At 63.2% G+C, this 56,688-nt stretch carries 56 protein-coding genes (1 of these 56 only partly in view); 31 read left to right on the top strand and 25 right to left on the bottom strand.

Annotated elements, in window-relative coordinates; genetic code table 11:
* The 3 genes in view from AC3WTO_RS29365 to AC3WTO_RS29355 are tightly spaced (at most 50 nt apart) and all read left to right on the top strand, a layout consistent with a single transcriptional unit that may run on beyond the window.
* Positions 1-322, top strand: the end of a protein-coding gene (locus tag AC3WTO_RS29365) for a di-heme oxidoreductase family protein (RefSeq protein WP_492464502.1). It extends 1,301 nt beyond the left edge of the window; 322 of the gene's 1,623 nt are visible here — the last part of the coding sequence; its start codon lies beyond the left edge, outside the window; its stop codon occupies positions 320-322.
* Positions 319-1,407, top strand: a complete 1,089-nt coding sequence (locus tag AC3WTO_RS29360) for an imelysin family protein (RefSeq protein WP_492464503.1) — start codon at positions 319-321, stop codon at positions 1,405-1,407. The genes AC3WTO_RS29365 and AC3WTO_RS29360 overlap by 4 nt, the downstream gene beginning before the upstream one ends.
* A gap of 50 nt (positions 1,408-1,457) precedes the next feature.
* On the top strand, positions 1,458-2,558 hold the full coding sequence (locus tag AC3WTO_RS29355) for a DUF1513 domain-containing protein (protein ID WP_492464504.1): 1,101 nt from the start codon (positions 1,458-1,460) through the stop codon (positions 2,556-2,558).
* An 82-nt stretch (positions 2,559-2,640) separates the two neighbouring features.
* Here the strand turns inward: AC3WTO_RS29355 and iolB are convergent, their stop codons facing one another.
* The 6 genes from iolB to AC3WTO_RS29325 form a co-directional block, all read right to left on the bottom strand.
* The gene (iolB, locus tag AC3WTO_RS29350) at positions 2,641-3,435 is read right to left on the bottom strand and encodes a 5-deoxy-glucuronate isomerase (protein ID WP_492464505.1); all 795 of its coding nucleotides are present in this window, start codon (positions 3,433-3,435) and stop codon (positions 2,641-2,643) included.
* A gap of 16 nt (positions 3,436-3,451) precedes the next feature.
* Positions 3,452-3,670 (bottom strand): DUF3329 domain-containing protein, encoded by a 219-nt coding sequence (locus AC3WTO_RS29345; RefSeq protein WP_492464559.1) that lies wholly within the window; start codon positions 3,668-3,670, stop codon positions 3,452-3,454.
* A gap of 80 nt (positions 3,671-3,750) precedes the next feature.
* Positions 3,751-4,668, bottom strand: a complete 918-nt coding sequence (iolE, locus tag AC3WTO_RS29340; protein WP_492464506.1) for a myo-inosose-2 dehydratase — start codon at positions 4,666-4,668, stop codon at positions 3,751-3,753.
* A 36-nt stretch (positions 4,669-4,704) separates the two neighbouring features.
* Positions 4,705-6,555, bottom strand: a complete 1,851-nt coding sequence (gene iolD, locus AC3WTO_RS29335) for a 3D-(3,5/4)-trihydroxycyclohexane-1,2-dione acylhydrolase (decyclizing) (protein ID WP_492464507.1) — start codon at positions 6,553-6,555, stop codon at positions 4,705-4,707.
* A gap of 21 nt (positions 6,556-6,576) precedes the next feature.
* A complete protein-coding gene (locus AC3WTO_RS29330; protein ID WP_492464508.1) occupies positions 6,577-8,508 on the bottom strand; it encodes a bifunctional 5-dehydro-2-deoxygluconokinase/5-dehydro-2-deoxyphosphogluconate aldolase in 1,932 nt (643 codons plus the stop codon).
* A 123-nt stretch (positions 8,509-8,631) separates the two neighbouring features.
* Positions 8,632-9,453 (bottom strand): MurR/RpiR family transcriptional regulator, encoded by an 822-nt coding sequence (locus AC3WTO_RS29325; RefSeq protein ID WP_492464509.1) that lies wholly within the window; start codon positions 9,451-9,453, stop codon positions 8,632-8,634.
* Positions 9,454-9,605: 152 nt separating this feature from the next.
* Between AC3WTO_RS29325 and AC3WTO_RS29320 the strand changes: the two genes are divergently transcribed.
* Positions 9,606-10,715, top strand: coding sequence for a Gfo/Idh/MocA family protein (locus AC3WTO_RS29320; RefSeq protein ID WP_492464511.1), 1,110 nt, complete (start codon positions 9,606-9,608; stop codon positions 10,713-10,715).
* A gap of 130 nt (positions 10,716-10,845) precedes the next feature.
* Here the strand turns inward: AC3WTO_RS29320 and AC3WTO_RS29315 are convergent, their stop codons facing one another.
* Positions 10,846-11,937 (bottom strand): 3-deoxy-7-phosphoheptulonate synthase, encoded by a 1,092-nt coding sequence (locus AC3WTO_RS29315; RefSeq protein ID WP_492464512.1) that lies wholly within the window; start codon positions 11,935-11,937, stop codon positions 10,846-10,848.
* Between the two features lie 385 nt (positions 11,938-12,322).
* Here AC3WTO_RS29315 and AC3WTO_RS29310 point away from each other — a divergent pair, with 385 nt between their 5' ends.
* Positions 12,323-12,526: a hypothetical protein gene (locus AC3WTO_RS29310; RefSeq protein WP_492464513.1), complete on the top strand. Its 204-nt coding sequence runs from the start codon at positions 12,323-12,325 to the stop codon at positions 12,524-12,526.
* Positions 12,527-12,582: 56 nt separating this feature from the next.
* Here AC3WTO_RS29310 and AC3WTO_RS29305 read toward each other — a convergent pair whose 3' ends face one another.
* From AC3WTO_RS29305 to iolG, 3 genes are read right to left on the bottom strand one after another with little or no spacing between them, the layout of a single operon-like run.
* On the bottom strand, positions 12,583-13,377 hold the full coding sequence (locus AC3WTO_RS29305) for an SDR family oxidoreductase (RefSeq protein WP_492464514.1): 795 nt from the start codon (positions 13,375-13,377) through the stop codon (positions 12,583-12,585).
* Positions 13,378-13,412: 35 nt separating this feature from the next.
* Positions 13,413-14,258: a TIM barrel protein gene (locus tag AC3WTO_RS29300; RefSeq protein WP_492464515.1), complete on the bottom strand. Its 846-nt coding sequence runs from the start codon at positions 14,256-14,258 to the stop codon at positions 13,413-13,415.
* A 3-nt stretch (positions 14,259-14,261) separates the two neighbouring features.
* Positions 14,262-15,260, bottom strand: a complete 999-nt coding sequence (iolG, locus tag AC3WTO_RS29295) for an inositol 2-dehydrogenase (protein ID WP_492464516.1) — start codon at positions 15,258-15,260, stop codon at positions 14,262-14,264.
* 287 nt (positions 15,261-15,547) lie between these two features.
* On the opposite strand from iolG, the gene AC3WTO_RS29290 reads away from it, so the two are divergent.
* Positions 15,548-16,519, top strand: a complete 972-nt coding sequence (locus tag AC3WTO_RS29290) for a methyltransferase (protein WP_492464517.1) — start codon at positions 15,548-15,550, stop codon at positions 16,517-16,519.
* A gap of 41 nt (positions 16,520-16,560) precedes the next feature.
* Here the strand turns inward: AC3WTO_RS29290 and AC3WTO_RS29285 are convergent, their stop codons facing one another.
* The 8 genes from AC3WTO_RS29285 to hslV all read right to left on the bottom strand — a co-directional run bounded on the left by AC3WTO_RS29285 (position 16,561) and on the right by hslV (position 22,740).
* On the bottom strand, positions 16,561-17,523 hold the full coding sequence (locus AC3WTO_RS29285; RefSeq protein WP_492464518.1) for a DUF1402 family protein: 963 nt from the start codon (positions 17,521-17,523) through the stop codon (positions 16,561-16,563).
* A gap of 160 nt (positions 17,524-17,683) precedes the next feature.
* Positions 17,684-17,977 carry a hypothetical protein gene (locus AC3WTO_RS29280; protein ID WP_492464519.1) on the bottom strand — a complete coding sequence of 98 codons (294 nt, stop codon included), beginning with the start codon at positions 17,975-17,977 and terminating at the stop codon, positions 17,684-17,686.
* A 46-nt stretch (positions 17,978-18,023) separates the two neighbouring features.
* Positions 18,024-18,545: an SMI1/KNR4 family protein gene (locus AC3WTO_RS29275; protein ID WP_492464520.1), complete on the bottom strand. Its 522-nt coding sequence runs from the start codon at positions 18,543-18,545 to the stop codon at positions 18,024-18,026.
* Positions 18,546-18,571: 26 nt separating this feature from the next.
* Positions 18,572-19,879 (bottom strand): ATP-dependent protease ATPase subunit HslU, encoded by a 1,308-nt coding sequence (gene hslU, locus AC3WTO_RS29270; protein ID WP_492464521.1) that lies wholly within the window; start codon positions 19,877-19,879, stop codon positions 18,572-18,574.
* Between the two features lie 12 nt (positions 19,880-19,891).
* Positions 19,892-21,046: a hypothetical protein gene (locus AC3WTO_RS29265; RefSeq protein WP_492464522.1), complete on the bottom strand. Its 1,155-nt coding sequence runs from the start codon at positions 21,044-21,046 to the stop codon at positions 19,892-19,894.
* Between the two features lie 16 nt (positions 21,047-21,062).
* Positions 21,063-21,662 carry a DUF2585 domain-containing protein gene (locus tag AC3WTO_RS29260; RefSeq protein WP_492464523.1) on the bottom strand — a complete coding sequence of 200 codons (600 nt, stop codon included), beginning with the start codon at positions 21,660-21,662 and terminating at the stop codon, positions 21,063-21,065.
* Entirely contained in the window at positions 21,659-22,186 is a 528-nt protein-coding gene (locus AC3WTO_RS29255) for a GNAT family N-acetyltransferase (RefSeq protein ID WP_492464524.1), read from the bottom strand. The genes AC3WTO_RS29260 and AC3WTO_RS29255 overlap by 4 nt, the downstream gene beginning before the upstream one ends.
* Positions 22,187-22,188: 2 nt before the next feature.
* Positions 22,189-22,740 (bottom strand): ATP-dependent protease subunit HslV, encoded by a 552-nt coding sequence (hslV, locus tag AC3WTO_RS29250; RefSeq protein ID WP_054312621.1) that lies wholly within the window; start codon positions 22,738-22,740, stop codon positions 22,189-22,191.
* Between the two features lie 238 nt (positions 22,741-22,978).
* Between hslV and hisB the strand changes: the two genes are divergently transcribed.
* From hisB to AC3WTO_RS29200, 10 genes are all read left to right on the top strand, one after another.
* Positions 22,979-23,578: an imidazoleglycerol-phosphate dehydratase HisB gene (gene hisB / locus AC3WTO_RS29245; RefSeq protein ID WP_492464525.1), complete on the top strand. Its 600-nt coding sequence runs from the start codon at positions 22,979-22,981 to the stop codon at positions 23,576-23,578.
* A gap of 147 nt (positions 23,579-23,725) precedes the next feature.
* Complete coding sequence (locus tag AC3WTO_RS29240; RefSeq protein WP_492464526.1) at positions 23,726-24,214, top strand: DUF2628 domain-containing protein; 489 nt, start codon at positions 23,726-23,728, stop codon at positions 24,212-24,214.
* A gap of 1 nt (position 24,215) precedes the next feature.
* Positions 24,216-24,866, top strand: coding sequence for an imidazole glycerol phosphate synthase subunit HisH (gene hisH / locus AC3WTO_RS29235; RefSeq protein ID WP_492464527.1), 651 nt, complete (start codon positions 24,216-24,218; stop codon positions 24,864-24,866).
* Positions 24,867-24,876: 10 nt separating this feature from the next.
* Positions 24,877-25,167: a DUF1330 domain-containing protein gene (locus AC3WTO_RS29230; protein WP_492464528.1), complete on the top strand. Its 291-nt coding sequence runs from the start codon at positions 24,877-24,879 to the stop codon at positions 25,165-25,167.
* Positions 25,168-25,914 carry a 1-(5-phosphoribosyl)-5-[(5-phosphoribosylamino)methylideneamino]imidazole-4-carboxamide isomerase gene (gene hisA / locus AC3WTO_RS29225; RefSeq protein WP_492464529.1) on the top strand — a complete coding sequence of 249 codons (747 nt, stop codon included), beginning with the start codon at positions 25,168-25,170 and terminating at the stop codon, positions 25,912-25,914.
* Positions 25,911-26,759 carry an arginase family protein gene (locus tag AC3WTO_RS29220; protein ID WP_492464530.1) on the top strand — a complete coding sequence of 283 codons (849 nt, stop codon included), beginning with the start codon at positions 25,911-25,913 and terminating at the stop codon, positions 26,757-26,759. Before hisA ends, AC3WTO_RS29220 begins: the two co-directional genes overlap by 4 nt.
* A complete protein-coding gene (hisF, locus tag AC3WTO_RS29215; protein ID WP_492464531.1) occupies positions 26,756-27,550 on the top strand; it encodes an imidazole glycerol phosphate synthase subunit HisF in 795 nt (264 codons plus the stop codon). Before AC3WTO_RS29220 ends, hisF begins: the two co-directional genes overlap by 4 nt.
* Positions 27,551-27,559: 9 nt before the next feature.
* Entirely contained in the window at positions 27,560-27,886 is a 327-nt protein-coding gene (locus tag AC3WTO_RS29210; RefSeq protein ID WP_492464532.1) for a phosphoribosyl-ATP diphosphatase, read from the top strand.
* Positions 27,887-27,909: 23 nt separating this feature from the next.
* Positions 27,910-28,869, top strand: coding sequence for a type I pantothenate kinase (gene coaA / locus AC3WTO_RS29205; RefSeq protein ID WP_492464533.1), 960 nt, complete (start codon positions 27,910-27,912; stop codon positions 28,867-28,869).
* Positions 28,870-28,932: 63 nt separating this feature from the next.
* Positions 28,933-30,207, top strand: a complete 1,275-nt coding sequence (locus AC3WTO_RS29200; RefSeq protein WP_492464534.1) for a glycosyltransferase family 87 protein — start codon at positions 28,933-28,935, stop codon at positions 30,205-30,207.
* Here AC3WTO_RS29200 and AC3WTO_RS29195 read toward each other — a convergent pair.
* The 4 genes from AC3WTO_RS29195 to AC3WTO_RS29180 form a co-directional block, all read right to left on the bottom strand.
* Positions 30,161-30,787, bottom strand: a complete 627-nt coding sequence (locus AC3WTO_RS29195) for an alpha-ketoglutarate-dependent dioxygenase AlkB family protein (RefSeq protein WP_492464535.1) — start codon at positions 30,785-30,787, stop codon at positions 30,161-30,163. The two genes, AC3WTO_RS29200 and AC3WTO_RS29195, sit on opposite strands and share 47 nt — an antisense overlap.
* Positions 30,788-30,893: 106 nt before the next feature.
* Complete coding sequence (lysM, locus tag AC3WTO_RS29190) at positions 30,894-31,364, bottom strand: peptidoglycan-binding protein LysM (protein WP_492464536.1); 471 nt, start codon at positions 31,362-31,364, stop codon at positions 30,894-30,896.
* 85 nt (positions 31,365-31,449) lie between these two features.
* Positions 31,450-31,887, bottom strand: coding sequence for an alternative ribosome rescue aminoacyl-tRNA hydrolase ArfB (gene arfB / locus AC3WTO_RS29185; RefSeq protein ID WP_492464537.1), 438 nt, complete (start codon positions 31,885-31,887; stop codon positions 31,450-31,452).
* Between the two features lie 93 nt (positions 31,888-31,980).
* A complete protein-coding gene (locus AC3WTO_RS29180; RefSeq protein ID WP_492464538.1) occupies positions 31,981-33,591 on the bottom strand; it encodes a phosphoenolpyruvate carboxykinase in 1,611 nt (536 codons plus the stop codon).
* Between the two features lie 366 nt (positions 33,592-33,957).
* On the opposite strand from AC3WTO_RS29180, the gene AC3WTO_RS29175 reads away from it, so the two are divergent.
* From AC3WTO_RS29175 to AC3WTO_RS29105, 15 genes are all read left to right on the top strand, one after another.
* On the top strand, positions 33,958-34,659 hold the full coding sequence (locus tag AC3WTO_RS29175; RefSeq protein WP_492464539.1) for a response regulator transcription factor: 702 nt from the start codon (positions 33,958-33,960) through the stop codon (positions 34,657-34,659).
* Between the two features lie 16 nt (positions 34,660-34,675).
* Complete coding sequence (locus AC3WTO_RS29170) at positions 34,676-36,457, top strand: stimulus-sensing domain-containing protein (RefSeq protein ID WP_492464540.1); 1,782 nt, start codon at positions 34,676-34,678, stop codon at positions 36,455-36,457.
* A 5-nt stretch (positions 36,458-36,462) separates the two neighbouring features.
* On the top strand, positions 36,463-36,927 hold the full coding sequence (locus AC3WTO_RS29165; RefSeq protein WP_492464541.1) for an HPr kinase/phosphorylase: 465 nt from the start codon (positions 36,463-36,465) through the stop codon (positions 36,925-36,927).
* A 163-nt stretch (positions 36,928-37,090) separates the two neighbouring features.
* Complete coding sequence (locus AC3WTO_RS29160) at positions 37,091-37,492, top strand: PTS sugar transporter subunit IIA (protein WP_492464542.1); 402 nt, start codon at positions 37,091-37,093, stop codon at positions 37,490-37,492.
* Positions 37,489-37,785 carry an HPr family phosphocarrier protein gene (locus AC3WTO_RS29155; RefSeq protein ID WP_492464543.1) on the top strand — a complete coding sequence of 99 codons (297 nt, stop codon included), beginning with the start codon at positions 37,489-37,491 and terminating at the stop codon, positions 37,783-37,785. The genes AC3WTO_RS29160 and AC3WTO_RS29155 overlap by 4 nt, the downstream gene beginning before the upstream one ends.
* A gap of 2 nt (positions 37,786-37,787) precedes the next feature.
* A complete protein-coding gene (locus AC3WTO_RS29150) occupies positions 37,788-38,603 on the top strand; it encodes a glutamate racemase (protein ID WP_492464544.1) in 816 nt (271 codons plus the stop codon).
* 145 nt (positions 38,604-38,748) lie between these two features.
* Positions 38,749-40,149, top strand: a complete 1,401-nt coding sequence (gene ahcY / locus AC3WTO_RS29145; protein WP_492464545.1) for an adenosylhomocysteinase — start codon at positions 38,749-38,751, stop codon at positions 40,147-40,149.
* A gap of 289 nt (positions 40,150-40,438) precedes the next feature.
* Positions 40,439-43,000 (top strand): sensor histidine kinase, encoded by a 2,562-nt coding sequence (locus AC3WTO_RS29140; protein ID WP_492464546.1) that lies wholly within the window; start codon positions 40,439-40,441, stop codon positions 42,998-43,000.
* 5 nt (positions 43,001-43,005) lie between these two features.
* Positions 43,006-44,502 (top strand): tRNA (adenosine(37)-N6)-threonylcarbamoyltransferase complex ATPase subunit type 1 TsaE, encoded by a 1,497-nt coding sequence (gene tsaE, locus AC3WTO_RS29135; protein ID WP_492464547.1) that lies wholly within the window; start codon positions 43,006-43,008, stop codon positions 44,500-44,502.
* Positions 44,502-45,275 carry a nucleotidyltransferase family protein gene (locus AC3WTO_RS29130; RefSeq protein ID WP_492464548.1) on the top strand — a complete coding sequence of 258 codons (774 nt, stop codon included), beginning with the start codon at positions 44,502-44,504 and terminating at the stop codon, positions 45,273-45,275. Before tsaE ends, AC3WTO_RS29130 begins: the two co-directional genes overlap by 1 nt.
* Entirely contained in the window at positions 45,275-48,403 is a 3,129-nt protein-coding gene (gene addB, locus AC3WTO_RS29125) for a double-strand break repair protein AddB (protein ID WP_492464550.1), read from the top strand. Before AC3WTO_RS29130 ends, addB begins: the two co-directional genes overlap by 1 nt.
* Entirely contained in the window at positions 48,400-51,912 is a 3,513-nt protein-coding gene (gene addA / locus AC3WTO_RS29120) for a double-strand break repair helicase AddA (protein ID WP_492464551.1), read from the top strand. The genes addB and addA overlap by 4 nt, the downstream gene beginning before the upstream one ends.
* A gap of 73 nt (positions 51,913-51,985) precedes the next feature.
* Positions 51,986-52,309: a thioredoxin gene (gene trxA, locus AC3WTO_RS29115; protein ID WP_024924257.1), complete on the top strand. Its 324-nt coding sequence runs from the start codon at positions 51,986-51,988 to the stop codon at positions 52,307-52,309.
* 302 nt (positions 52,310-52,611) lie between these two features.
* Positions 52,612-52,893, top strand: coding sequence for a cupin domain-containing protein (locus AC3WTO_RS29110; protein WP_492464552.1), 282 nt, complete (start codon positions 52,612-52,614; stop codon positions 52,891-52,893).
* 87 nt (positions 52,894-52,980) lie between these two features.
* Entirely contained in the window at positions 52,981-53,745 is a 765-nt protein-coding gene (locus tag AC3WTO_RS29105) for a TSUP family transporter (RefSeq protein ID WP_492464553.1), read from the top strand.
* A 165-nt stretch (positions 53,746-53,910) separates the two neighbouring features.
* On the opposite strand, the gene AC3WTO_RS29100 is transcribed toward AC3WTO_RS29105, so the two are convergent.
* The 3 genes from AC3WTO_RS29100 to AC3WTO_RS29090 all read right to left on the bottom strand — a co-directional run.
* The gene (locus tag AC3WTO_RS29100) at positions 53,911-55,242 is read right to left on the bottom strand and encodes a bifunctional folylpolyglutamate synthase/dihydrofolate synthase (RefSeq protein ID WP_492464554.1); all 1,332 of its coding nucleotides are present in this window, start codon (positions 55,240-55,242) and stop codon (positions 53,911-53,913) included.
* A gap of 30 nt (positions 55,243-55,272) precedes the next feature.
* Entirely contained in the window at positions 55,273-56,196 is a 924-nt protein-coding gene (gene accD / locus AC3WTO_RS29095) for an acetyl-CoA carboxylase, carboxyltransferase subunit beta (protein ID WP_492464555.1), read from the bottom strand.
* 54 nt (positions 56,197-56,250) lie between these two features.
* On the bottom strand, positions 56,251-56,688 hold a 438-nt coding region (locus AC3WTO_RS29090; RefSeq protein WP_492464556.1), incomplete at its 5' end, for a tryptophan synthase subunit alpha.

The raw sequence follows: 56,688 nt of genomic DNA, 5'->3' as shown, positions 1-56,688 counted from the left end.
CGACGCGCCGAACAAGGCGCAATCGTTCCAACTGATCTGGCCGTATTCCGACTTTCTGCTGCATGACATGGGTGAGGGGCTGGCCGACGGTCAGGCCGTGGGTGACGCCACCGGCAATGAATGGCGCACGCCGCCGCTGTGGGGCATCGGCCTGACCCAGCGTGTCAGCGGTCACACCTTCTTCCTGCATGATGGCCGCGCCCGCAATCTGACCGAAGCCATCCTGTGGCATGGTGGCGAGGGTCAGAAGGCCCGCGACCGTTTCGCTGCTGCAACTGCCGATGAGCGCGACGCGCTGATCAAGTTCCTGGAGTCGCTATGATGAAACGCCTAAGCAAATTTTCCGCCCTGCTTGTTTTCCCGATGGCCCTTGCCGCCGCTCAGCCGGCCGGTGCAGCCGCGCAGGCGTCGGATGTCGTCAAGGGTGCGATCGATGGCTTCATCCGCCCGGCCTACGCGTCGCTGCAGCAACACGCGGCTTCGGCAGCCCAGGCCGTGAAGGCCCTGTGCGCGGCGCCGTCGCAACAGGCTCTCGATGCCGCGCGGACCGAGTTCGGAGGCGTGGTGACCGCGTGGTCGTCAATCGAGATCGTTCGTTTCGGACCGATCACCGAGAACAACCGGTTGGAGCGCATGCTCTACTGGCCGGACCGCAAGGGTCTCGGCCTCAAGCAGGTACAAGCGGCGCTGACCGAAAAGGATGCTTCGATCACCGAAGCCAACGGCGTTGCCGGCAAGAGCATCGCCATGCAGGGGCTGGGCGCGCTGGAGTTCGTGCTCCATGGCGCCGACGCGGAGACGCTTGCCGGCAAGGATGGCACCTATCGTTGCGCTTATGGCCAGGCCATCGCCGGCAACATCGAGACGATCGCCACCGATGTGTCGGCCGCCTGGGCCAGGCCGGACGGCTTCGCTGCCCAATGGGCGAGCCCCGGTCCCGACAATGCGCTTTACCGTGACGGCAGCGAGGCGGTGACCGAATTGATGGGCGCATTCATCAATGGGCTCGAGCTGGTGCGCGACCAGCGCCTCAAGAGTTTCTTTGGGGGCGATCCGGGCGAGGACAAGCCGAAACAGGCGATCTATTGGCGCTCCGGCCTGACTGGTGCTGCGCTCGCCGCCAATCTCGATGGCATGAACCGCCTGTTCCAGGCCTCGAACCTTGGCGATGCCCTGCCCAAGGACGAGCGCTGGATCGCCGACTCGATCGAGATCCAGCTGGTCAATGGCGTTGCCGCGGCCAGGGAAGCATCCGGTCCTGCTGCCGAAGTGCTGGCCGACCCGAAGCGCCGCGCTGCCCTGGAGCACTTCCAGCTCATCACCAGCAGCCTCAGCAACCTGTTCGGCACCCGGCTGTCGGGTGCTTTCGGCCTGACCGCCGGCTTCTCTTCACTGGACGGCGACTAGAGCGTTTCCGTTTTTCACGGACACTTTCCTGGAATTGCTTTGAGGCCGACATGCGCACACCACTCATCGACCGCCGCGATTTCCTGAGGGCCGCAGGTGCAACTTTCCTGGCGACGCTGGCGCCGAATGCCTGGGCGGCCACACTGGAAGCCGATGCCGTCTTCGCCACGGCCTATATGAAACGCGACGGCAGCTATGGTGCCGCCGTGCTTTCCGAAGCCGGCAAGATGCTGCATGCCGTCGACCTGCCGGACCGCGGCCACGACGTCACCTTCGATCCGGTCTCGGGCCGCTCGGCGGTTTTCGCCCGCCAGCCCGGCACCTTCTTCGTCGTCTTCGACCACAAGGGCCTTAGCGAGCCGCTGACCATCGCCAGCCAGCCCGACCGGCACTTTTTCGGCCATGGCGCATTCTCGCCCGATGGAGCGCTGCTCTACGCCACCGAAAACGACTTCGACAACGCCGCCGGCATGGTAGGCATCTATGACGCCAAGGCCGGCTTCCGGCGCGTCGGCGAGTTTCCGACCTACGGCGTCGGTCCGCACGAACTGCTGTTGCTGGGCGATGGCCGCACCATCGCGGTCGCCAATGGCGGCATCGAGACCCATCCCGATTTCGGTCGCGCCGAACTCAACATCGCCACCATGAAGCCGTCCTATGTGCTGGTCGACCGCATCACCGGCGAGCTGATCGAAAAGCACGAGCTCCCGCCGGCGCTGCATCAGCTCTCCATTCGTCACATGGATCTCGATGCCAGAGGCACGGTGTGGTTCGGCTGCCAGCATCGTGGACCAGCGACGGAACAGCCGCTGCTGGTCGGGCGCGCCGAGCGTGGCAAGGACCTGGCATTGCTCGACATGCCGAAGGATGTGCTGACCGGCTTCCGCAACTATATCGGTTCGGTGGCGGTCAATCCCGATGCCGGTACGGTCGCGGTGTCGTCACCGCAGGGCAATGCCTTCGCGGTGATCGAGACGGCGAGCGGCAAGGTCCTCAGGACCAGCAGTCTGACCGAGGTCTGCGGCCTCGCGCCCGACCATTCCGGCTTCCTGGCCACCACCGGCGCCGGCACCATCCTGCAACCGGACGGCACCACGGTGAACGAGCCGGACTATGTGTGGGACAATCATATGCTGAGGATTGTTGGCTAGGCAGTAGGCAGTAGGCAGTAGGCAGTAGGCAGTAGTGGAAGAGGGCAGCTTCATATTCCCTATTTCCCTACTGCCCACTGCCTCACTTCATCAGCCACTCATGCTCCGTCGCATTGTGGAACTTCCAGGTCCGCTTCGGTCCGGCCATGACATTGAGATAGTAGAGATCATAGCCGTGGCAGGCGGCGCAGGGGTGATAGCCCTTGGGCACCAGCACCACGTCGCCGTCTTCAACCGCCATCGCCTCGTCAAGTGAACGGTCATCCGTATAGACGCGCTGGAAGGCGAAACCCTGTGGCGGGTTGAGCCGGTGGTAGTACGTCTCCTCGAGATAGGATTCGGCTGGCAGATTGTCCTGATCGTGCTTGTGCGGCGGGTAGCTGGATGTATGTCCGCCCGGCGTGATCACCTCGACCACCAGCAGCGAATCCGCCGGCTGGCCCTCTGGCAGGATGTTGGTGACATAGCGGGTGTTGGTGCCCTTGCCGCGTGTTTCCTGGCCGAGGTCGTTGGGACCGATCACCCGCACAGGCAGGCCGCCGTTCAGTCCCGGCGCCGTGCAGACGGCGAGTTCCAGCTCGGTCTCTGCGGTGACTGACCAGTCGGAACCTTGCGGCACATAGACGGACCACGGCTTGCCGTCGAAAGGCGACATGCGTTCGCCGAGCAGGCCGAGTTCCCGTCCGCCGGCTGCGGCCTTGCCCTTGCCCGTGACGAAGACCAGGCAGGCTTCGCGATCTTCCGTCTTGCCCGAAACACTTTGCCCCGGTGCCAGCCGATGCAGGTCGAAACCGACATAGGTCCAGCCGGCATTCTGTGGCGTGACATTGGCGACCTGGCCGTGGCCTTTCCTTGCCTTCACCTGCAATCTGGACATGCTCGGTTCCTCGTTTTCAGTCCTTCTCGCCACCGGTGGGTGGCTGCGCGGTTTCGTCGACCGGCTTGTAGTTGATCAGGAACACCCACACGCCATAGATGGCCATGCCGCCAGCCAGCGTGCCCCAGAACGGCGTGCCCATGGCGAACTCTATCGCCGACCAGGCCACGCATATCGCAACGACCACGAGACGACGCCACAACGGCCTGAAGAAGGGGTGCTGGTTGTCCTTGATCATTCTTATCCCTGCGGTTTTCAGATTTCAGGTCAGTCCTGTTGATGGAACATGATCTCGTCCGAAAGCCTTTTTCGGGATCATGTTCCAGGAAAGCCCTGCGTCTCCACAGTATAGCCTGCTGCCGTCATCACGCGCATCAGCTCCTTGTGTCCGACCTGCGCCATTTTCAGCGGTGAGTTCCTCTTCGGGTCTTGCTCCGCCTCGACCACGAACCAGCCCTCATATCCATAGCCGGCGAATTTCTGCACGATCGCGGCGAAATCGAGCGAGCCATCGCCAGGCACGGTGAAGGCGCCGAGCGCAACCGCATCGAGGAAGGATTGCTTCGACCAGTCCAGGCTTTTGATCACCTCCATGCGCACGTCCTTCACATGCACATGGTTGATACGCTTGTGGTGATTGTCGATGGCGCGCAGCACGTCGCCGCCGGCAAAGGCGAGATGACCGGCATCGAGCAGCAGCGGGATGCCTTCGCCCGAATGGCGCATGAAGGCGTCCAGCTCGTGCTCGAACTGCACCACGGCCGCCATATGATGATGGTAGGAGAGCGGCATGCCCTGTGCGGCGCACCACTCGCCGAATTCCGTCACCTTGCGGGCATAGGCTTTCATCTCGTCGTCGCTCAGCACGGTCTTGGTGGCCAGCGGCTTTGAACGGTCGCCCTGGATCGAACGGCCGACCTCACCATAGACGATGCAAGGCGCGTTGACCGCCTTGAACAACTCGATCATCGGCTGGATGCGGTCCTTGTTGGCAGCGAGTTCTTCGCTGACCAGCGTACCGGAGAACCAGCCGCCGCACAGCGTGACATCTGCCTGTTTGAGGATAGGCAGCATCTCTTCCGGCGTCGACGGAAAACGGCGGCCCTGCTCCATGCCGGTGAACCCGGCCGAGCGCGACTGCCTTAGGCATTCCTCGAGCGATACGTCGTCGCTCAGTTCCACGAGGTCGTCGTTCCACCACGCGATGGGGGACATGCCCAGTTTGGCTTTCAATTCGTAACTCCGGTCTCGATGGATTGGGTGGTAAACTCAGTCGCCGATGCGCTGCAGCTTGCGCTTCTGCTCATATCCTTCGCGCGCGGCGGTAACCTCCTTGCGGGCGCTGACTTCCGGCACCACCACATCCCACCAGTGGCCGCCAGCCTCGGTCGAGATCAGCGGATCGGTGTCGATGACGACGACTGTCGTGCGGGCGTTCGTCCTGGCTTTCGCCAGCGCGCCTTCCAGGTCGGCGATCGAGGAGACCTTCTGCGAGATAGCGCCGAGGCTCGCGGCATGGGCGGCGAAGTCGATATCGGGCAGCGTCTCGTGCCGCGCGTCCTTGAGCAGATTGTTGAAGTTGGCGCCACCGGTCGCCATCTGCAGCCGGTTGATGCAGCCATAGCCGCGATTGTCGAGCAGCACGATGGTGAGCTTCAGGCCGAGCATCACCGAGGTCGCGATCTCGGAATTGAGCATGAGGTAGGAGCCGTCGCCAAGCATGACCACAACCTCCTGCTCCGGCTTCGCCATCTTGGCGCCGAGGGCGCCGGCGATCTCGTAGCCCATGGTCGAGAAGCCGTATTCGGCGTGGTAGGAGCCCGGCGCGCCGGCCTGCCACAGCTTGTGCAATTCGCCGGGCAGTCCGCCGGCGGCATGCAGCACCGTGACGCCCGAACCCATGACGCGCTGCACCGCGCCGATCACCTGGGCATCGGAGGGATAGGCTGCGTTGGTGGCACTGGTGACCTTGGCGGCAGCGGCCTGCCACGCCTTCTTGCCGCTGGCGGCATTTTCCGTCCAGCTTGCTGGTGCTTTCCAGCCTCGCAGGCCGGCAGCTAGCTCCGCCAGCCCCTCGGCGGCGTCGGCAACCAATGGCAATGCACGATGTTTGCCGGCGTCGAAGGGCTGCACGTTGAGGCCGATGATGGTCTTGGCGGCATTCTGGAACAACGCCCAGGAACCGGTGGTGAAATCCTGCAACCGGGTGCCGACCGCCACGACGACGTCGGCCTCCTCGGCCAGCCGGTTGGCCGCCGTCGTGCCGGTAACGCCGACGGCCGCCATGTTGAGCGGGTGGTCGTCCGGCAAGGCGGATTTGCCGCCCTGTGTCTCGCAGACCGGAATGCCGGCCGCCTCGACAAAGCTGGCGAGCTCGGCGGATGCTCCGGAATAGAGCACGCCGCCGCCGGCGATCAGCAGCGGCTTCTTGGCGGCCTTCAACGCGGCGACCGCCGCATCGAGCTCGGCGCGGTCCGGTCGCGGCCGGCGCACCTGCCAGACGCGCTCCTCGAAGAAGCGCTCCGGATAGTCATAGGCTTCAGCCTGGACGTCCTGGCAGAGCGAAAGCGTCACCGGGCCGCATTCGGCCGGGTCGGTCAAGACCTGCATGGCGCGGCTCAGTGCGGGAATGATCTGTTCAGGCCGGGTGATACGATCGAAATAGCGCGAGACCGGCCGGAAACAGTCGTTGACCGAAACCGTGCCGTCCGAAAAGTCCTCTGCCTGCTGCAGGACCGGATCGGGCAGGCGATTGGCGAAGACATCGCCAGGCAGCAGCAGAACCGGCAGCCGGTTGACGTGGGCGAGCGCCGCAGCGGTGACCATGTTGACTGCGCCCGGGCCGATCGACGTGGTGGCGGCCATGAAGCGACGGCGGAAATGCGCCTTGGCATAGCCGATCGCCGCATGCGTCATCGCCTGCTCGTTGTGGGCGCGGAAGGTCGGCAGATCGTCGCGATGCTGATAGAGCGCCTCGCCGATGCCGGCGACATTGCCGTGGCCGAAGATCGCCCAGACGCCGCCGAAGATTGGCAGCTTCTCGCCGTCGATCACGGTCATCTGTGTGGCGAGGAAGCGGGTCAGCGCCTGCGCCATGGTCAGGCGAACGGTCTTGGTCATCGTCGTCTCCTCCGGCCGATCTTATGCCGCCTTACGGTCGCGTGCGGCAAGCCAGGCCCTGGTCAATTCTTCGAAGCGCTGCGCCATATCCTCGACGGCCTGCTCGTCGGTCATCTTCCCGGAGAGCCATTGCTCGGCGGCGTGGACAAAGATCGTGCGGCCAACCGCGAAGCCCTTGACGATCGGCGCGTTTGCGGTTGCGGCGAAGGCCGCCTCCAATTCGTTGAGCGGCGCCTCCAGGCCAAGCAGGACGACACCGCGACAGAAAGGATCGTTGCGGACGATGGTTTCTTCCACCTTTGCCCAGGCCGCTGGAGATGCCTGGGGTTCCAGCTTCCACCAGTCCGGCTTGATGCCGAGTGCGTAAAGCTCCTCCAGGGCGCGGGGGATGGTGTCGTCATCGACCTTGCCGTGCTTGCCGGCGATGATCTCGACCAGCAGTTCGCGACCGACCTTGCGTGCCGCCTCGAACAGCGTGCGCAGCTTCTCCTGCTGCTCCTTCTTCAGGGCTTCCGGATCGTCCGGGTGATAGAAGCACAGGCACTTGATGCAGTGGTCGACGGGCCAGTCGACCAGTTGTGAACCGATGTCCTGGCTGAATTCGAAGCGCAGCGGCCGCGACCCCGGCAGCTCGACCGGGCGGCCGAGCCAGGCGAACGGATGGCGGGCGAACTCGAACATCGCCTCGCGGCCATGTTTCTCGTCGATCAGCATGCCGTAGCCGTCGCGCCCGGCAGCCACCTTGGCCGCCGCCTGCACGGCCAGGACCTTGAAGGCGTTGATGCGTGAGGCATCCGCGCCGGCCTTGCTGGCGATGTCTTCCAGCTGGACGCGGTGGTCGCAGGCGAGCGCCATCAAAAGTGGGATGTCACGCCGGCGGGTGGTCGCCCAATGCACATGGTTGATCGCTTCATCCTTGCGCAGCGCCAGCTGCCTGGAGCCGTTCTTCAGGAAGAACTGCAGTTCCGTGAACGTCGGATATTCCGGCGCGCAGAGCAGGCGCGACACCGCGAACGCGCCGCAGGCATTGGCCCAGGTGGCGGAGACGGCAAAATCCTCGCCGCCCAACCAGCCGCGCAGGAAGCCGGACATGAAGGCGTCGCCGGCGCCCAGCACATTGTAGATTTCGATGGGGAAGCCGTCGCCGACGATACCGTCTTCGAGGTCATCGCTGATCGGCCCGTCATAAACGATGCAGCCCTTGGCGCCGCGCTTGAGCACGATGGTGGCGGCAGACAGCGAACGAATGGTCTTCAGCGCGGCCAGCAGCTCGCTCTCACCCGATGCGATCAGCACTTCCTCTTCCGTGCCAACGATCAGGTCGCAATCCGGCAGCACGGTTTTCAGCTGTGCCGAGACGCGGTCGGATTTGACGTAGCGTCCAAACCCTTCGGCGTGACCGGCAAGTCCCCACAGGTTCGGTCGATAGTCGATGTCGAACACCACCTTTGCGCCATTCGCCTTGGCGATGCGGATCGCCTTGCGTTGGGCGGCGTCGCTGTCGGGTCGCGAGAAATGCGTGCCGGTCACCACGATTGCCCTGGCCGATGCCACGAAAGCCTCATCGACATCGTCCTCCGACAACGCCATGTCGGCGCAGTCGGAACGATAGAAGATCATCGGCGAGACGCCCTCATCCTCCACCGAAAGCAGCACCAGGGCCGTCAAGCGTTCAGGGTCGGTGCGAAGACCGTCGACATTGACCTTTTCACGCACCAGCTGTTCGCGGATGAAGCGGCCCATCTGTTCGTCGCCGACGCGTGTCAGCAGCGCCGATTTCAAACCGAGCCGCGCGGTTCCGACAGCGATGTTGGCTGGGCAGCCGCCGACCGATTTGGCGAAGGAGCTTATGTCTTCCAGCCGCGAACCGATCTGCTGGCCGTAAAGGTCCACCGAGGCGCGGCCGATGGTGATGACGTCGAGCGCCTTGTCGGCGCTGCGAAGGCTCGCCATGCTTTCCTCCCTGAAACGAAAAGCTTCCGACGCCAACAGGCGCCGTCGTCACTTCAGGCTATGAAATGTTAATTCCATTACATAGTCAATATGGAATGATTGTTCCCGAGTTATTTTGACGGGTCAGGTAGTGCTGCGGCGCTCCGCCGTCGCTACGGCCAACGTCATCGCCAGTGCCATGGTGGCCGACAGCGAACGGAAGCCGGCGCAATCGGCCTCGGCCACTTCAAACCAGACCTTGGCCGACTGGGCGAGTGGCGAAAAAGCGCTGTCGGTGATGGCCACCACCGGCACGCCCTGCTCCGAGAGTTCGCGCGCATAGTCCACGGTCTGGGAGGCGTAGGGCGAGAAGCTGATCGCAACCACGGCGTCTTTTGGCGTCGCGAAGGACATGACCTCCGGATCGAGGCCGGCGGCGGATTCAACCAGTGTGTAACGAACCTTCAGCTTGCCCAGCGCATAGGCCATGTAGGAGGTGATCGGATAGGAACGGCGGCGGGCAACCAGATAAATGGTCTCGGCCCTGGCCAGGATATCGACTGCGCGATCGAGCAGGCCGTCGTCGAGCGAGCGTGACACGGATTCCAGCGATCGCGTCGCCGTCTCGACGAAGCCGTCCAGAATAACGCGGTTCTGTGTCGTGCCGCCGCCGCGCAGCGCCTTGAGCCGGTCTTCATAGGACACGGTCCGCTCGCGCAGCCGTTCGCGGAACACCGATTGCAGGCTGGTGAAGCCGTCGAAACCGAGAAACTGTGCAAAGCGGATAAGCGTAGACGGCTGCACGCCGGCGGAAGCGGCGATGCTTGCTGCCGTGCCGAAGGCTATCTCATCGGGATTGTCGAGCGCATAGGCTGCGATCTGCGCGATGCGCTTGGGCAGCGCGGAGCGCTTTTCCAGGACCAGGTTGCGGAGCGATTCGTAGTCTTGCGGCAGTCGAGGGTTCATAGGGGAAGAATCCCTTGTTCTGTCTCCGATCGCAAGAGCATAGCTATTTGCAGGTCATACGCCATTCAAAATGGATCATATATTCCATTCTGTATAAAAATGGACTAAAGAATTCACAAAGCATCGTTGCACGAATGGACGGGAGAGCGCGCATGATCGGCGTCGGATTGATCGGGACCGGTTTCATGGGCAAATGCCATGCTCTTGCCTGGACGTCCGTCCGCACCGTCTTCGGCGATGTCGAACCGGTCCGGCTTGTCCATCTGGCGGAAGCCAATGCCGATCTGGCCAGGCAGCGTGCCGCCGAATTCGGTTTTGAAAAGGCCTCCGACGATTGGCATGCGCTAATCGAGGATCCGGCGGTCGATGTCGTGTCGATCACCACGCCGAACCAGTTTCATCCGCAGATGGCTATCGCCGCGCTCGAGGCTGGCAAACATGTCTGGTGCGAAAAGCCGATGGCGCCTTCCTTCAGCGATGCGGAGGCTATGCTGGCGGCGGCGCACCGTTCCGGCAGGGTCGCCGCACTCGGCTACAATTACATTCAGAGCCCGACGATCCGGCACATTCGCACGCTGCTCGACGAAGGCGCCATCGGTGACATCAACCATCTGCGCATCGAGATGGATGAGGATTTCATGGCTGCCCCCGAAGCGCTGTTCAACTGGAAGCACGACGCTGCTTCCGGCTACGGCGCGCTCGACGACTTCGCCGTGCATCCGCTGTCACTGGTGAGGGCACTGTTTGGTCGTGTCGCCAGTGTCATGTGCGACATGGCCAAGCCTTATGCCGATCGTGCCGTGGCGGGCGGTGGACGTCGTGCCGTCGAGACCTATGACATCGCCAGCAGCCTGATCCATCTCGACAATGGTGTCTCGGGCACCTTGCTGGTCAATCGCTCCGCCTGGGGCCGCAAGGGCCGCATCGCGGTGCAGATCTTCGGTTCGAAAGGCTCGATCCTGTTCGATCAGGAGCGGTTCAACGAATTCCAGCTCTACGTCACCTCGGATCGCGCCACCGAGCAGGGCTACCGCACCATCCTGGCCGCACCCGTCCACAAGCCTTATGACCGCTTCATTCCGGCACCGGGCCACGGCCTGGGTTTCAACGACCTCAAGACGGTGGAATGCCGAGAACTGATGCGTCGTATCCGCGGCGAGGAGGCGAACCTCATCGAGTTCGACGAGGGGCTGGAGATCGAGCGAACCGTGCACGCCATGGCCCGCTCTTTCGCGGAAAGGCGCTGGGTCGACGTGCGATAGAGCAATTCCAGGAAAAGTGCGTCACGGTTTTCCGTCTGGAATTGCGTAAAAACAAAGAGCTAGAGCGTTTCCGCGGAACTGAAACGCTCTAAGAGGCTGGGCGGCGAAAATTCCGCCGCCCGGCCTGCGCTTATGCTGCGCCCGGCCGCTTGGCGATCATCGCATGGCGCGCCGCGCGGCGCTGCACGACGGCCTCGGCGAGGTCCTTGAGGACCGTTTCGGTCGTTGCCCAGTCGATGCAGCCATCGGTGATGCTCTGGCCGTAGACAAGCGGCTTTCCGGGTACGACATCCTGGCGGCCCGCAACGAGATTGCTCTCGATCATCAGGCCGATGATGCGCTCGTCGCCGGCCGCGACCTGCCCTGCCACATCGGTGGCAACCATCGGCTGGTTTTCCGGCTTCTTGTTGCTATTGGCATGGCTGACATCGATCATCAGGCGTGGCGCGATGCCGCCCTTGGTGAGTTCGGCGCTTGCCGCCTCGACGCTGGCCGCGTCATAGTTGGGCGCGAGCCCGCCGCGCAGGATGACGTGGCAGTCCTCATTGCCGGTGGTGGCGGCGATGGCGCTGCGTCCGCCCTTGGTCACCGCCATGAAATGATGCGGGTGCGCGGCCGATTTCACGGCGTCGGCGGCGATGCGAAGATTGCCATCGGTGCCGTTCTTGAAACCGACCGGGCAGGACAGGCCGGATGCCAGTTCGCGATGGATCTGGCTCTCGGTCGTGCGTGCGCCGATCGCGCCCCAGGCAACGAGGTCGGCAATGTATTGCGGCGTCGTCATGTCGAGAAATTCGGTCGCCGCCGGCAGGCCGAGATTGTTGACCGCCGCCAGCACGTTGCGCGCCAGCCGCAGCCCCTTGTCGATGTTGAAGCTGCCGTCGAGATCGGGATCGTTGATCAGGCCTTTCCAGCCGACCGTGGTGCGTGGCTTTTCGAAATAGACCCGCATGACGATCTCGAGCCGGTCGGACAGACTTTCGCGCAACGCCGCCAGACGGTTGGCATAGTCTATCGCCGCGGCCGGGTCGTGGATCGAACAGGGACCCACCACGACCAGCAGCCGGTCGTCGGTGCCAGTCAATATGGCATGGATCGCATTGCGCGACGCGGTGACCGCGCGGGTTGCGGTCAGCGTGCGCGGTATCTCCTGCATCACCTGGTCGGGTGTGCTCAGTTCCTTGAGTTCCTTGACCCGAAGGTCGTCTGTGGTGGTCAACACGGCTTCTGCTCCTGGTTGGGAGACCTGCCGGCTGAAACAAAAAAGCCGCCAGGTCTGGCGGCTGTTCGGATTTTTATGCTGCAATCTTCAGATCGAGCGCAATCCTCCCGCCGCCAGCGAGCTACCGTAGCTAAAGTACCAAAACGAGGCGGTCAGGTGGATCATGGCGTGGCTTTTAGCCGAAGTTGCCGCGTTTGTCACGCCCGCTGTTAGGCGGGTAGCGTCTCAGTTGGGCTTTTTCGTCTGTCCGCTTTTGTAGTGACTGCGCGGATCCAACTTAGGCGCAATCGGCTCCACACCTCGCGCATGCCGGCCATAGATCTAAGCATAGTGCTTAAGCAACAATCGAGCTAATATTAGCTCGAACGAAATATGGGAGGGGTATATGAGGCGGTTTTTAGCGGGACTGATTTGTGGATTTACCCTTGCCGTGGGCGGCACTGCAGTCGCAGAGGTTTACGCGACGGTTGATACCAATGGTATCCTCAAGGGCTATACGGTTCAAAGCGGGGAGCGCACTATTTGCAAAGATCCGGAGGTCTGGAACGACTTCCGGGGACAGGGCAGTTTTATCGTCTGCCCCGATTAACGACAGCGTAAGACCGCGAGGAGTGCTCAACACGCCCGGTTGACGCGCGGAAGCGTCTATTCGCCGATGATGCCCGGCACGTTCTGGTCGTAATCCACCAGCGCCCCGGTCATCACGCCGGACTGGGGCGACAGCATGTAGGTAATGAGGCCCGCCATCTCATGCGTCTTCACCAGTTGCCCCATCGGCGCGGCGGCCTCGGCCCTGGCGAGCCAATCGGCGCCGGCGCCATGGAACCTTGCCTGTGTGTCCGCCTCGCCGGGCGTGTCCATCCAGCCCGGCAGCACTGCGTTGCAGCGGATGCGGTTGCGGCGATAGGCGTTGGCGACATTTTTCGTCAGCGTCGCCAACGCGCCCTTGCTTGCCGAATAGGAGGACAGGAAGGACTGCCCGCCATGCACATTCACCGAAAGCACGTTGACGATCGAGCCTGCCTGACCGGTTGCAAGCAGGTGCTTCACCAACCCCTGCATCAGGAAGAATGGGCCACGCACGTTGATGGCGAACATCTCGTCGAACATGGCGGGCGTGGTTTCGACCAGCGACCCGCGCGCTGCCGAGGCAGCCGCGTTGACCAGGGCGTTCAGGCTGCCGAACCGTTTGACGCCGGCTTCGACGGCCGCGAGGCAGGCAGCCGGATCAGCAAGATCCGCGCTGATGAAAATCGCTTCCGCGCCCTTCTTCTCCAGCTCTGCAACGGCGACCTGGCCTTTGGCTTCCGAGCGGCCGAGCAACACCAGCGCCTTGCAGCCCTCATCGATGAGCTGCCGCGCCACGGCCAGTCCGACGCCTTGTGCACCACCGGTGATCAGGGCGCGTGTTGTGCTGTTGCGTGTATCGGGCGTGATCATCCAGTCCTCCCGGTTTCCGCCCACAGTACCCGCGATCAGGCAGCCTTTCGGGCGAGACTGTCACGGATGAAGTCCATGCTGAGGCGCAAAGCCTCAACGGGTTTGTCCAGCGCATGGACATCGGGCGAAAACGGTTCGAAGGAGAGTGGTCCGCTATAGCCGTTGAAGAGCAGGTCGCGGATTTGTTCGATATTGCCAAGCCGGTCATCGCGGTCGACAAGGATACGATGCCTGTCCTGCATCTCCTCCGCGGCCAGCATCGGGTCGACGACGCCCGAGATGTGGACAATGCCGGTATACTCCGGAAAGGATTCCTTCTCGCCCGCCAGATGGTGGTGGAACGTGTCGTGTACCAATCTGTAGCGCGACGCGCCGCCGACTGCTTCGATTGCCGCGACGGCGTCTGCCTTTAGGCGCAATGATGACGAGGGGAAGCCCAATGGCTCGATCAGCGCGATGAGCCCCGCTTTGTCCAGCATGGGCATGATTTCGCCGAGCGAGCGACGCAGTGCCTCGTCACGTTCGCCTTCTCCATAGTGAGGCGCATCGTTGCGCGGGATCAGGCTGATCGATTCAGCGCCTGCCTGTCCCGCCTGATCGATCAACAACTGCACCTTGGCGCGCATTGCATCCGACCAGGCATTGAAACCATAGACTTCGGACAATCCGAGCAGGCGTATGCCGTTCGAGCGGGCATAGGCGCCGATCGTTTCCGGCGTCTCACCATCGAAGAATGCGGCGTCGGTAAGCCGTTTGTCGGCCAGGTCATTGCGCAGCTCGACACCGATGCAATCCAGCGAGGCGGCGAGTTCGATGAACTCCCGACTGCTCAGCCCGGGCGTCGCCATGTGGTTCAGCGCGAAGTCCAATTGCGCCGACATCGTTCAGCTCGCCTTGATCGCGACCGTCTTGCCGGTGACGGCGGATTTGAGCGCCGCATCGGCGATCTTCAGCGCGATCAGCCCGTCGATACCACTGGGCGAGGCCTTCTTGCCGGTGGTCGTCGCCTCGATGAATGTGGCGATCTCGTTGGCATAGGCGTCGATGTAGCGGGTCATGAAGAAGTCGTGCAGCGGCGGGCGGGTATAGCCCTTCTCGCTCGCGACCTCGATGGAGACGGGGCGCTGGTTCTCTGCGGCCACCATGCCCTTGGAGCCGTGCACTTCGATGCGCTGGTCATAGCCATAGGTGGCGCGGCGCGAATTGGAGATGACGGCCTGTTTGCCCGACGCAGTTTCCAGGATGACGCTGACGGAATCAAAGTCACCGGCCTCGCCGATCTTCTTGTCGACCAGCACGGAAGCATGCGCCGAGACCGCCACCGGCTCCTCGCCGAGCAGGAAGCGCGCCATGTCGAAATCATGGATGGTCATGTCGCGGAAGATGCCGCCCGAACGCTTGATGTAGTCGACCGGCGGCGCACCCGGGTCGCGTGAGGTGATCACCACCTGTTCGACCTTGCCGATGACGCCGTCGTCGATCGCCTTGCGCACGGCAGCGAAATGCGGATCGAAACGACGGTTGAAGCCGACCATCAGCGCCGCCTTGGTCTTGTCGACCACGGCCAGGCATTTCTCGACGCGCTTGACGTCGAGGTCGATCGGCTTCTCGCAGAAGATCGCCTTGCCGGCTTTGGCGAAGCGTTCGATCAGGTCGGCATGGGTATCGGTCGGTGTGCAGATGATGACGGCATCAATGTCCGAAGCCTTCTCGATCGCCTCGATAGAGCGCACTTCCGCACCATATCCGGCAGCCAGTTCCTTAGCTGCTTTCTCGAACGCGTCGGCAACGGCGACCAGCTTGGCCTGCGGATTGGAGCCTACCGCCCGGGCGTGCACCTTGCCGATACGACCGGCACCGAGGAGACCAAAACGCACTGTCATGACAACCTCTTTGCTGGGGCGCGCCGGATGAGGTCGCACCAAATTCGGAATGAAACAGCCATAAGGGCCTTGTATGAAATATTTATTCCATATCTCGTCAGCCAGTCAAGCGGTGTCACCTATCGCATATGGCTGGACGTTGGCACATCAAAGACGCGTCATTGTGGAAACGCCACACCCATGCGACGATACTTTAGCTGATCGTGAAATTCGCCTCTTTGGGGGAGGGTGCCCTGTCGGACAGCCAACATTCAACATCTTTGCCGCCGCATATCCAGCTCATCCAGATGGGGACCGCCTTCTGGGTCTCCAAGATTGTCTATGCCGCCGCCAGACTTGGAATCGCCGACTTGCTCGCAGCTGGCCCGAAGAGTGCCGTCCTGCTTGCAGGCGCCACGCGCATGGATGCCGGCGCCTTGCATCGCTTGCTGCAGGCCCTTGCGAGCCTCGGGATACTGGAACGATCGGGGCGGGAATTCGGTCTAACCGTTCTGGGCGAAGCCCTGAGGACCGGCGCCCCGGGATCGGCAAGGGCGTCGCTCCTGACCTTCGGCAGTCCCTGGAGCCAGGGCTCCTTCGATCAGCTCGCCTACTCGGTTCAGACCGGCAGAACGGGTTTCGAACGCGAGCAGGGTATGGGGCTTTTCGACTATCTTGCGCAACGTCCGGAAGATGCATCCTTGTTCAGCGAGACGATGGTCGGCCTGAATTTCGAGGAGCCACCCGCCGTTGCCACGGCCTATGATTTCTCGGGTTTCGAGAAGGTCATCGATATCGGCGGTGCGACTGGCAATATGCTGGCTGCCATCCTCGGACGGTACGATCATTTACGTGGCGTGCTGTTCGATAGGCCGCATGTCGTCGGAGACGCGCCGCGCCTTTTGGAGAAGGCTGGCCTCGGAAATCGGATCACCATAGAGGCAGGCGATTTCTTCACCGCCGTGCCCGCCGGTGGTGACGCCTACATCCTGTCGCACATCATCCACGACTGGAGTGAAGGGCAGTGCCTCACATTGCTCGAAAACATCCGAAAGGCGATGACGCCGGACGCACGTCTGCTGATCGTGGAAATGGTGCTGCCGGCAGATGGTAGTCCCCACCCCGGCTTTATGCTCGACATGATCATGCTTACCATCACCGGAGGGCAGGAGCGAACGGAGGACGAGTATCGAACCCTTCTCGCCAAGGCCGGCTTTCGTCTCAACCAAGTGGTACCGACGGTGTCCGCCGTCAGTGTGATTGAAGCAGTTCGAGCCTAGAGCGTTTCCGTTAAAAACGAAAACACTCCAGCGGCCAACCGCTAGAACAGCGCCTTCAGTTCGGACAGCTTGTCGTTGACCAACCAGCCGTAATAGTTCTCTTCCGGCAGCTTTTCCGGCTCGCCGGCAGCGCGGCGGCGGTCGTTTTCGGCCTTGAGGGCGGAAGCACGCGCTTCCGGATTGCCGACATTGTAGAGCGTGGCGGTAAGGCCGGGATTCTGCGAGATGTCGAAGCCGGCGATGTTGCGGTAGGCCTGGATCGAGGTCTTTACGATCGCCGCGACGTAAGGCAGCGTCATGTCCGGATCCATGATTGTCTTGTAAATCTCATTGGGATCGTTAACGTCGAGCTTGGGCAGCCCGGACACCTTGTTGACGAGATCGCTCATCTGCAGGGCGGTCAGCGGGTTGAGCTGGCCGAGGCCAAAGGTCTGGCCGGCATAATACGGCTGGAAAAAGGTGGCGCCGAAGCGGTCGTTGGGGAAGCTCGTGCCGCCCACGGTCTTGCCCCGGAAGGAGCGGTTCCACACCTGCTCGCGGCATTCCCAGATGTCGTTGCTGCCGGTCTCATTGGCGCATTTTGCGAATTCTGGCCGACGGATGAATTCGGAGATGTCCTCACCCTTGTAGGCGAAGGTCAGCTTTGAGGAGAGATAGGACATCGCCTTGACGTAATAGGTCTGCAGGCGGTCATAGGCGCCGACATTGTAGGTGTGCTCGCCAACAAGCGCGCCGACGATATGCATGGGATCGACGCCATAGGCCGCAGCCGCCTTCTTGATCTTGCCGCGCAGTTCGGCGTCGTTCTGCAGCAGCGCATAGACTTTGCGGTACTTGGCATCGAACGAACTGTTGGTCGCCTTGGTGCGCTTGGTCGAGGAGCCGGGGATGGGCGGTTGCTCGGCATTGCGGTTGCCCGGCGGAACCAGCGTCGCTGCATGAGCTGCAGCCAGCATCGTCACACTCAGTGCCGAAGCGACAAGGAAGGAGACCAGTTTCTTCATCAGCGACCGCTCGAAATCGTGCAATCCGGGAACCCGCGACGCCGAAAAAGGCCTCACGCTGGATTTGCTGTAGGAAAAGCGGGCAGGCGAGTCGAGCCCTTAGTGGGGGATTGCGGCGAAAGGCCTAGCCCTGCTTCCATTTGGCCACACCGCAAACGCTCTAGTCGACAGATGGCGTCTTCAGGAATTGCACGAACTCTTCAACAAGTCCGGCGCACATGCCCTGTTGAGGCACATCCAGCATCAGCAGCAGGTCCCACCGCTCCTCTCTTGAAAGCGGGCCGTGCTCGCCACTCACGCTTCCGTACTGGTCGGTCCCGCGCGACGCTAGCGACCGGTTGAGGCCGTAATCCTTGATCTGTCCATCGACAGAGAGCTGGAGCCACAGCGAACCACCATCCGACGCGGCCGCACAATCAACGACGATAGCTGAGGGAAAGGCAGCGTCCGTCATCTCGAGGTCCGAATGCCGGCCGCTGTCTTGTGACAGAACCACCGCTTCAACGCATCGCCCCCAGTTGCGCCTCGTTGCCGGCGCGAACGGATTCCATGACTTCTTCCAGGACGGCCGCGATGCTTGGACGGTGGCGAATGAGCCCCGAACTCGGCAGAAACTCCCACACGTCTCCGTGCGTCGCATGGATACACAAGGAATAGGCGTCCCAGGATGCGAACGGGATCAAATCGGGCACCCAGTGGCCCGGATCATCGACTGAAGGCGGGAAAGCCGGGATCGAATCGAACGCTGCGAGGTAGTTGTCGGCATACATCCTGTGATGCTCGACGACTTCGGCGGGATTGTGCAGGCGATGCTCCCCGAACAATCCCGTGATGCCGGGCGGGATATAGTCTTGACCGCCATGGACCGCGAACACCGCGCGAAGCTCGTCGGGGACGCGCAATGACAAATCCGATGAAATTTGCTCGATCGCCGCAGGCTCCGCAGGGGGTAGCAGGCCATGGCCGCAGTCAAGCCCGGCGTCCTCATAGACCCGCTTCGCTTCGGCGATGAGCGATTTCATCGGTTTCCTCGTTCCGCAAACCCCGATTACAGGATGAAGCGCGACAGGTCGGTGTTCTTCGACAGGTCCCCGACATGCTTCTTCACATAGTCGGCGTCGATCGTCACCTTGCTGCCGTTGCGGTCCGGCGCGTCGTAGGAGATTTCGTCCAGCACGCGCTCCATCACTGTCTGCAGCCGGCGCGCGCCGATGTTCTCGACCGTTGCGTTGAGATCGACGGCGATGCCGGCCAGCGAATCGATGGCATCGTCGGTGAAGTCCAGCTCGACGCCTTCCGTCTTCATCAGCGCGATGTACTGCTTGATCAGGCTCGCCTCGGTCTCCGTCAGGATGCGCACGAAGTCTTCCTTCTCCAGCGCCCTCAGTTCGACGCGGATCGGCAGGCGGCCCTGCAGTTCCGGCAGCAGGTCGGACGGCTTGGAGACGTGGAAGGCGCCGGAGGCGATGAACAGGATATGGTCGGTCTTCACCGGTCCGTATTTGGTCGCCACCGTGGTGCCTTCGACCAGCGGCAGCAGGTCGCGCTGCACGCCTTCGCGCGAAGGGCCGCCCGAAACATCGGAACGCGCCGCGATCTTGTCGATCTCGTCGAGGAAGACGATGCCGTCATTCTCGGCTGCCTCCAGGGCGCGACGCACCACCTCGTCCTGGTCGAGCAGCTTGTCGGACTCGTCCTGGATCAAAAGGTCGTAGCTTTCCTTCACGGTGGTCTTGCGCATCTTGGTGCGCTTGCCGCCCATGGCCTTCGAGAGCATGTCGTTGATGTTCAGCACGCCGACGCCGGCAGGCATGCCGGGGATTTCGAAGCCGGGCATGCCGCCATTGCCGGTGTCGGCGACCTCGATCTCGATCTCCTTGTCGTCCAGTTCGCCGTCGCGCAGCTTCTTCTTGAAGCTTTCGCGGGTCGCCGGCGAAGCCGTCTTGCCGACCAGAGCCTCGAGCACGCGCTCCTCGGCGTTGACATGCGCGCGTGCCTTGACGTCTTCGCGCATCTTTTCGCGCACCAGGCCGATGCCGACCTCGACCAGGTCGCGCACGATCTGTTCGACGTCGCGGCCGACATAGCCGACTTCGGTGAACTTGGTGGCCTCGACCTTGACGAAGGGCGCGCCCGCCAGCTTGGCGAGGCGGCGCGAGATCTCGGTCTTGCCGACGCCGGTCGGCCCGATCATCAGGATGTTCTTCGGCATCACCTCTTCGCGCATCTGGCCTTCCAGCTGCTGGCGCCGCCAGCGGTTGCGCAGCGCGATCGCAACGGCGCGCTTGGCATCCTTCTGGCCGATGATGAAACGGTCGAGTTCGGAAACGATTTCGCGGGGAGAGAAATTGCTCATGAAATTACACGTCTACGCTTGTTTGATGGGAGGGAGTTTGTTGAGCACGGATGTGGGGAGCGTGGGCCGTACGATCAAGCGCCTGATGTGCTGCCAGCCTGCACCGAAGGTTATGATCAAGGCGCCGACCACCAGCAGGATCAAGGCGAAGGGCGGAATGCCGGTGCTGTTGGCTGTCGAATTGACCAGATAATAGATGCCCAGCGACCCGAAATAGGCAAGTGTCGGCACCAGCAGCGACCGCCGATCAATGGCAAGCGCCACATAGACGAAGGCGATGATGAGGATGGCCAGCATGATCGTGGCATTCGCATCCGGCTCGATACGGCCCATCACGACATCCTGGCCCGTCGCCATGATGAAAAGCGGATGCACCAGCATCGGCGCCGACACGACATGCAGCCAGAACGCACAATCGGACCAGATCTTGCGGCGCTCGCGGTCATACACGTCCAGCGCGACGGCCGTTCCGAAGACAATCAGGCCGCAGATCAGCGGCATGTAGAGGGCGGCGCGCATCAGTTCCGGCATGTCCTCTAGGCGCGGCGGCGCAACGGCACCCGTGGTCACGCCGTCGTAAAGCAGCAGTGCGGTCTGCAGGAAGGCGAGCAGCGTCGCGGCAATTGCAAAGACACCGGCAAGAATGGGAACCTTGAAGCGCCAGAAATAAAGTGCCACCGCAGCCATGACGCCGCCAAGGAAGAGGTAGCCGGCACCCGAGATCTGCTGGCGCAGCGCCAGCAGCTGCCAGATCGATTCCGGCTTCTGGATCGGATAACGCGCGGAGACCTCCAGTCCGAGCGCGACGGTGAAGGAGATGACGAAAAACAGGCTGAGCACCGTCGATGACAGTTTCATGCGGTGCTGGCGCGTCACGACCTCGGCGATCACCCAGGAAAACACCGCAACCAGCGCCGCGATCCACAACCGCTGGCCCGGCAGCAGCGTGTTGAGCACGAAGTAGAAGCCGACCGTCAGCAGGATCGTGCCGAGGGTCACGAAAAGGTCGTTGCCGCCGCCGATCAGCCGCAGGTTTTCCTCGGCCGATTCCGACGCGTCTTCGGTGTTGAAAGGGCCGCTGCGTTCCAGCGCGTAGAGCCGATCGCGCTGCTGTATAGTGATCACGCCCTGGCTGACGGCGCTGTCGAGCGTTTCGTGGCTGATCACAACAGGCTTCCTGTCATCATGCGGCGCCTTGCCAGGCTTTGACCGCTTCCAGCGGATAGACCAGCATCAGCACGTTGAGCGTGAGATTGTCGCGGATCATATAGCCGGTACCGAGTTCGAACAGAATGGCGATGGCCACGACCAGCCAGACAGGAAAATAGCGGGCGGCCGCGAAACCCACGATCATGGCCAGCGTGTCCGACAGCGAGTTGACGATGGAATCGCCGAAATAGTCGAGCGCTATCGTGCCGGCACGATAGCGGTCGATGATGATCGGACTGTTTTCCAGGATCTCCCAGCCGCCTTCGATCACCAGCGCAAGGGCAAGCCTGACCCAGACCGACGAGCGTGGAAACAGGAATTTCGCCAGTGCGTAGAACAGGAAGCCATGGATGATATGCGAAGGCGTATACCAGTCGGTGATGTGCTGGGAATTTTCCGAACTCATCACCACGCCATGCCACAGCTTGACGGTGCCGCAGGTGCAGATCGCGGGATGACCTTGAAAATGGAGCGTCAGTGCCTGGATGGCGACCAGTGCGGCCGCAATGGCAATGCCGGCCGGCCAGGCCAGCCGCTGATGCAACGGAAGATCGTCCGCGCCGGCAGTGGTCATTCGGCGTCCGTGTCGTCTGGATTGTCGATGGCCATCAGCAAGGCTTCGCCGCCGCCCTCTGTCCTGAAACGACGGACCGTCTGGAAGCCGACTTTTTCATAGGTTCTGATGGCGATCTTGTTGGCCGGATCTGGATCGAGGATCACGCGCGGTGCGCCTTCCTCGAACAGCATTTCGACGAACTCCGCGATCAGCCGGGTGCCGTGCCCTTTGCCGATCAGGTCGGGTTCGCCGATGAACTGGTCTATGCCCAGCGTGCCGGTCGGTTGATCCTGGAACGGGTTGTCGCCCTCGTCGAGATGGGGATCATAGCTCTGGATGAAGCCGATCGGCTTGCCGTCCAGCTCGATGATGAAAGGCTCGGTGTCGACGCTGTCGATCGTCTCGGCGATGCCTTTCATCTCGGCTTCCTTTTCGCCCCACCAGGCAGCGACATGAGGCATGACGAGCCAGCGCGCCAGCAGCGGCATGTCGTCATGCGTCAGTGGACGAAAGCCGTAGCTGGGCGTATCAGGGGAACTCACGATCAGGCGGCGTCCAGCGTTTCGACGACGAAATTGTGGTTGGTGTAGACGCAGATGTCGGCCGCGATCTGCATGGCCTTGCGGGCGATCTCTTCAGCGTCCTTGTCGGTGTCGATCAAGGCGCGTGCAGCAGCCAGCGCATAGTTGCCGCCCGAGCCGATCGCCATGACGCCCTGTTCCGGCTCCAGCACATCGCCATTGCCGGTCAGCGCCAGCGAGACATTCTTGTCGGCAACCAGCATCATGGCTTCGAGCCGGCGCAGGTAACGATCGGTGCGCCAGTCCTTGGCGAGTTCGACGCTCGCGCGCATCAGCTGGTCGGGATATTGCTCGAGCTTGGCTTCCAGCCGCTCCAGGAGCGTGAAGGCATCGGCCGTCGCACCGGCGAAGCCGGCGATCACGCTGCCGCCCTTGCCGATGCGGCGCACCTTGCGCGCATTGCCCTTCATGATGGTCTGGCCGAGGCTGACCTGGCCGTCGCCGGCAATCACCACCTTGCCGCCCTTGCGCACGGTGACGATGGTCGTGGAATGCATGGAACGTTCGTCTGACATAAGTTGCTCCGATTCCGCGCCATCCCTTGCAAGGCGATTGGCGCGTTACGAGTTGAGTTGCGGCATATGTATGCAGCGCCATCCCGTTTGCAAACCCGGAAAGGGACGCGCCCTAACCCGACTCCGCATCCACAATAGACTCTGAAAGGCATATGTTTCGACTGACAGTTTTGGCAACTGGCAATCGCTGGATCATGCTGTTAGAACGCACTCGTTTTCCTGTAACGAGGATGAGGTCATGGCGCCCCGTTCGGCCGAAATCAGCCGCAAGACCAAGGAAACCGACATCGCCGTGTCGGTTCATGTCGACGGCACCGGAAGGTCCGACATCTCGACCGGGATCGGCTTCTTCGACCATATGCTCGACCAGCTGTCGCGCCACTCCCTGATCGACATGACGGTGCGGGCGGCAGGTGACCTGCACATCGATGACCACCACACTGTCGAAGACACCGGCATCGTCATCGGCCAGGCGCTGGCCAAGGCGCTCGGCGATCGGCGCGGCATCATGCGCTATGCCTCGATCGATCTCGCCATGGACGAGACACTGACGCGCGCCGCCATCGACGTATCGGGTCGGCCATTCCTGGTCTGGAACGTCGCTTTCTCGGCGCCCAAGATCGGCACCTTCGATACCGAGCTCGTGCGTGAGTTCTTCCAGGCGCTGTCGCAACATGCCGGCATCACGCTGCACGTGACCAACCATTACGGCGCCAACAACCATCACATCGCGGAAACCTGCTTCAAGGCAGTCGCGCGGGCGTTGCGTGCCGCGCTTGAAAGCGATCCGCGCCAGCCGGACGCGGTTCCTTCCACCAAGGGCTCGCTGCAGGGGTAGACACCGTTTCGAAATTGATCAGGCCGAGGCGAAAATGATGAGAAACGAGCACCGAAGTGGAGCGTACACGGCGCTACGAGAGCATCGGAGCGCAGCTTCTCTTCATTTGCAGCCCGGCCTCATCAATTTCGAAACCGGATCTTAGTCATGGCCAGCTTTATCGTCATGGAGCCGCCTTCCGATGGCCTCGGCACGAGGCCTGAAGGGACGCGGTTGATCCGTGACGGGTTTTCCTGGATCGCCTTCATCGTGCCGCCGCTCTGGCTGCTGTGGCACCGCCTCTGGTTTGCCGCCGTACTGGCTTTCATCGTTCTGGGCGCCTTGTCTCTCGTTGGGGAAAGCCAGGGTCTGGCCATTGCCGGTTCGCTGCTGACCCTGCTCGTCTCGCTCATCGTCGGCTTCGAGGGGGCCGCGCTACGGGCCGCGGCGCTGCGTCGCGCCGGCTGGACGGATTGGGGAGTGGTCGAGGCCGAGAATATGGCCGACGCCGAAACCCGCTACGCATTCGGCCACGAGGCGTCGGAACCCGCGTTTGAGCCAACCGAGCCGCTTCCGACCATCGTGCCTGCCGCCAATCCTGCGCGCTCGGTGCAGACTGGCATGGCGCTTGGACTTTCCCATCCCGGAAGACACTGACATGCTGGTTGCCATTATCGACTACGGCTCGGGCAATCTGCGCTCGGCCACCAAGGCCTTCGAACGCGCCGCGCGCGAGGCCGGCATTGCCGCCGACATCGACCTGACCGCGGACGCTGAACGGGTGCGCCGCGCCGATCGCATCGTGCTGCCGGGCGTCGGCGCCTATGCGGATTGCGCGGCCGGGCTGCATGCCGTCGACGGCATGTGGGAAGCCGTCCAGGAGGTCGCCGTCGCCAAAGGCCGTCCTTTCCTGGGCATCTGTGTCGGCATGCAGCTGATGTCGGAACGCGGGCTCGAAAAGACGGTCACCAAGGGTTTCGGCTGGATTGCCGGCGACGTGAAGGAGATCAAGCCTGCCGACGCTGCGCTCAAGATCCCCCAGATCGGCTGGAATACCATCGAGGTAAAGCAGGAGCACCCGTTGTTTGCCGGCATACCGACCGGGCAGGACGGGCTTCATGCCTACTTCGTCCACTCCTACCATCTTGATGCGCAGAAGCCGGGCGAGGTGCTCGCCGAGGCTGATTACGGCGGACGGGTGACGGCCGCCGTTGCGCGCGACAATCTTGCCGGCACGCAGTTCCATCCCGAGAAGAGCCAGGCACTCGGCCTTGCCTTGATCGCCAATTTCCTGCGCTGGAAGCCGTGAGGAGGATATTGTGAGCAAGAAGGGCTACTGGATGGCCATGATCGATGTCCGCGACCTCGACGTCTACAAGACGTACATCGAAACCAACGGTGCGGCCTTTGCCAAATACGGTGCCAGATTCCTGGTGCGTGCCGGCCGTCACACCGAGCCGGAAGGCCCGACCGGCAACCGACATGTCATCATCGAATTCGAGACCTACGAGACGGCGCTCGCCTGCTACAATTCGCCGGAATATCAGGAAGCGCTGAAGCATCGGCTGGCCGGATCGGTTGGCAAGGTTGCCATCGTCGAGGGGGCATAGATGATCCTTTTTCCGGCAATCGACCTGAAGGACGGCAAGTGCGTTCGCCTGAAACTCGGCGACATGGATACGGCTACCGTCTACAACGAGGACCCTGCCGATCAGGCGCGCGCCTTTGAAGCGCAAGGCTTCGAATGGCTGCACGTCGTCGACCTCAATGGCGCCTTCAAGGGTAAGAGCGTCAACAGCGCAGCGGTCGGCGCCATCCTGAAGGCGACCAGAAATCCAGTGCAGCTCGGCGGCGGCATCCGTACCTTGCCTCAGATCGAGGATTGGCTGGATCGCGGACTTGCCCGAGTCATCCTGGGCACCGTCGCCGTGCGTGATCCTGAATTGGTCAAGGAAGCCTGCCGGGCATTTCCCGGCAAGGTCGCCGTCGGCATCGATGCCAAGGGCGGCAAGGTGGCCGTCGAAGGTTGGGCCGAGGCCTCCAGCCTTGGTGTCGTCGAGCTGGCGAAGAAGTTCGAGGGTGCGGGTGTCGCGGCCATCATCTACACCGACATCGATCGCGACGGCGTGCTGACCGGTATCAACTGGGATTCGACAATCGACCTTGCCGAGGCGGTGTCCATCCCCGTCATCGCCTCGGGCGGCCTGGCTTCGATTGCCGACATCGTGCGTATGACCATGCCCGACGCCGCCAAGCTCGAAGGCGCCATTTCCGGTCGCGCGCTTTACGACGGGCGTATCGACCCGGCGGAAGCGCTGGCGATCCTGAAGGGCAAGACCAAGGAGGCTGCCTGGTGAAACTGTCGATCATCCTGGCCTCATACGACAGCGGCCATTTCCACGGCGGCTGCGGCCAAGGGCCCGATGCGCTGATCGCCGGCGGGCTGGTCGAAGCGCTGACACTTGCCGGCCACGAGGTCGACGTGGAAGACATCGGCAAGGTCGGTGACGAACAGGGGCGCGAAATCGCGACAGGGTTCGCGGTGTGCAACGCGGTTGCCGAAAAGGTGCGCGCCGTACGCGAAGAGGGCCGGTTCCCGGTCATTCTGGCAGGCAACTGTCTGACGGCGGCGGGTGCTGTTTCCGGCGAGGATGCCGATTCCATCATCTGGGCCGACCAGCACGGCGACCTCAACACGCCCGAAACCTCGATCTACGGTTTCCTCGATGGCATGGCGCTGTCGACGGTGCTGGGCCTGTGCTGGAAACCGATGGGGCTGGAGATACCCGGGTTCAAGCCGGTTGATCCGTCGCGCTGTGTCCTGGTCAATGCCCGCGATCTCGACCCCGATGAAAAGAAGCTGCTGGAAACCTTGCCGGTCATCCGCACCGAATGCGGCGGCGCCGTCGGAGCTGTCGCCAAGCTGAAGGCGACCGGCGCGACCCGCACCCACATGCATATCGACCTCGACGTGCATGATCCGAAAGAACTGCAGGCCAACCGCTACACGACGCAAGGCGGCCCAAATCCGGTTCAATTGCGCCGCGCGGCCTGCATCATGGCCAAGGATGTGCCGGTCGTCGGCATCACCATCTCGGCCTACGATCCCGCCTTCGACGCCCAGGCCGAAGTGCCGCCGCTGGTCGGACAGTTGCTCACCGAACTGCTTGCCACGGTAGAGGAACCGGGAGCTGCCCTGTGACCCTGAAGGCAAGAGTCATCCCGTGCCTGGATGTTAAAGATGGCCGTGTTGTGAAAGGCGTCAACTTCGTCGACCTGGTCGACGCTGGCGACCCGGTGGAAGCCGCCAAGGCCTATGACGCGGCCGGTGCTGACGAACTCTGTTTCCTCGACATCACCGCCTCGTGCGACAACCGCGAGACCATCTTCGATGTCATCGCCCGTACCGCCGAACAGTGTTTCATGCCGCTGACGGTCGGCGGTGGCGTGCGCCAGGTCGCCGATATCCGCAAGCTCCTGCTGGCCGGCGCCGACAAGGTGTCGATCAACACCACCGCGGTGAAGAACCCGTCTTTCGTGGCCGAAGCCGCCGACAAGTTCGGCAACCAGTGCATCGTCGTTGCCATCGACGCCAAGAAAGTATCGGCAGCCGGTGAAGCCGACCGCTGGGAGATCTTCACGCATGGCGGTCGCGAAAAGACCGGTATCGATGCCGTCGAGTTTGCCCGTAAGATCGTCGATCTCGGTGCCGGCGAAATCCTGCTGACATCGATGGATCGCGACGGCACCAAGGCGGGATACGACATCGCCCTGACGCGCGCGGTTGCAGATGCCGTTCGCGCTCCGGTGATCGCGTCCGGCGGCGTTGGCAATCTCGACCACATGGTTGCCGGCATCCGCGACGGCCATGCCACTGCCGTGCTTGCCGCTTCCATCTTCCACTTCGGCACCTACACGATTGCCGAGGCCAAGCAGCATATGGCGGCGGCTGGCTTGCCGATGCGACTCGACTCGCTCCCCAAACGATCCTAAACGGCTATTATGACTGGCTTTTCGCTGCCCGATCTCGAAGCGACCATCCGCGAGCGCGCGCATTCCGGCGACCCGGAATCGTGGACGGCCAAGCTTTATGCGCGAGGCATGGACAAAGCCGCGCAAAAGCTCGGCGAAGAAGCCGTAGAAACCGTCATTGCCGCCATCAAGGGTGACCGGCAAGGGCTCGTTTCGGAAAGCGCAGATCTTCTTTATCATTGGCTGGTGGTGCTCGGTATCGCCGGCGTGCCGCTGGACGATGTTCTGGCGGAACTCGAACGCCGGACCGGGCGTTCAGGCGTTGTCGAAAAGGCTTCGCGGGGCGAGCGGGACTGATGCTGGAAAGGGCGGGGATCTCGATGGACCAGCTCACGCCGACCGAGAAATATTCTCCCTATCTTTTCTTTTCCGCCGAGGACTGGGCCAAATTCCGCGCTGACACGCCGCTGACGCTCGGCAGGGACGAGATCGACAGGCTGCGATCGCTGAACGACCCGGTCGATCTCGAGGAGGTCACCCGCATCTATCTGTCGATGTCGCGGCTGCTTTCGGCGCATGTCGAATCCAGCCAGATGCTGTTTCGCCAGCGCCGGGCTTTCTTCAACAAGGAGAGCGTGGTCAAGACGCCCTACATCATCGGCATTGCCGGCTCGGTGGCGGTCGGCAAGTCGACTACCGCGCGCGTTCTGAAGGAACTGCTGGCGCGCTGGCCGTCGAGCCCCAAGGTCGACCTGGTAACGACCGACGGCTTTCTTCTGCCCAACGAGGTGCTGCGCCGCGACCGCCTGATGGAACGCAAGGGTTTCCCTGACAGCTACGACGTCGGTGCGCTGCTGCGTTTTCTATCGTCTATCAAGTCAGGCCAACGAGATGTGCGCGCGCCGCTCTATTCGCACCTGACCTACGACGTGCTGCCCGGCGCCTATGTGACCATCGACCGGCCGGACATCCTGATCTTCGAAGGCATCAACGTGCTGCAGCCCGGCAGGCTGCCGATGGACGGCAAGTTCGTGCCATTCCTGTCGGATTTTTTCGATTTCTCGATCTACATCGATGCCGACGAAGAACTGATCCATGAATGGTACATCGCGCGTTTCATGCGGCTGCGCGAGACGGCCTTCCGCAACCCGGAATCGTTCTTCCATCGTTATTCGCAGCTGTCGGAGACAGCGGCCCGCGCCATCGCCGAAGGCCTCTGGGCCAACATCAACCTGAAGAACCTGCGCGAGAACATCCTGCCGACGCGCCCCCGCGCCGACCTCATCCTGCGCAAGGGCGCCAACCACCTGGTCGAGGAGGTGGCGCTGCGGAAGCTGTAGGCGCAGTGGCCGGTTCTTTAAGAAGTCTGCGTCTATAAGCCAGCGACATTGGTCTCTGGCGACATGCAGCGGCTTCAAGATTTACCCCTCGTCTATCGGCTGGTCCTCTACGCGTCCTTGGCATTGGCGGCCGGTGTCGCCACTTCGATGACGATCGCATTTCTGAAGCCCGGCATCGATCCGTCGGTCGCGGACAAGGATTTCGCGAATTACTGGATGGCTGGACGCCTGATCCAGGAAGGGAAGGCGCTCGACCTCTTTGGGCCGCAACCCGTCTACTTCGCCCATTTGCAGGCTGCCTTCGGCGCCGATTTCCCATGGCACGCCTGGAGCTATCCGCCTCACTATTTGTTCTTTGTCTGGCCGCTTGGCTTGTTCAGCTACAAGGGCGCGGCGCTCGTCTTTCTGATCGGCTCCGGAACGGCGTTTGTTCTGGCCTTTCGTGCCTATGTCAACGAAGGCAGCGTCCTCGTGAAAGGAGGAAGCGCGTTGGCTTGGATAGCCATTGCTCCGCTGTTGCTGCTCAATCTCTGGTGCATGCAGAACGGGTATCTGAGCGGAGCACTCGCTCTCGGCGCCCTTGCCTTGCGGGACAGGCGTCCGATCTTAGCCGGCATTCTGCTTGGTGCGCTTACCATCAAGCCGCAGCTTGGAGTGTTGTTTCCGTTCCTGCTGATCGCCGAAAAGAGATGGCTGATGATCATCAGCGCCAGTGCAACAACAGGCCTGTTGGTCGCGATCTCGGTGGCTGTCTTTGGCAGTGGGGCGTGGCAAGGATTCTTCGAGCATGTCCTGCCATATCAGACCAGCGTCATGACAAAGCTTGGCGGATTGTTTCTCAGCATGCTGCCTTCGACTTTTGGTGCTCTGCGTAACCTCGGTGCCACCTGGGAGCTTGCCCTTGCCGTCCATTGGCTGGTGGCGATACCGGTGGCGCTGATCTCGATATTCGCGTTCTTCCGCAGCACGGATATGCACGGCCGTTCCAACATTTTGCTGATCGCAACTTTCATCGTCACGCCATACGCGCTGAACTATGACCTTGCTGGCTTTGCAGCGGCAATCGCGGTTTTGGCCTTGAGAGATTGCCTCAACCCGCATCGCCGCAGGATCACCCCTGTTTTCCTGGCCCTGGCCATGGTGTTGCCGGTGCTCATGGTGGTTTCGAATCTGGTTGGGATCACGATCGCCCCGATGGTCTTGCTTGGCGCCTGGATCATAGCGCTCGGACAAGGTGGTTTCGCTTTTCGAGGACCACTTCCCTGGCAACGAACGCCCCGACCGGCAGACTTCATTGCGCGGGCACCGGCTTCGTCACCCGCCTCAGCGTCAGGTTGATCCGACCGCCGTTCTTCAGCAGAGCCGAGGTCATCGGGTAGATGCGGTCGACGCCGTGGAAGGCGAGGCGACCGTCACCCCCCAGCACGACGACATCGCCTGATTTCAGCCTGAACGAAACCGTCTTGCCGTCGCGCACCGTCTGGCCGACGCGGAAAAGGCATTCGTCGCCGAGCGAGATCGACACCACCGGCGCGGCAAACTCCTGCTCGTCGCGGTCCTGGTGCAAGCCCATCTTGGCCTCCGCGGTGTAGAAGTTGACCAGGCAGGCTTCTGGTGGATGTGGATAGCCCGAAACCTCGCGCCACAAGGCAAGCAGGCTTTCCGGGATGGCAGGCCACGGCTTTTCGGTCGCCGGATGCATCGCCTGGTAGCGATAGCCGCGCTCCTTGTCCGTGACCCAGCCGAGCGAACCGCAATTGGTCATGCGCACGCTCATCTCCTTGCCGGTGCGCGGCATGGCCGGCACGTAGAGCGGCGCGTCCTGAACCACGGCGCGCACCGCCCCGAGGAGGGCTTCTTGAGCCGACCGATCGAGATAGCCGGGCATGTGGCGGACGCCTTTCGGCAGGACGAGCATGGGCTGGTTCCGGATTCGCGTGACAAACGAGGCTGACAATGCACCCGCCAATGAAAAACGGCGACCCGAAAGCCGCCGTCTTGTCGTTTTGATCCGTATGGCCGGATCAGGAAAGCTCAGGAATGCGCAGAACCTGGCCCGGGTAGATCTTGTCGGGATGGGTGAGCATCGGTTTGTTGGCCTCGAAGATCAGCGGGTTCTTGGCGCCCTGGCCCTTGCCGTACTGTGCCTCGGCGATCTTCCACAGATTGTCGCCCTTCTTCACGGTATAGAAGACAGGCGCCTTGGCGGGTGCGGCGGTGGCGGTATCGGCACCGACCTTGAGCTCGTCGGCCTGCACTTTCGAAACGCCCAGCGTGTTGCCGACGGCGATCACCGCCTTCTCGAAGATCGACTGGTCCTTGACCTCGCCTTTCAGCACTGCCGTGTCGCCCTTGATCTCGACCTGCACGCCATCGGTGCCGAGCTTGTGCGAATCCAGCTCCTTCTTCAGCGTGCCGGCGTCTGGTGCTGTTTCCTCATCGTCGCCAATGCCGAGCTTCTTGCCGACGCCCTTGACGAAATCGAAAATTCCCATTGGGAGGCCTCCATGCCTGTTGAGCGGGAGCGCCAACTTTGCATCTGAAAGCGTCGATGGGAAGTCACGTTGGGGAACGAGACAGTTATTCTTCGCCTACCCTGCCACGCAGCCTTTTGACCGTGGAACGCCCGGCCTTGCTTTTCAGCCGCCGTTCGACCGCGCCCTTGCTGGGCTTGGTCTTCTTGCGTGGCGGTGGCGGTGGTTCAGCGGCCTTGGCCACCAAAGCCGTCAGCCGGGAGCGTGCATCGGCGCGGTTCTGTTCCTGCGTGCGGAAGCGGCCTGCCTCGATGACGATGACACCGTCCTTGGTGGCGCGCTGGCCGGCGAAGCGGATGACGCGGTCGCGCACGCGCTCGGAAAGGCCGCCAGCGAGTGCTGCGTTGAAGCGCAGTTGCACGGCGGTGGCAACCTTGTTGACGTTCTGCCCGCCAGGACCGGAAGAGCGGATGAAACTCTCTTCCAGGTCGTCCGGGTGGATGATCGCCTCTGCGCTGACCCTGATAATCTCGTCATTTGCCATGACACAGTGATGGCGCGGCGGCAGCAAAAAGAAAAGGCCCGACCGAGGTCGGGCCCGTTGGAGGCAGAAACTTTAAAGGAAGCCTTGCGGAGCTTACTCTGCTGCTTCCTGAACGCGCGGCGCCGCGCCACGTACGGCGGCATCGACGTGGTCCTCGAACTTGCCGAAATTGTCGATGAACATGCCGACCAACTTGGCCGCCTGGCGGTCATAAGCGGCCTTGTCGGCCCAGGTCGAGCGCGGGTCGAGGATGGCACTGTCGACGCCGTCCACGGCCACGGGCACTTCGAAGCCGAAATTCGGATCGGTGCGGAACGCAGCCTGGTTGAGCGAGCCGTTCAGCGCGGCGGTGAGCAGTGCCCGGGTCGCCTTGATCGGCATGCGCCGGCCGGTGCCGTAGGCGCCGCCCGTCCAGCCGGTGTTGACCAGCCAGCAGTCGACGCCGTGACGGGCGATCAGTTCGCGCAGCAGGTTGCCGTATTCCGAAGGATGCCGCGGCATGAACGGTGCGCCGAAGCAGGTCGAGAAGGTCGCCTCTGGTTCGGTCACGCCCTTTTCCGTGCCGGCCACCTTGGCGGTGTAGCCGGACAGGAAGTGGTACATCGCTTGCGCCGGCGTCAGCTTGGCGATCGGCGGCATCACGCCGAAGGCGTCGGCCGTCAGCATGATGATGTTCTTGGGATGATTGGCCTGGCCGCTGGCGCTGGCGTTCGGGATGAAGTCCAGCGGATAGGCGCAACGCGTGTTCTCGGTCAGGCGGCCGTCGTCGAAATCCGGCACGCGCTGCTCGTCGAGAATGACGTTCTCCAGCACGGTGCCGAAGCGCCGGGTGGTGGCGAAGATCTCCGGCTCGGCCTCGGCCGACAGCTTGATGGTCTTGGCATAGCAGCCACCTTCGAAGTTGAAGATGCCGTGCGGCCCCCAGCCATGCTCGTCGTCGCCGATCAGCGTGCGCGACGGGTCGGCCGACAGCGTGGTCTTGCCGGTGCCGGACAGGCCGAAGAACACGGCGGCATCACCATCGGGGCCTTCATTGGCCGAGCAGTGCATCGGCATGACACCCTGTTCCGGCAGCAGGTAGTTGAGGGCGGTGAACACCGATTTCTTCATCTCGCCGGCATAGGAAGTACCGCCGATCAGCACGATCATGCGCGTCAGGTCGAGCGCGATCATCGTCTCGGTGCGCGAGCCATGCCGCTCCGCATCGGCGCGGAAGGATGGCAGGTCGATGATCGTCATCTTCGGCAGGAAGCTGGCCAGCGCTTCCGTCTCCGGACGGATCAGCAGGTTGCGGATGAACAGCGAGTGCCATGCGAATTCCGTGATGACGCGGGTCGGCAGGCTGAGTTCGGTGTCGGCGCCGCCGACGAGATCCTGTACATAAAGATCCTTGTCGGCCGCATGCGCCAGGAAATCGGCGAGCAGCGTGTCGAATTGGGCAGGCGTAATGGCCTTGTTGTTGCTCCACCAGACGGTGTTTTCCGTCTTGGCGTCGCGCACCACGAACTTGTCCTTGGGCGAACGGCCGGTGTGCTGACCGGTCTCGGCAACCAGGGCACCGTGAGCGGTCAACTTCGCCTCGTTGCGGCGCAGCGCCTCCTCATAGAGCTCGGCAGCCCCGAAATTGTAGCGCACCGTGCCCGAGGTCTTCAGGCCAATCGCGTCGAGTCCGTATGCGGGGTTACGCTTGCCGCGTTCCGCCATCGATATTCTCCCTGTTGATTGTAGCTTCGGTGGTTGCCCCAGGATCGGGTGATCCAAGCTTCGGAAAATGGCCAAAATCAGAAAAAGCAAACGATATCAAATCATTAATCGATTTAAAAAATTTGAAAGATGTTTAAATCGTTTAAAAGCGGAAAATTTGCTGGTTGTCCCCAGGGGGCAGGCAAAGGATCAGGCCGGGTGCTTCGTCCAATCTTGGCGAAGTGACGGCGAACGGCTCGTTGTGGACATGAGCGCTTAGCCGATGTAGGACGGCTGGCGGCGTGCCACATTTTGTACCCAATTTGTCCTGCAAAAGCCCCTTCCTACGGTATGAAGGGACACCCGCTTATGAGGGAGCCGCTGGAAATGGCGACAATCGCGCTGGTCGATGACGACCGCAACATCCTGACGTCGGTTTCGATTGCCTTGGAATCGGAAGGATACCGGGTTGAAACCTATACGGATGGCGCATCCGCGCTCGAAGGGCTCGCGGCGCGTCCGCCGAACCTTGCCATCCTCGACATCAAGATGCCGCGCATGGACGGCATGGAACTGCTGCGCCGCCTGCGCCAGAAGACCGACCTTCCGGTCATCTTCCTGACGTCCAAGGACGACGAGATCGACGAGCTGTTCGGTCTGAAGATGGGCGCCGACGACTTCATCAAGAAGCCGTTCTCGCAGCGCCTTCTCGTGGAGCGCGTGCGTGCGGTGCTGCGTCGTACCAGCGCCCGTGAGGCGGCGGCCAAGGCGCCGACGCAGGCGTCGCGCTCGCTGGAGCGTGGCCAGCTGGTCATGGACCAGGAGCGCCACACCTGCACCTGGAAGGGCGAGCCCGTCGTGCTCACCGTCACCGAATTCCTCATCCTGCATTCGCTGGCGCAGCGCCCGGGCGTCGTGAAAAGCCGTGATGCGCTGATGGATTCGGCCTATGATGAGCAGGTCTATGTCGACGACCGCACCATCGACAGCCACATCAAGCGGCTGCGCAAGAAGTTCAAGGTCGTCGACGACGACTTCGAGATGATCGAAACGCTTTACGGGGTCGGCTACCGGTTCCGCGAAGCCTGAGATTAACCGGGATCCGATGGCAGCAGAGGTGGAGCGGAACAGGCCTTCGGCCACGCGGCGGTCGTCGCGTGTCCTGCCCGCGGCCTTGTCGAGGGTGACGGTGCCGATGCGCCGTTTCCTCGGCCATCACATCTTCTCCAGCCTCACCCGGCGCATCCTGTTCCTCAACCTCGCCGGCCTGGCCGTTCTGGTCGTCGGCATCCTTTATCTCAACACCTTCCGCGACGGCCTGATCGACGCGCGCGTCGAAAGCCTGATGACCCAGGGCGAGATCATCGCCGGCGCGGTCGCCTCCTCGGCGACGGTCGAGACGGATGCCATCCGCATCGACCCGGAAAAGCTGCTCGAGCTGCAGGCCGGCCAAAGCCTTGGTCCTTCCGCCGACCAGCTCGACAATCTCGACTTTCCGATCAACCCCGAGCGGGTGGCGCCGCTGTTGCGGCGGCTGATTTCGCCGACCCGCACCCGCGCCCGCATCTATGACCGCGACGCCAACCTGCTGCTCGATTCCCGGCACCTTTATTCAAAGGGGCAGGTCCTGCGCTACGATTTGCCGCCGATCGAGGATGATGAGCCGAGCCTCGTCGAACGCGCCCAGAAATTCGTCTTCGATATTTTCTCCAACCGTTCGCTGCCGGTCTACAAGGAGCAGCCGGGCGGCAACGGCACCGTCTTCCCGGAGGTGATGAAAGCACTGACAGGCGGACCATCCACCTTTGTCAGGGTCAGCGAGCGGGGCGAGCAGATCGTCTCGGTCGCCGTTCCCATCCAGCGCCCTCGGGCGGTTCTCGGCGTGCTGATGCTCTCCACCGAAGGCGGCGACATCGACAAGATCGTCGCGACCGAACGCAAGGCGATCCTGCGCGTGTTCGGTGTGGCGGCGCTGGTGACGGCGATCCTCTCGATGCTGCTTGCCTCCACCATCGCCAATCCGCTGCGCCGGCTGTCGGCGGCAGCGGTGCGCGTGCGCCGTTCGATCAAGAACCGCGAGGAGATCCCGGACTTTTCCGACCGCCAGGACGAGATCGGCAATCTGTCGATCGCGGTGCGCGACATGACCAACGCGCTTTACGCCCGCATCGAGGCGATCGAAAGCTTCGCCGCCGATGTGTCGCACGAGCTCAAGAATCCCCTGACCTCGCTGCGCAGCGCCGTCGAAACGCTGCCGCTGGCCAAGAACGAGACCTCGCGCGGCCGGCTGATGGAAGTGATCCAGCATGATGTGAGGCGGCTCGACCGCCTCATCACCGACATTTCCGATGCTTCGCGCCTCGACGCCGAACTGGCGCGCGACGATGCGGCCAGGGTCGACTTCAAGCAGTTCGTCTCTGACCTTGTCAGCGTTTCGCGCGAGGCCTCCCATCACAAGAAGTCGGTCGAGATCGAGCTCAAGGTCGCCAAGCTGCCGCAGGGCGCCAAGGGCTACCACGTCCAGGGTCACGACCTGCGCCTCGGTCAGGTCATCACCAATCTGATCGAGAATGCTCGTTCGTTCGTTCCCGACGGCCATGGCCAGATCACGCTGTCGCTCGCCCGCTCGGGCAAGTTCAACATCCTGACGGTGGACGACAATGGTCCAGGCATCCGCGCCGAGAACATCGAACGCATCTTCGAGCGGTTCTATACCGATCGGCCCGCCGGCGAGGCGTTCGGGCAGAATTCCGGCCTCGGCCTGTCGATCAGCCGGCAGATTGTCGAGGCACATGGCGGCACCCTGACCGCCGAGAACATCCCGGGCACCAAGCCGGGTGAGCTCAGGGGTGCCCGCTTCGTCGTCGCCCTGCCGGCCGAAGGCTGAGCGCTTTGGCAAGAGGCAAGGCAGGGCCTGCGTCGAACATTCACGGCACCGCTCTGCTGGCCGGAGACCGCGGTATTCTCATCACCGGGGCATCGGGCTCGGGAAAATCGACGCTGGCACTGGCGCTGGTCGACCATTTTCGTGGGCAGGGCCTGTTTTCCAGGCTGGTCGCCGACGACCAGCTGTTCATTTCCAGCCATGACGGCCGGCTGCTTTGTGCCGCGCCGGCCACCATTGCCGGGCTTGCCGAGGTCGCGGGCATCGGGCCGCAGCCGATTTCATATGAGCGGGAAGCGGTCATCGACCTGTGCGTGCGGCTGGTTCCGGAGGCGGAAATGCAGCGCTTTCAGGCCGATGCGGCGATCGTCATCGCTGGGTGCGAGATTCCCGGACTCGACGTCGCTGCCCGCAACGTAACCCCCGCGCTGGCCGCGATTTCGGCACGGCTGGCGATCGCGTCTTTTCGATGACGTTACGGAACTTTTATGCTGCAATGCGTCAAAATGGCTCGCGCTGGCGCAAATTGGGGCTTGTCAACGCGACTTGCGTCGACAAGATAGCGCTCCCGCCGTCTGGACAGATGGCGAGAATAAGATGTGCCTGTGAAGGGGCCATGACGGGAGCCGCCAAAGAATGATCGGACTCGTGCTCGTGACGCACGGTCGACTGGCCGACGAGTTCCGCCTTGCCGTGGAACATGTCGTGGGACCGCAGGACAATTTCGAAACCGTCGCGATCGGTGCCGATGACGATATGGAGCAGCGCCGCAGCGACATCGTCGAGGCGGTACGGCGCGTCGACACCGGCGCCGGCGTCATCCTGCTGACCGACATGTTCGGCGGCACGCCTTCCAACCTGGCCATTTCGGTCATGGAAGCAGGCCGCATCGAAGTCATTGCCGGCATGAACCTGCCGATGCTGATCAAGCTCTCCAGTGTCCGCAAGAGCGACAATATGGTCACCGCGCTCGACGAGGCGCAGGCAGCCGGTCGCAAGTACATCAACGTCGCCAGCCAGCTCCTGACCAGCAAATGAACACCATGTCCTCCGATGCCGGCTATGTTGTCCGCGATATGCGGATCATCAACCAGCGCGGACTGCATGCCAGGGCTTCTGCCAAATTCGTCCAGGTGGCCGGCAGCTACGAGGCCGATGTCCACGTCGAGAAGGATGGCACCAAGGTCGGCGGCACCTCGATCATGGGATTGATGATGCTGGCCGCCAGCCCCGGCTGTTCGATCCGGGTCTCGGCCAAGGGCCGCGACGCAGCGCAGGTGATCGCCGCGCTCGACGAGCTCGTCGCTTCGAAGTTCGGCGAAGAGATCTGACCTTGGCGGGCCTGCCGGGCTCGTCCCTGTCGGAACCGATCGCGGTTTTCGATGCCGGCATCGGCAGCTATGCGATCGTTGACCTCATCCGTCGTCATCAGCCCATGCGGGATATCGTCTATTTCGCCGATCGGGCCCGTTTTCCCTATGGCGACAAAAGCCGCGAGCAACTCCTGTCAATCATGCGGGGAACTCTCCGTTTCCTGCTGGGCTATGGGCCGCAGGCGATCGTGATGGCCTCCAACGCTCCCTCGATCATGGTGCTCGACGTCGTGAAACAGGCCTGCCCTGTCCCCGTCTTCGGTGTCGCGCCACCGCTGGCCGAGGCCATTGCCGGCAGCCGCACTGGCAGGGTGGGCGTTATGGGCGTGCGTTCGCTGGTCGAAAGCCCGGAACTGGCCCGCTTCGTCGCCGACCGGGTAGCCAATCCCGATCGTGTCGCCCTGATCAACGGCTCCGCCATGGTCGAACTGGTGGAGAGTGGCGCCTTCCTGACCGAACCCGAGCGAACGCAATGGACGGTCTCCAGGTTTCTGGCGGAGGTTGCGGCAAGCCATCCGGCGATCGACGTGCTCACTCTCTCGAGCACGCATCTGCCTTGGCTGCGCCCGTTCTTCGAAAGGGCTCGACCGGATTGGTCGTTCCTTGATCCGGCAGAGAGTGTCGTCGCGGCCTTGCCCATGCCAGGAACCGGTACGGGGCGTACCGTCGCGCTGGTCTCCGAAAGCGCGAGCTATACCGTCGAGGGCTTTCGCCGGATGCTGGAAAAACTCGATGTCGACCTGGCCCTGACCGTCGTCGAGCCCAACATCGCATAGCTTGCGCCATATGCGCAGATAAAGATTTCTTTATATCCCGTTGTCTGTTTGGGCGTGATCTGCTAGGCAGTCGCCAACGTCGCGTCCGCCTTTTGTGCCATCCGGCCAGGACGCGTCAGCACACCAAATCAATCGGAGCACTGCCATGACGGGTAGCAAGGATTATGTGATCGCCGATATTTCGCTTGCCGGCTGGGGCCGCAAGGAAATCGAGATCGCCGAGACGGAAATGCCGGGCCTGATGGCCTGCCGCGAAGAGTTCGGCGAGAAGAAGCCGCTCAAGGGCGCCCGTATCACCGGCTCGCTGCACATGACCATCCAGACCGCGGTGCTGATCGAGACGCTGAAGGCGCTCGGCGCGGAAATCCGCTGGGCCTCCTGCAACATCTTCTCGACGCAGGACCACGCCGCGGCCGCCATCGCCGAGACCGGCATTCCGGTTTTCGCCGTCAAGGGCGAGTCGCTCGAAGAGTACTGGGAATACACCGACAAGATCTTCCAGTGGGCTGACGGCGGCGTCTCCAACATGATCCTCGACGATGGTGGCGACGCCACCATGTACATCCTGATCGGCGCCCGCGCGGAAGCTGGCGAGGACGTCCTGTCCAAGCCGGGCAGCGAGGAAGAGGAAATCCTCTTCGCCCAGATCAAGAAGCGCCTGCAGGCATCCCCCGGCTTCTTCACCAAGCAGCGCGAAGCGATCCGCGGCGTCACCGAGGAAACCACCACCGGCGTCAACCGTCTCTATCAGTTGCAGAAGAAGGGCCTGCTGCCTTTCCCTGCGATCAACGTCAATGACTCGGTCACCAAGTCGAAGTTCGACAACAAGTATGGCTGCAAGGAATCGCTGGTCGACGGCATCCGCCGCGGTACCGACGTGATGATGGCCGGCAAGGTTGCCGTGGTCTGCGGCTATGGCGACGTCGGCAAAGGCTCGGCCGCCTCGCTGTCCGGTGCCGGCGCCCGCGTGAAGGTGACCGAAGTCGATCCGATCTGCGCGCTGCAGGCGGCCATGGACGGCTTCGAAGTGGTCACGCTGGAAGACGCTGCTCCGACGGCGGACATCGTCATCACCACGACCGGCAACAAGGATGTCGTGACGATCGACCACATGCGCGCCATGAAGGACATGGTGATTGTCGGCAACATCGGCCACTTCGACAACGAGATCCAGGTTGCCTCGCTGCGCAATCTCAAATGGACCAACGTCAAGCCGCAGGTCGACATGATCTCCTTCCCGGATGGCAAGCGCATGATCCTGCTGTCGGAAGGTCGCCTGCTCAATCTCGGCAACGCCACCGGCCATCCGAGCTTTGTGATGTCGGCTTCTTTCACCAATCAGGTGCTGGCGCAGATCGAGCTGTGGACGCAGCCGGGCAAGTACGAAAACAAGGTCTACACGCTGCCGAAGCATCTCGACGAGAAGGTGGCTCGCCTGCATCTCGGCAAGCTTGGCGCAAAGCTCACCGAGCTGTCCGGCGAGCAGGCCTCCTATATCGGCGTGACGCCGCAGGGTCCTTATAAGCCGGAACACTACCGCTATTAACCTTATCTGATCTTACTACAACATATGGAGGCCGGGCGATTGACATTTCGCCCGGCTTTATTTTTGCGGAATCGCCGCCTTCCCGTCGATTCGACGAGCGGGTATTGTCAGGTGATTCGCGAAGCTTCCTGCTCGCGCGCGGCCGCGATCCGGTCCGGCTCACGGCATGAAGCGCGGGTTTCCGGTAAAGGGGCGTTCTTTGCGTGTCCGGGACGGGCCACGCAGCGCTCCGGATTCGGGACTACGGCGGGTCGGGGACGGCTTGCATTCAGGCGGAGAGGACCAGCATATGCCGGGGGAAGACCCGCACGAGGCGGGACAGGCCGTAACCGGCGGCAAACAGGATTCGGCGATCATCGATCGCCTCGCGGCAGCCGGCCGTCGGCTTTCGCCGCGCCGGCGCTTCTCGCGCCTGCTTGGCTGTACGGCGTTGTTCTTTCCCTTCGGCAATCTTGCCGTCCAGGCCCAGGAAACCGCGATCAGGGCCTCCGGCGTGCCGATAGGCACTATTGAAGTCATCCAGCTGGCCGTCACGGTCGGCGTCCTGGGCGCAGCCCTTATCTCCGCCATTGCTCTGATCCGCGAACGCCAGCGCACAGCGACCGAAAATGCCGACCTGCGTGCTCGCCTGGCTGATGCCAACGCTTCGCTCCAGCGCTCCGAAGCGCTGGTCAATCTGCGCGACCAGCGCGTCGTGGTCTGGTCGGCGGACAACAGGAAGCCGGATATCGTGGGCGGCCTGCCGATCGAGACCGGCGCGCCGGACGATCGCGCCGCTTTCCTCGCTTTCGGGCGCTGGCTGATGCCACGGTCTGCGGCTGCACTGGAAAATGCGATCGCCGCCTTGCGCGAAAAGGGCACCTCTTTCGATCTCGTCGCGGAAACCCAGGCCGGCGCACCGCTCGACGTGCAGGGGCGCAAGAATGCCGCGCACGGCATCGTGCGTTTCACCTCCCTGTCCGAGACGCAGCGCAATCTCGCCCGGCTCAGGCTGGAGCACCAGCAGATCGTCGCCGAACACGACACCATGCTCGGCCTGTTCGACGCGCTGAAAATGCCGTTCTGGCTGCGCGGCGTCGACGGCCGCCTGAAATGGGTGAACCGCGCCTATTGGAGCGCGGTCGAAGCCAATGATCGCGAAGCGGCTTTGCGGGATGGCCGCGAATTCCTCGGCGGGCAGGCGCGCGACGCCATCGTCAGCCAGCACCAGCAGCGGCCGGTGTTCGAACAGACGCTGTCGACGGTCATTGCAGGCGACCGCCATGTCTTTTCGGTCACCGATGTCGCCAGCGCGGAAGGGTCGGCTGGCCTTGCCTATGACGTCAGTGCCGCCGACACCGTGCGTGAGGAGTATGAGCGCACCGTGCGCAGCCATGCCGACACGCTCGATCAGCTCAACACCGCGGTGGCGATATTCGACGCCGATGAGAAGCTGCGCTTCTACAACCAGGCCTTCCAGAAGCTCTGGGGGCTGGATACTGCCTTTCTCGTCAGCACGCCCGACAATGCTCTGCTGCTCGATCGATTGCGCAGCGGAGGCAAGATTGCCGAACAGCCGGAATGGCGCCGCTGGAAGGAAGGCCTGCTGTCGGCATACCGCTCGGTCGAACCGGTCGAGCACTGGTGGCATCTGCCGGACGGCAAGACCATCCGTGTGGTCGGCAATCCACAGCCGAAGGGCGGCGTCACCTGGGTCTTCGAGAACCTGACCGAAAAGATCGATCTCGAAAGCCGTTACCAGACGGCTGTGCGCGTGCAGGGCGAAACCCTCGACAATCTGGCCGAGGGTGTCGCTGTGTTCGGGCCGGACGGCCGGCTGCGGCTGTCCAATCCGGCTTTCGCCACGATGTGGGCGTTGCCGAGCGATGCCACGCAACCAGGCATCCACGTTTCGCTGATCCGCGACCTCTGCGCCAGCCGCGCGGCGGACGGTCCCTGGACGGGCTTTGTCGCGGCCGTCACCGGTTTCGACGACGAGCGCCGCGACCGTCACGGCCAGGTCACGCTGGAGGATGGCAGCGCGCTGCGCTACGCGGTCATCCACCTGCCGAACGGACAGGTGATGCTGACGTTTGTCGACGTCACCGACAGCGTCAATGTCGAACGGGCCCTGAAGGAGAAGAACGACGCGCTGCTGAAGTCGGATCAACTGAAGAACGAATTCGTCCAGCACGTCTCCTACGAACTGCGTTCGCCGCTGACCAACATCATCGGTTTCACCGAACTGCTGTCCTTGCCGGCAATCGGTCCGCTGAACACCCGGCAGCAGGAATATCTCGACCATATCGGTTCGTCGTCTTCGGTGCTGCTGACCATCGTCAACGACATTCTTGACCTCGCCACCGTCGATGCCGGCATCATGCAGCTCGAGATTTCCGAGGTCAGGGTGGAAAGCACCGTCGCAGCTGCTGCGGAACTGGTGGCCGACCGCCTGGCCGAGCATTCGATCCGGCTCGGTGTGGACATCTCCGCAGCACCCAAGAGCTTCCACGGCGACGAGACCCGCGTTCGGCAGATCCTCTACAACCTGCTCAGCAATGCCGCCAACTATGCGCCCGAGAAGAGCACCATCGCGCTGACCTGCCGCGAAACCACCAACGGCGTCGAATTCTCGGTGCATGATGACGGGCCCGGCATGCCGCCGGACGTGCTCGATTCGGTGTTCCGTCGTTTTGAACCGCGCGTGAACGGCGGTCGCCGGCGTGGCGCCGGGCTCGGGCTCTCCATCGTCAAGAGTTTCGTGGAACTGCACGGCGGCACCGTGCGTATCGAAACCGGTGAAAACCGCGGCACGACGGTGATCTGCCTGTTTCCGGCGGCTCCCACCGGCATCCGCGCAGCGGCCGAATAGCATTGATGCTGGAACGGTTTCTCGGCGACGAAGCGGCGACGATGCGTCTCGGCGAGGATCTCGCCATGGCCTTGCGCCCCGGCGATGTGCTGGCGCTCCATGGCGACCTCGGCGCCGGCAAGTCGACGTTGGCGCGAGCCTTGATCCGCGCGCTGGCCGACGACGCCGCGCTCGAAGTGCCGAGCCCCACCTTCACCCTGGTGCAGAGCTACGACACGCGCATACCGGTGCATCATTTCGATCTCTATCGGCTCTCCTCGGCCGAGGAACTGGAAGAACTCGGCTTTCCGGATGTGCTGAAGGATGGCGCGGCTCTGATCGAATGGCCCGAGCGGGCGGACGACCGCTTGCCGGCGACGACGATCACCGTCGAACTCACGCATCAGGATGAAGGCCGCCTCGTGCGCATCCTGGGAGACGGACCCAGCCACCAGCGCATAACGCGATCCCTGGCCATGCGCGATTTCCTGCAGAGCTCCGGCTGGGGGGCGGCACAGCGCCGCCATTTCGTCGGCGATGCCTCGGCACGCTCCTATGAAATCGTCACGCTGGCGGACCAGGGCCCCCGCGTTTTGATGAATTCGCCGCGACTGGTGCTCGGCCCGCCGGTGCGTGACGGCAAGCCATATGCCGAGATCGCCCACACAGCGCAGACCGTTGCCGCCTTCGTCGGTGTCGACAGGCTGTTGCGCGACGCCGATATCGCGGCACCCGGGATCCATGCACAGGATCTCGACAACGGCTTCCTGCTCATCGACCATCTCGGAAGCGAGGGGCTGCTTGCTTCGGATGGGGCGCCGATCCTCGAGCGATACACGGTGGTCTCCGAACTGCTTGCCTTCATGCACGGCAAACGCTGGCCCGACCGGATCGCTGTTGCACCCGACACATTCCATGTCGTGCCACCCTTCGATCGTGACGCGATGCTGATCGAGGCGGACCTTTTGATCGACTGGTATCTGCCCGCCATTCGTGGGCATGCGGCAAGCGACGAAGAACGGAATGCGTTTCGGACCGCATGGGATGCCGTGCTGGATCGCCTCGGCTCTGCCGAACCGACCCTGATGTTGCGTGACGTGCAATCTCCCAATTTCATCTGGCGCGGCGACCGCACCGGTCTGGATCGGCTCGGTGTCATCGATTTCCAGGATGCGCTGATCGGGCCTTCGGCCTATGACGTCGCATCGCTGGCGCTGGACCCGCGCGTCACCATAGAGCCAGCGTTCGAGCGCGCTGTCGTCGAGGCCTATGTCGCCGCCCGTACCGTGGGCGGTGATTTCGACACGTCGGCTTTCGAACAGGCCTATGCCATCATGGGCGCGCAGCGGCATTCGAAGATACTGGGGATCTTCGTGCGCCTCGACCGGCGTGACGGCAAGCCGTTTTACCTCAAGCATCTGCCGCGAATCCGCGCCTATCTGCGCCGGCTCCTGGTCCATCCGGCGTTGGCTGACGTGCGGGTGCTCTACGAGCGTCTCGGCGTCCTCGAGGAGCCGGTTTGATGGCTGCTGAACATCCCACCACCGCGATGGTGCTGGCCGCGGGGCTCGGCAAGCGCATGCGGCCGATCACCGATACGATTCCGAAACCGCTGGTGCCGATTGCCGGCAAGACCTTGCTCGACTGGGGGCTCGACAGCCTGCAGCGGATCGGTGTCGAAAAGGCGGTCATCAACGTCCACTACCTGCCGGATCAGATCGTTCGCCATGTCGCGGCGCGCCGTGAACCCGGGATCGTCATCTCTGATGAAAGCGAGCGCCTGCTGGATTCGGCTGGCGGCATCGTCAAGGCACTGCCCGAACTGGGTGGCAGGCCCTTTTACATTCTCAACGCCGATACGTTCTGGCTCGATGCCGGCAAGCCCAATCTCGAACGACTCGCCCTTGCCTGGGACAGTTCGGCGATGGATATTCTGCTGATGCTGGCAGAACTTCCTTCCACCACCGGTCATTCGGGCGGCACTGATTTCCTGATCGCGCCGGACGGGCGGCTGTCTCGCGCTAACGGCGACCCTGACGGGGTGATCTATGCCGGCGCTGCGATCGCCAGTCCAGATCTGTTTGCCGGCGCTTCGGCCGAGCCGCATTCGCTCAACGCCTATTTCGACCGCGCCATAGCGGCCGGGCGGCTGTTCGGCTTGGTGATGGAAGGCCACTGGATCACGGTCGGCACGCCCGATGCCATAGCGCCGGCGGAAGCGGCGGTCAGAAGGGCTTTCGCGGACGCGCCCCGCGCAAACGAGTCCCGCGCGGGCATACCCCGCGCAAGCGAGTAATGAGCGTCCCGCCCCGTGTCTTTACGATAGCGTCCGGCTCGCCGTTCCTGCCGACGCTCGCCGATGCGCTGATCGAGGGTCGCCTGATCCCCGGCTTTCGGCATCGCGGCGATCCCCTGGCTCTCGCCGGTGCCACCATCTATGTGCCGACGCGTCGCGCTGCGCGCGCGCTGCGTGGCGTCTTTGCCGAGCGTCTGGGCGGAGCCTCGGCCATCCTCCCGGTCATCAAGCCGCTCGGCGAATTCGACGAGGACGAAGCTGCCTTCGACCAGGAAGCCGAGGACGCCGGCGCCATCGACCTCGCGCCGCCGGTCGCCGCGCTGGAGCGGCTTCTGCTGCTGGCGCCGCTGGTGCGTGCCTGGAAACGCCAGCTCCCAGCCCATGTCGCTGCTTTGTTCGACGAAGAGATCGTTGTTCCAGCTTCAGCGGCGGACGCCGTCTGGCTTGCGCGCGATCTGGCCGGATTGATGGATGAGATCGAAACGGAGGGCTCCGACTGGGCAAGGCTTGCCGGATTGGTTGAAGGCAATCTCGCCGGCTGGTGGCAGGTGACGCTGGATTTCCTGAAGATCGTCACCGAGGCCTGGCCGGGCGTGCTGCTCGAACGCGATCGTTCGAATCCGGCCGCACACCGCAGCGCGCTGATCCGGCTGGAAGCGGAGCGCCTGAAGCGCAATCCGCCGGCTGGCCCGGTGATCGCGGCGGGTTCCACCGGTTCGATCCCCGCCACGGCCGATCTTCTGGCAGTGATCGCAGGCCTGCCCAATGGCGCCGTGGTGCTGCCCGGTCTCGACACGGCAATGGACCAGCCGTCTTTCGACATCCTTACTGCACCGAACCCCCGGCCGGCGCTGCTTGGACATCCGCAGTACGGTCTCGCCAAGCTGATCGGCCGGATCGGCGTGGTGCGGGGTGACATCGAGGAAATCGGCAAGGCCGTTGCGGCACTGGACCGGCGCGCCGCACTGGTCTCCGAGGCGTTGCGGCCGGCCGAAACCACCGAGTTGTGGACCGAGACACGAGCTGTTTTCGAGACGGCTGATATTGCAGCTGCCTTGCAGGATGTGACGTTGGTGGAAGCCGCTAACGAACGCGACGAGGCCGCCTGCATCGCGCTTGCCCTGCGCCGCGCGGTTGTCGACCCGGGTCGGCGCGCCGCGCTTGTCACCGGCGATCGTGCGCTGGCGCGTCGCGTCTCCGCCGAACTGCTGCGGCTCGGCATCGTTGCCGACGATTCCGGCGGCAGGCCGCTGGCCGACACGCCGCCGGCCAGCCTGCTCAGGCTGCTACTCGACACTGTGCTGCGGCCGGGCGATCCGGTAGCGATCCTGGCGCTGCTCAAGCATCCGCTGCTCGGTCTCGGCCTGCCGCGCGCCGACGTGCGGCGGGCGGCCGAGGCCGTCGAACTGGTCGCGTTGCGGGGTGGGACTGGCCGGCCCGACCTCATTTCTCTGGCCGAGCTGTTCGAAGCCCGGTGGAAGCAGGCGCAGGAAGCAGAACGCCGGCCATTCTGGTTGTCGCGGCTGCCGGCGAAGCGCATCGAGGAGGCGCAGGTCTTGCTTGCGCATCTGGCCGACGCCATTGCGCCGCTCGCGGCCTGCCGCACCGAGCCTGAAAGCGACGTCGCCTCGCTGGTGCATGCAAGCGTTCTGGCGCTGGAGGCGCTCGGCCGCTCCGAGAACGGATCGCTTTCGGCTCTGTATGATGGCGATGCCGGCGAAAAGCTGGCTGAATTGCTGCGCGGCCTCGTCGGCGCGGATGCCGTCTTTACGCTGGCGCCGCAGGAATGGCCCGACGTGGCGATGGCACTGATCGCGCCGGAGATGGTCAAGCCGGCGCGCGGCGCCGACGCGGCGATCGCCATCTGGGGCACGCTGGAGGCCCGTCTGCTGCATGTCGACACACTTGTTGTCGGCGGGCTCAATGAAGGTGTCTGGCCGCGCAAGCCAGAGGGCGACCGCTTCATGTCGCGGCTGATGAAGACCGGCATCGACCTGGAGCCGCCGGAGCGGCGCATCGGCCTGGCGGCGCATGATTTCCAGATGGCGATGGGGGCGCCAGGCGTCGTGCTCACCCGCTCGGCGCGGTCCGGTGATGCGCCAGCTGTCGCGTCGCGCTGGCTGCAGAGGTTGCTGACCTTCGTCGGCAAGGAACAGGCGGAGCCGATGCGCCGGCGTGGCAACGAGCTGTTGGCTTGGGCAAGAGCCCTCGATGCAGGCCCGAAGGTGGATTTTGCGTCCCGGCCGCAACCCAAGCCGCCGCTGGAGAACCGGCCGCAGCATTTCTCGGTGACAGAGATCGAGACGCTGCGGCGCGATCCCTATGCCGTCTATGCGCGGCGCATCCTCAAGCTGATGCCGCTGGAGCCGGTGATCCGCGACCCCGGCGCCGCCGAGCGCGGCACGCTCTTCCACGCTATCCTGCATCGCTTCTCGCAGGCGGTGGCTGATCCGCGGGCGCCGGAAGCGCTTGCCGTTCTCATCGACGCCGGCCGCGCCTGCTTTGCCGAGGCAGCGTTGCCGGACGATGTCGAGGCGGTCTGGTGGCCACGCTTCGAAAAGCTGGCGTCCGGCATTATCGACTGGGAGCGCTCGCGTGCGGACAGCGTCGTGCGCCGGCAGTCGGAAGAACGCGCCGAGAAGACGGTCGTCGGGCAGTCCGGCGTGACCTTGTCGGGTTACGCCGACCGTGTCGATCTGCTCGCGGCCGGTCTTGCCGACATCCTCGATTTCAAGACGGGCTCATCGCCGTCGAAGGCGCAGGCGCACACCTTGCTGGCGCCGCAGCTGCCTCTGGAGGCGGCGCTGCTGAAGCGCGGCGCGTTCCGCGATGTCGGCGCGCGCGAGCCGGCCGAACTCGCTTTCGTCCGGCTCAAGGCCAATGGCGAGGTCGAGCAGGAATCGATCCTCGAATACAACCGCAAGCCGCGCACGGCGTCCGACCTCGGCGAGGAGGCCTGGGTCCGGCTTGAGAAACTGCTTCTTCATTTTGCCGATCCGCAGACCGGCTATCTGTCGCGGGCCCTGCCTTTCCGCGAAGGCGAGACCGATGGTGATTACGATCATCTTGCCCGCGTCCTCGAATGGTCCGCTGGCGGCGATGGTCCGGATGAGGGAGGGGAAGCGTGAAGAAGCTCTACCCCATTCCGTCCGGGACGGCCGAAAGCCAGGCACGTGCTTCGGATCCTCGCACCTCCGCCTGGGTCTCGGCCAATGCCGGTTCCGGCAAGACGCATGTGCTGGCACAGCGCGTCATCCGCCTGCTGTTGCGCGGCACCGATCCGTCCAAGATCCTCTGCCTGACCTATACGCGCGCCGCCGCGGCAAACATGTCGAACCGCGTCTTCTCGACCCTGTCGGAATGGACGGTGCTGCCCGATGCGGAGCTGGAGAAGAAGATCACCGCGCTCGACGGCCATCGCCCTGACGGTGAAACCATGCGCCGGGCGCGGCGGTTGTTCGCGGAGGCGCTGGAGACGCCGGGCGGCCTGAAGATCCAGACCATTCACGCCTTCTGCGAGTCGGTGCTGCACCAGTTCCCGCTGGAAGCCAACATCGCCGCGCATTTTGAAATGCTCGATCCGCAGATGGAGCAGGCGCTGCTGGCTCAGGCCCGGCGCGACATGATCACCGGCGCCGGCGCGCCGGGCGGCGTGCAACTGGCCGAGGCTTTTGCCACCGTGCTGGAGCGCGGCGGTGAGAAGGGGCTGGACGATCTTCTCTCCGAAATCATGCGCAAGCGCGACGGCCTGCGAGGGTTCATCGATGCCATCGATGGCCAGGGTTTCCGCCCGCTCTTCGACGAGTTCGGTTTCAAGGCCGGCGACACGGCTGCTGGCATTGCCGCATCGTTGTGGCCGCTGCCGGGATTCGAGCCCGGCTATTTCACGTCCTTCGTGCAGGCAGCCGAGGCGACCGATGCCCGATCCGCGCTCAACAACATCGTGCCTTATGCGGCGCTCGGATTCAGCGAGATGGATCCGCTGCGGCGCTTGCCGCTGCTGGCGAAAGGTTTCCTGCGTTCCGACGGCGACCCCTATGATCCTCTGAAGGCGTTCAAGAAGGCGCTGCTCGATCGGCTGCCTGACCTGGCCGAGCGGTATGAAGCGGCTGCCGCAGCGATTGTCCGGACCGCTGACCGGCTGGCGCTGTTTCGCATGCTGGAGGGCACCGTCGCTGCCCTGACGGTCGCCGACTGGCTGATCGGTCGCTACGAGAAGCTGAAGCGCGGGCGCGGCTTTCTCGACTTCAACGACCTCATCACGCGCACCGTCAGCCTGCTGTCGCGCACCGATGCCGGGCCATGGGTGCAATACAAGCTCGACCAGGGCATCGATCACATCCTGCTCGACGAGGCACAGGACACCAGCCCGGATCAATGGGGTGTCGTCACACGGCTGGCCGAAGAATTCTTTGCCGGCGAAAGCGCCCGTGTGGTGCGGCGAACGGTCTTTGCCGTCGGCGACGAAAAACAGTCGATCTATTCCTTCCAGGGAGCGGCGCCGGATTCTTTCCACGAGAGCCGCCAATTGTTCGCGCGCCGCGTGCGCGAGGCCGAGGCGAGTTTCGCCGATCTGAAGCTGACCTGGTCGTTCCGATCGACCGGCGATGTGCTTGCGGCCGTCGATCGCGTCTTCGCCGCACCCGAGACGCGCCGCGGCATCAGCAACGATCCCGATCCTCTCGACCACAAGGCGATCCGCAACGACGCGCCGGGTTATGTCGAGGTCTGGCCGTCGATCGGCGCGGATGTGGTCGAGGAGCCGGACGACTGGACCTTGCCGGTCAATCATGTCAGCGCGCCGGCGGTGCGCCTGGCCGAACAGATCGCCAGGACGGTCAAGCGCTGGATCGACAGCGGCGACGTCATTGAAGGCAAGGGCCGCAAGCTGAAGGCCGGCGATGTCGTCGTGCTGGTGCGCAAGCGCGACCGCTTCGTGCACGCGCTGTCGCGAAGCCTGAAGGAAAAAGGCATCCCGGTCGCCGGTGCCGACAGGCTGAGCTTGCCGGGCCATATCGCGGTCAAGGACCTGGTCGCGCTCGGCCGCTTCCTGATCCAGTCGCAGGACGACCTTTCGCTGGCGGCGTTGCTGCGCAGCCCGATCTTCGACCTGCCCGAAGACGCCCTGTTCGAGCTTGCCGCGCATCGCAGTGCGGGCACCTCGCTCTACAGGGCGCTGCGCGCCGGTGCCGATAGCGAGGAGACGCTGGCAAGGGTTGTGGCGCAGCTCGACGCCTGGGCCAACGAGGTCGCTTTCAAGCCGGTGTTCGAGTTCTATGCCGGGCTGCTCGCGCGCGATGGCGTCAGGCGCAGGATGATCGCCCGGCTGGGACCGGAGGCCGGCGACATCCTCGACGAGTTCCTCAATTTCTCTCTGGCCGAGGAGCGCGCCGGACTGCCCGGGCTGGAAGCCTTCCTGTCGACGCTGGAAAACACCGGCCCCGAGATCAAGCGCGAGATGGACCAGACCCGCGACGAGGTGCGGGTCATGACGGTGCACGCCGCCAAGGGCCTGGAGGCGCCGGTGGTCTTCCTGGTCGATGGCGGTGCCGCGCCCTTCAGCGACCAGCATCTGCCGCGGCTGATGCCGTTCGACGGATCGGCCAAGCATTGGCTTGGCAAGGGTTTCCTGTGGCGATCCAATGCCGAAGTCGCCAACGGTTTCTCCCAATCTGTCGCGGCCCGTGCCCGGGATCTTGCAGACGACGAGTACCGGCGGCTGCTTTATGTCGGCATGACCCGCGCCGAAGACAGGCTGATCGTCTGCGGCTACCATGGCAAGCGCACACCCAGTCCCGGCACCTGGCATTCCCTGGTGATGCGCGCACTTTCCGGCGCCGAGGAGACGGAGAGCCGCCCGCATCCGGTCGACGAAGGTGAGGTGTTCCGCTTCCTGTGGACGAAGTTTCCGCCACTCGCCGCCGTGGAAACCGGCGAGCAGGTCGAAGCCGAAATCCTCGCTTCGGTCCCCGCGGCCCTGTTCGAGCCGCTGCCGGTGATCGAAGATCTGCCGCGGCCGCTCTCGCCCTCCGGCGCGTCGGCGCTGATCGACGATGCGACGGAACCGATCACCGACCGCCGTTCGCCGGTGCTGGATGCCGACAGCGCGCCCGGAATGGCGGTGCGGCGCGGCCTGGCCATGCACAAATTGCTGCAGATGCTGCCCGACCTTGCGCAAGAACAGCATGCCGCCGCGGCCCGTCGCTATCTGGCGCGCGCCGGCAGCGACTGGACGGAGGCCGACCGCGAGCAGGCGTTGATCTCCGTCGCCAGCATCCTTGCCGATCCGCTTTTCGCTCCGCTGTTTGCGCCAGGTTCGCGCTCCGAGGTCTCGGTGATGGGCAGCCTTATGGTGAAAGGCAAGCCGCGCATCATATCAGGCAAGATCGACAGGCTGGCGGTCGCCGCCGACAGGGTCTTCATCGTCGACTACAAGACCAATCGGCCGGCGCCCGCGACTTTGGCCGAGGTGCCGGTGGCCTATGTGCTGCAGCTCTCGCTCTATCGCGCGCTGCTCAAGCCGCTTTATCCCGGCAAGGAGATCGCCGCGGGACTGCTCTTCACCGAAGCGCCGCGCCTGATCGAACTGCCGGCGGCGGCCATGGACGATGCCCTTGCCCGACTCACCGAGGCGTGACACAAACTGTGCTTGAATGGAGCTGCCTGCAGCACCACATCTAGCACAACGAAACATCCGAAAGGACTTGGCTATGGCCACCGTCAAGGTCGACAACAACAATTTCCGCGCTGACGTACTTGAGGCCAATGTGCCGGTCGTCGTCGATTTCTGGGCTGAATGGTGCGGCCCCTGCAAGATGATCGCCCCGGCGCTGGAAGACATTGCGAGCGAACTCGGTGCCAAGGTCAAGGTCGCCAAGCTGAACATCGACGAGAACCCGGAACTCGCCGCGCAGTTCGGCGTGCGCTCGATCCCGACCCTGATGATCTTCAAGGGCGGCGAAGTGGCCGACATCAAGGTTGGCGCCGCGCCCAAGACCGCGCTGTCGCACTGGATCAACGGCGCCGTCGCCTGATCTCGTCACGATAGTGAACAAAAAGCCCGGCCTTGTGCCGGGCTTTTTGTTTGCCCCCACCAAAGCCTTTTGCTGGCTCTCGCATGCGATGATGTTTTGGCTTTCCCTCGTTCCTGGAGCGTTTCCTTTTTACGGAAACGCGAAAACGCTCCAATTTTTTGCGTTTGCGCAATTCCGGACGGAAAACCTTTCCTGGAATTGCACCTGAAGCGTTCCCGTTTTCCACGGAAACGCGGAAACGCTCCGGGTTTTGTTTTCGTCGCATTTTGTAGCGCTACAAAATGCTCTGGGGAGGAAAGCACATGACAGGAACCGCCAAAGCCACTGTCTTCGTCGACAATGAACGCGTCATCGTCACCGAATACCGCTTCGCGCCGGGCGCCAATACCGGGTGGCATCGCCACGGTCATGACTATGTCGTCGTGCCGCTGATGGACGGAAAGGTGAAGCTGCTGACCAAGGATGGCGAGAGCTTCGGCGAGATGAAGAAGGGCGTGCCCTATTTCCGCAAGGAAGGCGTCGAGCACGACGTCATCAACGCCAATGACGGCGAATACGCCTTCATCGAAATCGAGCTGAAATAGACGCATCGTGGCTTCTTCGGACAGCTTGCGCCGCGCCACCGCGGCGCCCGCCGCACCGGCCCGGCTTCAAAGTGCCGACGAGACGTCATGGGCTTAGGACCGCTCGTGACTTTTGTCGGCTGCGCGGCGGTCGCAGCCTATGTCCAGACGCTGACCGGGTTTGCCTTCGGTCTGGTCATGATGGGCGCGATCGCGCTTGTCGGCTTGCTGCCGCTGCCGGACGCTGCTGCGATGGTTGGCATGCTGACCCTGGTCAATGCCGCACAGATGCTGCTCCAGGGCGGCTGGCGCGAGGTTGCGCGGCGCGAGCTGCAGCTGATCCTGCTTGCGAGCCTGCCGTCGCTGCTGGTTGGCTACGCGCTGCTGGAATGGCTGGCCGATACGCGCGCGGACCTGCTCAAGGTTGGTCTCGGCATGGTCATCATGTTGTCCAGTCTGCAGCTTGCCATGCGGCCGATTGGACTGGAGAAACGCTCTTCGGACGCGAGTTTTGTCGGCTTCGGGTTGATCTCGGGGCTGATGAGCGGATTGTTTGCCACCGGCGGCCCACCGCTCGTCTATCATCTCTTTCGCCAGCCCTTGCCGCATGAGCGTATCCGCGAGACTTTGGTCACCGCGTTTGGAGCCGCCCAGGCCGTCCGGCTTGTCGTGGTGGTGGCCAGCGGCAACCTGCCGTCCATGTCGCCGGTCGCGCTTGCTCTGGCCATTCCGGCGGTGATGTTGATGACCTATGCGGCGCGGCGCTGGCCGCCGTCACTGTCGCAACAGACGATGCGAAAGATCGTCTTTGTCCTGCTTTTCCTGTCGGGTCTTTCGCTGGCGCTGCCTGCTGCGTTGCATCTCGCGGCCTGATCCGCCCCTCGAGCAATTTCAGGGAAAGCGCGTAACGGTTTGCCGTCCGAAATTGCGTCAAACAAAGAGCGAGAGCAATTTCAGGGAAAGCGCGTAACGGTTTGCCGTCCGAAATTGCGTCGAGACAAAGAGCTGGAGCGCTTCCGCGAATGACTGAAAAACGCTCTAGGTCGGCGGGGTGCCGTTTTCGGCCAGCACGGCACCGGCGAGATAGAGCGAACCGCCAATCAGGATGCGCGGCGGGACTTCCTTTTCGTCCCAGGTATCGCGCAGCAGCATCAACGCGCTGGCCACCGAGCTGACCGGTTCCGCCGACAGTTCCGCTTCGGCCGCGCGCGCCGCCAGCTCGTCATTGGGCACGCCGGCGTCGCTCATCGAGACCGGCACCGTGTAGACATGCCTGGCCAGCCCCTTGAAGGCACGGAAATAACCGCTCTGGTCCTTGGTGTTGATCATGCCTGAAATCAGGAACAGCGGCCGCGGCGTCTTTTCTTCCTGTTCGGCGAGCGCCTCGGCAACCACGGTGCCGGCGCCCGGGTTATGGCCGCCATCCAGCCAGATCTCGGCGCCGCGCGGCGCCAGCTCCACCAGCCGTCCCTGCGTCAGCCTCTGCATGCGGCCCGGCCAGGACACGTTGGTCATCGCCTCGTCCGCATCACGTTCGCTGATCTCGAACCCGGCGGCCTTGACGGCGGCAATGGCGGCTGCGGCATTGGCGAACTGGTGGCGGCCGGGCAGGCGCGGCGGCGACAGATCCATCAGCCTGTCACCGTCCTGATAGACCATGCGGCCATTCTCGCCAAAGGCCAGGAAATCCTGGCCATAGACCGAGAGTGGCGCCCGCAACCGTTCTGCTGTTTCGATCAGCACCAGCTGCGCGGCCTCGAATTCCTGCGCGCCGACCACGACCGGGCAACCGCGCTTGATGATGCCGGCCTTTTCCGCCGCGATCAGTTCGACGCGGTCGCCGAGATAGGCTTCATGGTCGAGCGAGACCGGCATGATCACCGAGACGGCCGGCCGCTTGATGACATTGGTGGCATCGAAACGGCCGCCAAGGCCGACTTCCATGATGACGGCATCCGCCGGATGTTCTGCAAACAGCAGGAAGCCGACGGCGGTCAGGATCTCGAAGACCGTGATCGCCTCGCCGGCATTGGCTTCCGCCACGCGGGCAATCGCGTCGGCAAAGACCTTGTCCTCGACCAGCCTGCCGCCCCCTTCGGCACCCAGCCGGTAGCGTTCATGCCAGTTCACCAGATGCGGCGAGGTATGCACATGCACACGATAGCCTGCCGCCTCCAGCAGTGCGCGCGAGAAGGCCGCGCAGGAGCCCTTGCCGTTGGTGCCGGCGACATGGATCACCGGTGGCAGCTTGTCCTGTGGATTGCCCAGCCGCTCCAGCAGGCGGCTGACGCGGTCCAGCGAAAGGTCGAAGCCTTTCGGATGCAGCGTCATCAGATGTTCGATCTGACGCTCGGCGGAGAGTGTGGTCATGCGGAGGCTCCCCGCTGCACTTGAACAGGGTTACGCTTGCGGGCGCGCTTCCGGCTTGGCCACGACCGGCGGCAGGATTTCCGGCTCCACGGCCTTCTTTTCCACCGGCTGCTTGAGCAGCAGCTTGAGCAGGTCAGCCACGGTCTTCTTCATGTCCAGCCGGGAGACGACCATGTCGACCATGCCGTGATCCATCAGATATTCCGAACGCTGGAAGCCCTCGGGAAGCTTCTCGCGGATGGTCTGCTCGATGACGCGCGGGCCGGCGAAGCCGATGAGTGCGCCGGGTTCAGCGATGTGCACGTCGCCCAGCATCGCGTAGGACGCGGTTACGCCGCCGGTCGTCGGGTTGGTGAGCACGACAAAATAGGGCAGGCCGGCTTCTTTCAGGCGATCGACAGCAACGGTGGTGCGGGGCAATTGCATCAGCGAGAGGATACCCTCCTGCATGCGCGCGCCGCCCGATGCAGCAAACAGGATCAGCGGGCGCTTGCGCTGCAGGGCGACCTCGAAGGCGCGGATGATGGCTTCGCCCGCGGCCATGCCGAGCGATCCCCCCATGAAGGCGAAATCCTGCACCGTGACCACGACGGGGAGCCCCTCGATCGTGCCGGTGGCATTGAGGATGGCGTCTTCCATACCCGTCTTGGCCTTCGCCTCCTTGAGGCGGTCCGTGTAGCGCTTCTCGTCGCGGAACTTCAATGGATCGAGGACGACCTTGGGGTTCTCGATCACCTCGTATTTGCCGTCATCGAAGAAGAATCTCAGCCGCTCCTTGGCTGAGATCTTCATGTGATGGCCGGAGGAAGGGATGACGAACTGGTTCCCTTCCAGGTCCTTGTGGAAAATCATCTCGCCGGTCTCAGGGTCTTTCACCCAGAGGTTTTCCGGCACTTCCCTGCGGCCCAACATCGAATTGATCTTCGGGCGAACGAAGTTGGTGATCCAGTTCATCGCTTCGGCTCCTGCCCTTGTTTGATAGGGCTTGTCTGGAAAGAGGTAGGAAAACTATTCGGCAGCAGCAAGGCGGGCCGAACGCACGCCTTGGGCCAGGCCGCTCACCAGCGTGGCCACTGCCTCGGCCGGATCGGCGGTCTTCTCACCTTTCGGGCCGAGCACATTGGCAACCGCGTTGACGATCGCCGTGCCCACCACGACACCGTCGGCGGAAGCACCGATGGTGCGCGCCTGCTCGGCGGTCTTGACACCGAAGCCGACGCAGACCGGCAGGCTGGTGTGCTCCTTGATGCGCTGGACAGCCGTCGCCACCTTGGTGGTGTCGGCCAACGCCGAACCGGTGATGCCGGTCATCGACACGTAGTAGACGAAGCCCGAGGTGTTCTCGAGCACCTTGGGCAGGCGCCTGTCATCGGTGGTCGGCGTCGCCAGCCGGATGAAGTTGATGCCGGCCTTCAAGGCGGGAACGCACAGTTCCGCGTCCATTTC

Source organism: Mesorhizobium sp. EU05-FHT14A09 (assembly GCF_058790995.1).
Note: the sequence above shows the minus strand (reverse complement) of the source record. Positions and strands in the feature narration are given on the sequence as shown.

Bases quoted from the DNA above. Each gene is read 5' to 3' on its own strand.
- accD (WP_492464555.1), bottom strand. From the start codon at position 56,196: ATGAACTGGATCACCAACTTCGTTCGCCCGAAGATCAATTCGATGTTG.
- arfB (WP_492464537.1), bottom strand. From the start codon at position 31,887: ATGGCAAATGACGAGATTATCAGGGTCAGCGCAGAGGCGATCATCCAC.
- coaA (WP_492464533.1), top strand. From the start codon at position 27,910: ATGGACCAGCTCACGCCGACCGAGAAATATTCTCCCTATCTTTTCTTT.
- AC3WTO_RS29305 (WP_492464514.1), bottom strand. From the start codon at position 13,377: ATGATCACGCCCGATACACGCAACAGCACAACACGCGCCCTGATCACC.
- AC3WTO_RS29325 (WP_492464509.1), bottom strand. From the start codon at position 9,453: ATGAACCCTCGACTGCCGCAAGACTACGAATCGCTCCGCAACCTGGTC.
- ahcY (WP_492464545.1), top strand. From the start codon at position 38,749: ATGACGGGTAGCAAGGATTATGTGATCGCCGATATTTCGCTTGCCGGC.
- AC3WTO_RS29130 (WP_492464548.1), top strand. From the start codon at position 44,502: ATGGCTGCTGAACATCCCACCACCGCGATGGTGCTGGCCGCGGGGCTC.
- AC3WTO_RS29320 (WP_492464511.1), top strand. From the start codon at position 9,606: ATGATCGGCGTCGGATTGATCGGGACCGGTTTCATGGGCAAATGCCAT.
- AC3WTO_RS29285 (WP_492464518.1), bottom strand. From the start codon at position 17,523: ATGAAGAAACTGGTCTCCTTCCTTGTCGCTTCGGCACTGAGTGTGACG.
- hisB (WP_492464525.1), top strand. From the start codon at position 22,979: ATGGCGCCCCGTTCGGCCGAAATCAGCCGCAAGACCAAGGAAACCGAC.
- AC3WTO_RS29155 (WP_492464543.1), top strand. From the start codon at position 37,489: ATGAACACCATGTCCTCCGATGCCGGCTATGTTGTCCGCGATATGCGG.
- AC3WTO_RS29330 (WP_492464508.1), bottom strand. From the start codon at position 8,508: ATGGCGAGCCTTCGCAGCGCCGACAAGGCGCTCGACGTCATCACCATC.
- AC3WTO_RS29170 (WP_492464540.1), top strand. From the start codon at position 34,676: ATGGCAGCAGAGGTGGAGCGGAACAGGCCTTCGGCCACGCGGCGGTCG.
- AC3WTO_RS29100 (WP_492464554.1), bottom strand. From the start codon at position 55,242: ATGACCACACTCTCCGCCGAGCGTCAGATCGAACATCTGATGACGCTG.
- AC3WTO_RS29260 (WP_492464523.1), bottom strand. From the start codon at position 21,662: ATGACCACTGCCGGCGCGGACGATCTTCCGTTGCATCAGCGGCTGGCC.
- AC3WTO_RS29210 (WP_492464532.1), top strand. From the start codon at position 27,560: ATGACTGGCTTTTCGCTGCCCGATCTCGAAGCGACCATCCGCGAGCGC.
- AC3WTO_RS29175 (WP_492464539.1), top strand. From the start codon at position 33,958: ATGGCGACAATCGCGCTGGTCGATGACGACCGCAACATCCTGACGTCG.
- AC3WTO_RS29280 (WP_492464519.1), bottom strand. From the start codon at position 17,977: ATGACGGACGCTGCCTTTCCCTCAGCTATCGTCGTTGATTGTGCGGCC.
- AC3WTO_RS29300 (WP_492464515.1), bottom strand. From the start codon at position 14,258: ATGTCGGCGCAATTGGACTTCGCGCTGAACCACATGGCGACGCCCGGG.
- AC3WTO_RS29360 (WP_492464503.1), top strand. From the start codon at position 319: ATGATGAAACGCCTAAGCAAATTTTCCGCCCTGCTTGTTTTCCCGATG.
- hslU (WP_492464521.1), bottom strand. From the start codon at position 19,879: ATGAGCAATTTCTCTCCCCGCGAAATCGTTTCCGAACTCGACCGTTTC.
- iolG (WP_492464516.1), bottom strand. From the start codon at position 15,260: ATGACAGTGCGTTTTGGTCTCCTCGGTGCCGGTCGTATCGGCAAGGTG.
- AC3WTO_RS29290 (WP_492464517.1), top strand. From the start codon at position 15,548: ATGGGGACCGCCTTCTGGGTCTCCAAGATTGTCTATGCCGCCGCCAGA.
- tsaE (WP_492464547.1), top strand. From the start codon at position 43,006: ATGCTGGAACGGTTTCTCGGCGACGAAGCGGCGACGATGCGTCTCGGC.
- AC3WTO_RS29355 (WP_492464504.1), top strand. From the start codon at position 1,458: ATGCGCACACCACTCATCGACCGCCGCGATTTCCTGAGGGCCGCAGGT.
- AC3WTO_RS29160 (WP_492464542.1), top strand. From the start codon at position 37,091: ATGATCGGACTCGTGCTCGTGACGCACGGTCGACTGGCCGACGAGTTC.
- AC3WTO_RS29180 (WP_492464538.1), bottom strand. From the start codon at position 33,591: ATGGCGGAACGCGGCAAGCGTAACCCCGCATACGGACTCGACGCGATT.
- hisH (WP_492464527.1), top strand. From the start codon at position 24,216: ATGCTGGTTGCCATTATCGACTACGGCTCGGGCAATCTGCGCTCGGCC.
- addB (WP_492464550.1), top strand. From the start codon at position 45,275: ATGAGCGTCCCGCCCCGTGTCTTTACGATAGCGTCCGGCTCGCCGTTC.
- hisA (WP_492464529.1), top strand. From the start codon at position 25,168: ATGATCCTTTTTCCGGCAATCGACCTGAAGGACGGCAAGTGCGTTCGC.
- AC3WTO_RS29110 (WP_492464552.1), top strand. From the start codon at position 52,612: ATGACAGGAACCGCCAAAGCCACTGTCTTCGTCGACAATGAACGCGTC.
- iolB (WP_492464505.1), bottom strand. From the start codon at position 3,435: ATGTCCAGATTGCAGGTGAAGGCAAGGAAAGGCCACGGCCAGGTCGCC.
- AC3WTO_RS29195 (WP_492464535.1), bottom strand. From the start codon at position 30,787: ATGCTCGTCCTGCCGAAAGGCGTCCGCCACATGCCCGGCTATCTCGAT.
- lysM (WP_492464536.1), bottom strand. From the start codon at position 31,364: ATGGGAATTTTCGATTTCGTCAAGGGCGTCGGCAAGAAGCTCGGCATT.
- AC3WTO_RS29140 (WP_492464546.1), top strand. From the start codon at position 40,439: ATGCCGGGGGAAGACCCGCACGAGGCGGGACAGGCCGTAACCGGCGGC.
- AC3WTO_RS29310 (WP_492464513.1), top strand. From the start codon at position 12,323: ATGAGGCGGTTTTTAGCGGGACTGATTTGTGGATTTACCCTTGCCGTG.
- AC3WTO_RS29240 (WP_492464526.1), top strand. From the start codon at position 23,726: ATGGCCAGCTTTATCGTCATGGAGCCGCCTTCCGATGGCCTCGGCACG.
- AC3WTO_RS29105 (WP_492464553.1), top strand. From the start codon at position 52,981: ATGGGCTTAGGACCGCTCGTGACTTTTGTCGGCTGCGCGGCGGTCGCA.
- trxA (WP_024924257.1), top strand. From the start codon at position 51,986: ATGGCCACCGTCAAGGTCGACAACAACAATTTCCGCGCTGACGTACTT.
- iolD (WP_492464507.1), bottom strand. From the start codon at position 6,555: ATGACCAAGACCGTTCGCCTGACCATGGCGCAGGCGCTGACCCGCTTC.
- AC3WTO_RS29200 (WP_492464534.1), top strand. From the start codon at position 28,933: ATGCAGCGGCTTCAAGATTTACCCCTCGTCTATCGGCTGGTCCTCTAC.
- hslV (WP_054312621.1), bottom strand. From the start codon at position 22,740: ATGTCAGACGAACGTTCCATGCATTCCACGACCATCGTCACCGTGCGC.
- AC3WTO_RS29275 (WP_492464520.1), bottom strand. From the start codon at position 18,545: ATGAAATCGCTCATCGCCGAAGCGAAGCGGGTCTATGAGGACGCCGGG.